53 protein-coding genes (1 of these 53 running past the window's edge) are annotated in these 55,694 nt (G+C 72.9%); 21 read left to right on the top strand and 32 right to left on the bottom strand.

Annotated elements, in window-relative coordinates; all coding sequences use genetic code 11:
• Positions 1-892 carry the 3' portion of a coenzyme F420-0:L-glutamate ligase gene (gene cofE, locus QWJ41_RS08390; RefSeq protein ID WP_302707236.1) on the top strand. It extends 119 nt beyond the left edge of the window, so the window shows 892 of its 1,011 coding nt (coding positions 120-1,011); its start codon lies off the left edge, out of view; its stop codon occupies positions 890-892.
• A gap of 63 nt (positions 893-955) precedes the next feature.
• Complete coding sequence (locus QWJ41_RS08385; RefSeq protein WP_302707235.1) at positions 956-1,708, top strand: DUF3105 domain-containing protein; 753 nt, start codon at positions 956-958, stop codon at positions 1,706-1,708.
• 25 nt (positions 1,709-1,733) lie between these two features.
• Here the strand turns inward: QWJ41_RS08385 and QWJ41_RS08380 are convergent, their stop codons facing one another.
• Positions 1,734-2,816: a mannose-1-phosphate guanylyltransferase gene (locus tag QWJ41_RS08380; RefSeq protein WP_302707234.1), complete on the bottom strand. Its 1,083-nt coding sequence runs from the start codon at positions 2,814-2,816 to the stop codon at positions 1,734-1,736.
• Between the two features lie 24 nt (positions 2,817-2,840).
• Here QWJ41_RS08380 and QWJ41_RS08375 point away from each other — a divergent pair, with 24 nt between their 5' ends.
• Positions 2,841-3,581: a TIGR03089 family protein gene (locus QWJ41_RS08375; protein WP_302707233.1), complete on the top strand. Its 741-nt coding sequence runs from the start codon at positions 2,841-2,843 to the stop codon at positions 3,579-3,581.
• On the opposite strand, the gene QWJ41_RS08370 is transcribed toward QWJ41_RS08375, so the two are convergent.
• From QWJ41_RS08370 to QWJ41_RS08325, 10 genes are all read right to left on the bottom strand, one after another.
• Positions 3,563-6,388, bottom strand: coding sequence for an FG-GAP-like repeat-containing protein (locus tag QWJ41_RS08370; protein WP_302707231.1), 2,826 nt, complete (start codon positions 6,386-6,388; stop codon positions 3,563-3,565). The genes QWJ41_RS08375 and QWJ41_RS08370 overlap by 19 nt on opposite strands.
• A gap of 864 nt (positions 6,389-7,252) precedes the next feature.
• Positions 7,253-8,032, bottom strand: a complete 780-nt coding sequence (locus QWJ41_RS08365; RefSeq protein ID WP_302707229.1) for an ABC transporter ATP-binding protein — start codon at positions 8,030-8,032, stop codon at positions 7,253-7,255.
• A complete protein-coding gene (locus QWJ41_RS08360; protein ID WP_302707227.1) occupies positions 8,029-8,925 on the bottom strand; it encodes an ABC transporter permease in 897 nt (298 codons plus the stop codon). Before QWJ41_RS08360 ends, QWJ41_RS08365 begins: the two co-directional genes overlap by 4 nt.
• Positions 8,918-10,927, bottom strand: a complete 2,010-nt coding sequence (locus QWJ41_RS08355; RefSeq protein WP_302707225.1) for a glycosyltransferase — start codon at positions 10,925-10,927, stop codon at positions 8,918-8,920. Before QWJ41_RS08355 ends, QWJ41_RS08360 begins: the two co-directional genes overlap by 8 nt.
• Positions 10,924-12,123, bottom strand: coding sequence for a UDP-galactopyranose mutase (gene glf / locus QWJ41_RS08350; RefSeq protein WP_302707224.1), 1,200 nt, complete (start codon positions 12,121-12,123; stop codon positions 10,924-10,926). Before glf ends, QWJ41_RS08355 begins: the two co-directional genes overlap by 4 nt.
• A 6-nt stretch (positions 12,124-12,129) precedes the next feature.
• The gene (locus QWJ41_RS08345; RefSeq protein WP_302707222.1) at positions 12,130-13,029 is read right to left on the bottom strand and encodes a glycosyltransferase family 2 protein; all 900 of its coding nucleotides are present in this window, start codon (positions 13,027-13,029) and stop codon (positions 12,130-12,132) included.
• Complete coding sequence (locus QWJ41_RS08340) at positions 13,026-13,961, bottom strand: glycosyltransferase family 2 protein (RefSeq protein WP_302707221.1); 936 nt, start codon at positions 13,959-13,961, stop codon at positions 13,026-13,028. Before QWJ41_RS08340 ends, QWJ41_RS08345 begins: the two co-directional genes overlap by 4 nt.
• An 81-nt stretch (positions 13,962-14,042) precedes the next feature.
• Complete coding sequence (locus QWJ41_RS08335; RefSeq protein WP_302707219.1) at positions 14,043-15,107, bottom strand: 5'-3' exonuclease; 1,065 nt, start codon at positions 15,105-15,107, stop codon at positions 14,043-14,045.
• 36 nt (positions 15,108-15,143) lie between these two features.
• Complete coding sequence (locus QWJ41_RS08330) at positions 15,144-16,604, bottom strand: LCP family protein (protein ID WP_302707218.1); 1,461 nt, start codon at positions 16,602-16,604, stop codon at positions 15,144-15,146.
• Between the two features lie 61 nt (positions 16,605-16,665).
• Positions 16,666-17,172 (bottom strand): acyl-CoA thioesterase, encoded by a 507-nt coding sequence (locus QWJ41_RS08325; protein ID WP_302707216.1) that lies wholly within the window; start codon positions 17,170-17,172, stop codon positions 16,666-16,668.
• Positions 17,173-17,195: 23 nt separating this feature from the next.
• Between QWJ41_RS08325 and QWJ41_RS08320 the strand changes: the two genes are divergently transcribed.
• Together QWJ41_RS08320 and QWJ41_RS08315 are read left to right on the top strand one after the other, a co-directional pair.
• Positions 17,196-18,398, top strand: coding sequence for an LCP family protein (locus tag QWJ41_RS08320; protein ID WP_302707215.1), 1,203 nt, complete (start codon positions 17,196-17,198; stop codon positions 18,396-18,398).
• The gene (locus QWJ41_RS08315) at positions 18,395-19,279 is read left to right on the top strand and encodes a crotonase/enoyl-CoA hydratase family protein (RefSeq protein ID WP_302707214.1); all 885 of its coding nucleotides are present in this window, start codon (positions 18,395-18,397) and stop codon (positions 19,277-19,279) included. The genes QWJ41_RS08320 and QWJ41_RS08315 overlap by 4 nt, the downstream gene beginning before the upstream one ends.
• Positions 19,280-19,282: 3 nt before the next feature.
• Here the strand turns inward: QWJ41_RS08315 and QWJ41_RS08310 are convergent, their stop codons facing one another.
• Together QWJ41_RS08310 and QWJ41_RS08305 are read right to left on the bottom strand one after the other, a co-directional pair.
• Positions 19,283-20,047, bottom strand: a complete 765-nt coding sequence (locus QWJ41_RS08310; protein ID WP_302707213.1) for a sigma-70 family RNA polymerase sigma factor — start codon at positions 20,045-20,047, stop codon at positions 19,283-19,285.
• 108 nt (positions 20,048-20,155) lie between these two features.
• Positions 20,156-20,701 carry a Dps family protein gene (locus QWJ41_RS08305; RefSeq protein ID WP_302707212.1) on the bottom strand — a complete coding sequence of 182 codons (546 nt, stop codon included), beginning with the start codon at positions 20,699-20,701 and terminating at the stop codon, positions 20,156-20,158.
• Positions 20,702-20,788: 87 nt separating this feature from the next.
• Between QWJ41_RS08305 and QWJ41_RS08300 the strand changes: the two genes are divergently transcribed.
• Positions 20,789-21,214: a CoA-binding protein gene (locus QWJ41_RS08300; RefSeq protein ID WP_302707211.1), complete on the top strand. Its 426-nt coding sequence runs from the start codon at positions 20,789-20,791 to the stop codon at positions 21,212-21,214.
• Here the strand turns inward: QWJ41_RS08300 and QWJ41_RS08295 are convergent.
• The 6 genes from QWJ41_RS08295 to QWJ41_RS08270 form a co-directional block, all read right to left on the bottom strand.
• On the bottom strand, positions 21,192-22,355 hold the full coding sequence (locus QWJ41_RS08295; protein ID WP_302707210.1) for a heparan-alpha-glucosaminide N-acetyltransferase domain-containing protein: 1,164 nt from the start codon (positions 22,353-22,355) through the stop codon (positions 21,192-21,194). The two genes, QWJ41_RS08300 and QWJ41_RS08295, sit on opposite strands and share 23 nt — an antisense overlap.
• Before the next feature lie 5 nt (positions 22,356-22,360).
• A complete protein-coding gene (gene purE / locus QWJ41_RS08290; RefSeq protein WP_302707208.1) occupies positions 22,361-22,891 on the bottom strand; it encodes a 5-(carboxyamino)imidazole ribonucleotide mutase in 531 nt (176 codons plus the stop codon).
• A 1-nt stretch (position 22,892) separates the two neighbouring features.
• On the bottom strand, positions 22,893-24,083 hold the full coding sequence (locus QWJ41_RS08285) for a 5-(carboxyamino)imidazole ribonucleotide synthase (protein ID WP_302707206.1): 1,191 nt from the start codon (positions 24,081-24,083) through the stop codon (positions 22,893-22,895).
• 29 nt (positions 24,084-24,112) lie between these two features.
• Positions 24,113-24,424 (bottom strand): winged helix-turn-helix domain-containing protein, encoded by a 312-nt coding sequence (locus QWJ41_RS08280; protein WP_302707204.1) that lies wholly within the window; start codon positions 24,422-24,424, stop codon positions 24,113-24,115.
• Positions 24,425-24,633: 209 nt separating this feature from the next.
• Positions 24,634-25,668 carry an adenylate/guanylate cyclase domain-containing protein gene (locus QWJ41_RS08275; protein ID WP_302707203.1) on the bottom strand — a complete coding sequence of 345 codons (1,035 nt, stop codon included), beginning with the start codon at positions 25,666-25,668 and terminating at the stop codon, positions 24,634-24,636.
• Positions 25,669-25,704: 36 nt separating this feature from the next.
• Positions 25,705-26,538, bottom strand: coding sequence for a biotin--[acetyl-CoA-carboxylase] ligase (locus QWJ41_RS08270; RefSeq protein ID WP_302707201.1), 834 nt, complete (start codon positions 26,536-26,538; stop codon positions 25,705-25,707).
• A 69-nt stretch (positions 26,539-26,607) separates the two neighbouring features.
• Here QWJ41_RS08270 and QWJ41_RS08265 point away from each other — a divergent pair, with 69 nt between their 5' ends.
• The 5 genes from QWJ41_RS08265 to QWJ41_RS08245 all read left to right on the top strand — a co-directional run bounded on the left by QWJ41_RS08265 (position 26,608) and on the right by QWJ41_RS08245 (position 31,430).
• Positions 26,608-28,227 carry an acyl-CoA carboxylase subunit beta gene (locus QWJ41_RS08265; RefSeq protein ID WP_302707200.1) on the top strand — a complete coding sequence of 540 codons (1,620 nt, stop codon included), beginning with the start codon at positions 26,608-26,610 and terminating at the stop codon, positions 28,225-28,227.
• A complete protein-coding gene (locus tag QWJ41_RS08260) occupies positions 28,227-28,457 on the top strand; it encodes an acyl-CoA carboxylase epsilon subunit (protein WP_302707199.1) in 231 nt (76 codons plus the stop codon). Before QWJ41_RS08265 ends, QWJ41_RS08260 begins: the two co-directional genes overlap by 1 nt.
• Before the next feature lie 115 nt (positions 28,458-28,572).
• Positions 28,573-30,057 carry a glycosyltransferase family 2 protein gene (locus QWJ41_RS08255; RefSeq protein ID WP_302707197.1) on the top strand — a complete coding sequence of 495 codons (1,485 nt, stop codon included), beginning with the start codon at positions 28,573-28,575 and terminating at the stop codon, positions 30,055-30,057.
• A complete protein-coding gene (locus QWJ41_RS08250) occupies positions 30,054-30,785 on the top strand; it encodes a hypothetical protein (RefSeq protein ID WP_302707195.1) in 732 nt (243 codons plus the stop codon). The genes QWJ41_RS08255 and QWJ41_RS08250 overlap by 4 nt, the downstream gene beginning before the upstream one ends.
• A 288-nt stretch (positions 30,786-31,073) precedes the next feature.
• Entirely contained in the window at positions 31,074-31,430 is a 357-nt protein-coding gene (locus tag QWJ41_RS08245; RefSeq protein ID WP_302707193.1) for a hypothetical protein, read from the top strand.
• Positions 31,431-31,464: 34 nt separating this feature from the next.
• Here QWJ41_RS08245 and QWJ41_RS08240 read toward each other — a convergent pair whose 3' ends face one another.
• Together QWJ41_RS08240 and QWJ41_RS08235 are read right to left on the bottom strand one after the other, a co-directional pair.
• Positions 31,465-32,397: a response regulator transcription factor gene (locus QWJ41_RS08240; RefSeq protein ID WP_302707191.1), complete on the bottom strand. Its 933-nt coding sequence runs from the start codon at positions 32,395-32,397 to the stop codon at positions 31,465-31,467.
• Between the two features lie 71 nt (positions 32,398-32,468).
• The gene (locus QWJ41_RS08235) at positions 32,469-33,455 is read right to left on the bottom strand and encodes a glycoside hydrolase family 6 protein (protein ID WP_302707189.1); all 987 of its coding nucleotides are present in this window, start codon (positions 33,453-33,455) and stop codon (positions 32,469-32,471) included.
• A gap of 53 nt (positions 33,456-33,508) precedes the next feature.
• Between QWJ41_RS08235 and QWJ41_RS08230 the strand changes: the two genes are divergently transcribed.
• Positions 33,509-34,129, top strand: a complete 621-nt coding sequence (locus QWJ41_RS08230; RefSeq protein ID WP_302707188.1) for a Maf family protein — start codon at positions 33,509-33,511, stop codon at positions 34,127-34,129.
• On the opposite strand, the gene QWJ41_RS08225 is transcribed toward QWJ41_RS08230, so the two are convergent.
• Genes QWJ41_RS08225 through QWJ41_RS08210 form a run of 4 tightly spaced genes read right to left on the bottom strand, consistent with a single transcriptional unit; the run spans position 34,050 to position 37,392 of the window.
• On the bottom strand, positions 34,050-34,628 hold the full coding sequence (locus QWJ41_RS08225) for a GtrA family protein (RefSeq protein ID WP_302707186.1): 579 nt from the start codon (positions 34,626-34,628) through the stop codon (positions 34,050-34,052). The genes QWJ41_RS08230 and QWJ41_RS08225 overlap by 80 nt on opposite strands.
• Positions 34,629-34,649: 21 nt before the next feature.
• The gene (locus tag QWJ41_RS08220) at positions 34,650-35,831 is read right to left on the bottom strand and encodes an acyl-CoA dehydrogenase family protein (protein ID WP_302707184.1); all 1,182 of its coding nucleotides are present in this window, start codon (positions 35,829-35,831) and stop codon (positions 34,650-34,652) included.
• A gap of 32 nt (positions 35,832-35,863) precedes the next feature.
• Entirely contained in the window at positions 35,864-36,010 is a 147-nt protein-coding gene (locus QWJ41_RS08215) for an MFS transporter small subunit (RefSeq protein ID WP_302707182.1), read from the bottom strand.
• On the bottom strand, positions 36,007-37,392 hold the full coding sequence (locus QWJ41_RS08210) for an OFA family MFS transporter (protein WP_302707180.1): 1,386 nt from the start codon (positions 37,390-37,392) through the stop codon (positions 36,007-36,009). Before QWJ41_RS08210 ends, QWJ41_RS08215 begins: the two co-directional genes overlap by 4 nt.
• Positions 37,393-37,559: 167 nt before the next feature.
• Between QWJ41_RS08210 and QWJ41_RS08205 the strand changes: the two genes are divergently transcribed.
• The 4 genes from QWJ41_RS08205 to QWJ41_RS08190 are packed head-to-tail and all read left to right on the top strand — an operon-like array spanning position 37,560 to position 44,724.
• The gene (locus tag QWJ41_RS08205) at positions 37,560-39,350 is read left to right on the top strand and encodes an acetyl/propionyl/methylcrotonyl-CoA carboxylase subunit alpha (RefSeq protein ID WP_302707178.1); all 1,791 of its coding nucleotides are present in this window, start codon (positions 37,560-37,562) and stop codon (positions 39,348-39,350) included.
• A gap of 56 nt (positions 39,351-39,406) precedes the next feature.
• The gene (locus tag QWJ41_RS08200; RefSeq protein WP_302707176.1) at positions 39,407-39,838 is read left to right on the top strand and encodes a PH domain-containing protein; all 432 of its coding nucleotides are present in this window, start codon (positions 39,407-39,409) and stop codon (positions 39,836-39,838) included.
• A 13-nt stretch (positions 39,839-39,851) separates the two neighbouring features.
• Positions 39,852-41,294 (top strand): PH domain-containing protein, encoded by a 1,443-nt coding sequence (locus QWJ41_RS08195; RefSeq protein ID WP_302707175.1) that lies wholly within the window; start codon positions 39,852-39,854, stop codon positions 41,292-41,294.
• Between the two features lie 43 nt (positions 41,295-41,337).
• Positions 41,338-44,724 (top strand): pyruvate carboxylase, encoded by a 3,387-nt coding sequence (locus QWJ41_RS08190; RefSeq protein ID WP_302707173.1) that lies wholly within the window; start codon positions 41,338-41,340, stop codon positions 44,722-44,724.
• 16 nt (positions 44,725-44,740) lie between these two features.
• Here the strand turns inward: QWJ41_RS08190 and QWJ41_RS08185 are convergent, their stop codons facing one another.
• Positions 44,741-45,268 (bottom strand): helix-turn-helix domain-containing protein, encoded by a 528-nt coding sequence (locus tag QWJ41_RS08185; protein ID WP_302707172.1) that lies wholly within the window; start codon positions 45,266-45,268, stop codon positions 44,741-44,743.
• Positions 45,269-45,309: 41 nt separating this feature from the next.
• Between QWJ41_RS08185 and QWJ41_RS08180 the strand changes: the two genes are divergently transcribed.
• Positions 45,310-46,539 carry a benzoate/H(+) symporter BenE family transporter gene (locus tag QWJ41_RS08180; RefSeq protein ID WP_302707171.1) on the top strand — a complete coding sequence of 410 codons (1,230 nt, stop codon included), beginning with the start codon at positions 45,310-45,312 and terminating at the stop codon, positions 46,537-46,539.
• On the opposite strand, the gene QWJ41_RS08175 is transcribed toward QWJ41_RS08180, so the two are convergent.
• A complete protein-coding gene (locus QWJ41_RS08175) occupies positions 46,460-47,692 on the bottom strand; it encodes a SpoIID/LytB domain-containing protein (RefSeq protein WP_302707169.1) in 1,233 nt (410 codons plus the stop codon). The genes QWJ41_RS08180 and QWJ41_RS08175 overlap by 80 nt on opposite strands.
• 143 nt (positions 47,693-47,835) lie before the next feature.
• Positions 47,836-49,368: an LVIVD repeat-containing protein gene (locus QWJ41_RS08170; protein WP_302707167.1), complete on the bottom strand. Its 1,533-nt coding sequence runs from the start codon at positions 49,366-49,368 to the stop codon at positions 47,836-47,838.
• A gap of 61 nt (positions 49,369-49,429) precedes the next feature.
• Here QWJ41_RS08170 and QWJ41_RS08165 point away from each other — a divergent pair, with 61 nt between their 5' ends.
• Positions 49,430-50,140: a DUF305 domain-containing protein gene (locus tag QWJ41_RS08165; RefSeq protein ID WP_302707165.1), complete on the top strand. Its 711-nt coding sequence runs from the start codon at positions 49,430-49,432 to the stop codon at positions 50,138-50,140.
• A 15-nt stretch (positions 50,141-50,155) separates the two neighbouring features.
• Here the strand turns inward: QWJ41_RS08165 and QWJ41_RS08160 are convergent, their stop codons facing one another.
• Positions 50,156-50,512, bottom strand: coding sequence for an ArsC/Spx/MgsR family protein (locus QWJ41_RS08160; protein ID WP_302707164.1), 357 nt, complete (start codon positions 50,510-50,512; stop codon positions 50,156-50,158).
• A 49-nt stretch (positions 50,513-50,561) separates the two neighbouring features.
• On the opposite strand from QWJ41_RS08160, the gene QWJ41_RS08155 reads away from it, so the two are divergent.
• Positions 50,562-52,205 carry an ABC-F family ATP-binding cassette domain-containing protein gene (locus QWJ41_RS08155; RefSeq protein ID WP_302707162.1) on the top strand — a complete coding sequence of 548 codons (1,644 nt, stop codon included), beginning with the start codon at positions 50,562-50,564 and terminating at the stop codon, positions 52,203-52,205.
• Between the two features lie 10 nt (positions 52,206-52,215).
• On the opposite strand, the gene QWJ41_RS08150 is transcribed toward QWJ41_RS08155, so the two are convergent.
• Both QWJ41_RS08150 and QWJ41_RS08145 read right to left on the bottom strand, forming a co-directional pair.
• Positions 52,216-52,422: a hypothetical protein gene (locus QWJ41_RS08150; RefSeq protein WP_302707161.1), complete on the bottom strand. Its 207-nt coding sequence runs from the start codon at positions 52,420-52,422 to the stop codon at positions 52,216-52,218.
• Positions 52,419-53,411 (bottom strand): SpoIID/LytB domain-containing protein, encoded by a 993-nt coding sequence (locus tag QWJ41_RS08145; protein ID WP_302707160.1) that lies wholly within the window; start codon positions 53,409-53,411, stop codon positions 52,419-52,421. The genes QWJ41_RS08150 and QWJ41_RS08145 overlap by 4 nt, the downstream gene beginning before the upstream one ends.
• Positions 53,412-53,503: 92 nt before the next feature.
• Between QWJ41_RS08145 and QWJ41_RS08140 the strand changes: the two genes are divergently transcribed.
• Both QWJ41_RS08140 and QWJ41_RS08135 read left to right on the top strand, forming a co-directional pair.
• Complete coding sequence (locus tag QWJ41_RS08140; RefSeq protein ID WP_302707158.1) at positions 53,504-53,995, top strand: GyrI-like domain-containing protein; 492 nt, start codon at positions 53,504-53,506, stop codon at positions 53,993-53,995.
• A 28-nt stretch (positions 53,996-54,023) separates the two neighbouring features.
• Positions 54,024-54,674: a hypothetical protein gene (locus QWJ41_RS08135; protein WP_302707156.1), complete on the top strand. Its 651-nt coding sequence runs from the start codon at positions 54,024-54,026 to the stop codon at positions 54,672-54,674.
• Positions 54,675-54,687: 13 nt separating this feature from the next.
• Here QWJ41_RS08135 and QWJ41_RS08130 read toward each other — a convergent pair whose 3' ends face one another.
• Complete coding sequence (locus tag QWJ41_RS08130; protein ID WP_302707154.1) at positions 54,688-55,584, bottom strand: HNH endonuclease signature motif containing protein; 897 nt, start codon at positions 55,582-55,584, stop codon at positions 54,688-54,690.
• Between the last annotated feature and the right edge of the window lie 110 nt (positions 55,585-55,694).

Genomic DNA, 55,694 nt, shown 5'->3' with positions numbered 1-55,694 from the left:
CGGCGACCTGGTGGTCGTCACCAGCAAGGTCGTGAGCAAGTCGGAGGGCCGGGTGCGCCGCGGCGACCGGGCCCAGGCGCTGGCCGACGAGACCGCCCGGGTGGTGGCCCGCCGCGGGCCCACCACGATCGTGCGCACCCACCACGGCCTGACCATGGCCGCCGCCGGCATCGACGCCTCCAACGTCGAGCTGGGCTCGATCGTGCTGCTGCCGGTCGACCCCGACGCCTCGGCCCGCCGCCTGCGCGCGCGCCTGCACGAGCTGTGCGGCCGCGTCGTCGGCGTGGTCGTCACCGACACGGCGGGTCGCGCCTGGCGCGAGGGGCAGACCGACATCGCGATCGGCGCCGCCGGGCTCGACGTGGCCGAGAGCTTCGCCGGCCGGGTCGACGCCCACGGCAACGAGCTGGCGGTGACCGCCCCCGCCGTCGCCGACGAGGTCGCGGGCGCCGCGGAGCTGGCCCAGGGCAAGCTCGGCGGCCGACCGTTCGCGGTGCTGCGCGGGCGCGCCGACCTGGTGCTCCCCCTCGACGACCCCGGCCCCGGCGCGACCGCGCTGGTGCGGCCCGAGGGCGGCGACCTCTTCGGGTACGGCGCCCGCGAGGCCGTCGTGCGCGCGCTGCGCGGCGTGGCGCTCGACCAGGCGCCCTTCGGGGCCCCGGCACCACCGGAGGAGCTCGTCGCGGCCGTCGAGCACGTCAGCGGCGGCACCGCCACGACGACCCCGTCCACGGGCGATCCCACCGCGCTGGAGGTCCGGCTGGCCCCGACCGACCGGCCCCGCCTGGCCGCGCTCCTGGCCCCCCTGGCGTTCGCGCACGGGTGGTCGGCGCACGCCCCCGACGACTCGGGATCCGGCGTCGCTGCCGAGCTGCGACCGCGCACTCCGTAGAATCCCCGCCAGCCCCCGGGAACGACCCGAGAGACCGCCCCCGACACCGAGGACAGCCGAACCGTGGCCAAGCCCGCCAAGTCCGAACGCCAGGCCAAGATCGACGCGATCCGCAAGCAGCAGAAGGGCGCCGACAAGCGCCGCGGCTACGCGATCGTCGCCGTCTGCGGCGTCATCGCCGCCGCCATCATCGCGGTGCCGCTCTACGGGATCATCAGCGACGAGGTCGCCAGCAGCAAGTACAGCTCGCTGGCCATCGACGAGATCGGCGCCCCCGCCGACGTGTGCGGCGAGGTCACCACCGAGCCCGCGGCCGACAGCGGCGCCCACGTGCCGCAGGAGCAGCAGGTCACCTACGACACCTCGCCGCCGGCGTTCGGCCCGCACTGGAACATCGCCGGCGTCGCGCCCGTCTCCGGGGCCCGCGAGTTCTACACCGCCGACGACCGTCCCGAGGTCGAGGCCCTCGTGCACAACCAGGAGCACGGCTACACCGTGCTCTGGTACGACGAGACGATCGCCGACGACGACGAGGCGCTCGGCGAGGTGCGCGGCATCGCCGAGAAGTTCTCCGACGAGTCCAACCGCCGCAACGCCTTCATCGCCGCGCCCTGGACCTCCGAGGACGGCGACGCCTTCCCCGACGGCCAGCACGTCGCGATGACCCACTGGTCGGCCGGCGGCGCCGGTGAGACCGACACCGCCAACCAGGTCGGGGTGTGGCAGTACTGCTCCGAGCCCAGCGGCGCGGCGGTCGAGGAGTTCGTGACCGAGTACCCCCAGCAGGACTCCCCCGAGCCCAACGCCTTCCTCTGACCGGCCCTGACCGGGTCGGAGCGGCTCAGGTCAGGTCGGCGCGCCCGGACTCCTTGAGGGCGGCCACCACGGCCTTGACGTCCTGGGCGCGCTCGCGCGTGGTCACCAGCAGCGCGTCGGGGGTGTCGACGACCACGACGTCGTCGAGCCCGACGACCGCCACCGTCCGGCCGCCGGCCACGACGAGGCCGGAGGCGTCGACGACGCGCACGTCGGCGTCGCCGAGCACCGTCATCGGGACCCCGTCGGCGCCCAGCAGCGCCGCCAAGGAGTCGAAGTCGCCCACGTCCTCCCAGTCGAAGGCGGCCGGCACCGTGGCCACCCGGCCGGCCGCGGCGGCGGGCTCGGCCACCGCGTGGTCGACGGCGATGCGGGGCAGGCGCGGCCAGATCTCCTCCATCCGCGAGCCGTCGGCCGCGAGCGCGCGCAGGTCGGCAGCGAAGCCCGGGTCGGTGTCGGCCAGCAGGTCCAGCAGCACGGTGGGCCGAGCCACGAACATGCCGGCGTTCCAGCGGTAGCCGCCCTCGGCCAGGTAGCCCCGGGCGACCTCCACCGACGGCTTCTCGACGAACTGCGAGACCCGGGCGGCGCCGGGGTGCTCGGCGAGCGGCTCGCCGGAGCGGATGTAGCCGAAGGCCGAGGAGGGGAAGGTCGGCTCGACGCCGAGCGTGACCAGCCACCCCTCGCGGGCCACCTCGACGGAGGTGCGCACCGCGCCGGCGAAGCCCTCGACGTCGGTGATGACGTGGTCGGCGGCGAAGGAGCCCATCACCGCGTCGGGGTCGGCGCGTTCGATCAGCGCCGCCGCGAGCCCGATCGCGGCCATGGAGTCGCGGGCGGACGGCTCGGCGAGGATAGCCTCGGGCGCCAGCGTGTCGAGCTGGCCGGCCACGGCGTCGCGGTGGGCGGCCCCCGTCACCACCAGCACCCGGCCCGGGGCGAGCGGCCCCAGCCGGTCGTGGGTCTCCTGGATCAGCGTGCGGCCGCTGCCCCGCAGGTCGTGCAGGAACTTCGGCGCCCCGGCGCGGCTCAGCGGCCACAGGCGGGTGCCGGCGCCGCCGGCGGGCACCACGGCCCAGAAGGAGTCGATGGGCGCGAGGCTCGTCATGGGCGACACCCTAGTGTCGGGGCCGTGACGACCTTCCCCGCCCTGCTGCAGCGCGAGCTGTCCCGCGACCCGGGCCGCCCGCTGGTGACCTTCTACGACCACGCCTCGGGTGAGCGCAGCGAGCTCTCCGTGACGACGTACGCCAACTGGGTGGCCAAGGCGGCCTCGCTGCTCGTGGAGGAGCACGACCTCGAGCGCGGCGACGCGCTGTGCCTCGACCTGCCCGCCCACTGGCTGGGCCCGGTGTTCCTGGGGGCCGCGTGGAGCGCGGGCCTGGTGGTGGTGGGCGCCGAGGAGGCGGGCACCGCCGAAGCCGTGGTGTGCGGTCCCGGGTCGGTGGCCGAGCACGCCGCCCGTGCCGGGGACGTGCCGGTGCTGGCCTGCGCCCTGCTCCCGATGGGGGTGCGCTTCGCCGAGCCGCTGCCCGAGGGCGTCCACGACGTCGGCGTGGAGATCTGGGGCCAGCCCGACTCGTTCATCGCCTTCGACCCCCCGGAGGCCGACGACCTCGCCGTCCGCGCACCCGGGCTGGCGCTGAGCCAGTCGGAGCTGTGGAGCGCGGCCGCCGCCGGGACTCTCGTCACCGACGGCGGCCGTCTCCTCTCGGCGGCGAACCCGGCTTCCCCACCGGAGCTCGCCACCTTCACCGAGCCGCTCGCACGCGGCGGCTCGCTGGTCCTGGTCGCGCACCCTGACCCGGCGCGCCTCGAGTCGACCTCGGCCGACGAGCGCGTCACGGACAGGGATCAGTCCACCAGGTCGTAGACCCCCGCCCCGTCGGCGAGGAAGCGCGGCGCCCGGAAGCCCGACGCCTTGCCCTCGAGGAGCCAGAGGTGGCCGGTGGCGCTCTCGCGCACCACCAGGTCGGCGCGCGTCGCGAGCGTCATGTCGCCGATCCCGGTCACGAGGTCGTAGCCGCGCAGGTCGAGGTCGAGTCGCTGGGGGTCCGTCAGCCCGCCCGGTCCGTTGCCGGGGTAGGCCACCAGCGCGTCGCCCTGCCGGAACGCCGAGTCGGGTGCACCGTCGCGGTTCCACAGGCCGACACCGACCTGGCGGGTCGCGCTGATCGCGCTGTGCGCGACGTACGCCGAGCCCAGCTGCGCCGCGCCCCGGCCGGGGTAGATCATCATCGAGCCGCCGGTCGGCTGACCCATCAGGTCGGGCCAGCCGTCGCCGGTGACGTCGCCGACCGACTCCAGCAGGCGGACCCCGCCCATGCCGCGGCCCAGCAGCACGGCCTTGCCGAACGAGCCGGAGCCGTCGCCCGGGCGCATCTTGAGCGCGCCGTTCTTGCGCTTGCGCAGCACCAGGTCGCCCAGGCCGTCGCCGTCCCAGTCGCCGGCGTTGAGCAGCAGGTCGGCCGAACGCATCCGGGTGCCGGTGTCCACCGGGGCCCGGGTCTCGGCCTCGCCGGTCGAGACGATCTTCATCAGGGTGTCGCCCTTGAGGAAGACCAGGTCGGGGACCCCGTCCCCGCTGAGGTCGGCTCCCCCGGTCAGGCCCGGGCGACCCTTGAGCCGCTTGATCGGGCCCAGCGGGTGTCCCACGCTGCCGTCGCCGCGCCCGGGCAGCACGTAGCCGTGCCCGCGCTCGCGCCGCACGAAGAGGTCGGCGTGGCCGTCGCCGTTCCAGTCGCCCAGGGCGCTGACCACGTCCCACGCGGAGCCGGACCCGGCTCCGGCGAGCGGCTGCGCGGCGGCGAAGCCCGTGGCCGATCCGCGGTGCCAGAGCATCGCGCCGTCCGTACGCCGGGCGACGAGGTCGGCGAACCCGTCGCCGTCGAGGTCGCTGCCGGCCAGCGCGTCGTACCCGGACCAGCCGGTGGTGGCCGCCGCGGCACGGAAGCGTCCGTCGCCGCGGCCCGAGAGCACCTCCAGGGTGTCACCGTCGCGGCCGACCAGGTCGGGGCGCCCGTCGCCGTCGACGTCGCCGACGGCGGTGACCAGGTCGTGGCCTTCGGTGGCGGTGGCGGTGCGGGTGGTCTCGCCGAAGCCGTCGGCCTGCCCGGGCCGCACGTCGACGGACCCGGACGCGGTCACGCCCAGGGCGTCGGGACGCCCGTCGCCGGTCACGTCGTCGGAGAGCAGCACCGACTCGTAGCCCGACCAGCCCGACGAGACCGTGGCCGGCTTGCGGACCCGGCTCATCCCGCCGGTGGGGATGATGAAGACACGCCCGTCGGAGGCGCGGCGCGCCACCAGGTCGGGGTGCGGGGAGTCGACGAGGTCGGCGGGCAGCTGGCGGCCGCCGAAGTCGGCCTGGGCGGCGTCGGCCAGCGCACGGATGTCGCCGAGGCGCTGGTAGAGGAACGCGCCGGGGCAGGCGGTCGAGCCGGCGTCGCGGTGGCCGTTGACGGCCGGGAACGAGCGGCTGCCGACCTGCTGGGAGCCCGAGGCGGCGTCGACGCCGTGCAGCGAGAGCTTCCACGCGAAGAGCGCGCCGTAGGCCTGCACCACGGCCTCGCTGGGCCGCACCTGCTCGAAGTTGCCGATCGCCGACATCGCGAAGGAGTTCTCGTTGAAGCCCAGGGTGTGCGCACCGACGACGGGGCGGTCGACACCACCGGCGCGGCCCTCCCAGATCCGGCCGAAGCGGTCGACGAGGTAGTTGTAGCCGACGTCGGACCAGCCCCGGGACTTGGTGTGGTAGGCGTAGATGCTGCGCAGCATCGCCGGGACCTCGTCCTTGGTGTAGCTGTTCGCGTTGACCGTGTGGTGCACGAAGCCGGCGTGCACCTCGCTGTAGCCCGGCGAGCCGCTGCGCAGCCGCTCGTCGGCGCCCCACTGGGCCCGCGAGTAGATCACCGGCTTGGGCGTCACCTGCGACGACTGCAGGGTGAGCACGTCGGTGCCGGCGCTGTCGTCGACCTCGAGGTCGCTGACGGAGACCGCGTCGCCCGCCCCGGCCAGGGCGGCGGTGTCGAGCGCGGCGCGCTCCTCGGCGGTGGTCTCGGCGGTGCCGGGGTCGATCACCGCCATCCGCATGTCGGCGGGCAGCGCACCGGCGCGCTCGGTGCTGCGCACCTGCACCTCGTCGACCTCGCCCAGCATCATCGGCTCGGTGCCCGGCCGTGCGTCTGCCGCCTCGGCGCTGCCCGGGTCGGGGGCGTGCTCGTCGTGGTACTCGAGCTCGGCCCACGCGCTCCACTCGCCCTCGGTGCGGGTGCGCACCTCGAAGGCGATGTCGTCCTCCTCGAGCTCGGTGCCGCGCTCCCAGGTGACGCCGACGGCGCCGTATCCGCTGACCACCTCGGGGCTGCTGGTCAGCACCGTGGCGCGCTCACCGCCGAGCGTGCGCGCCTGGACCCGGCCCAGGGCCGCGCCGGAGGGGGCCGTCAGTGCGTGCTCCTCCACGACCGCCTCGACCGGCGCGGTCGGCACGGTGGCCGTCTGCTGCGCCGAGCGGACGTACGCCGCGAGCGCGCCGTCGTAGCCGGGCACGGGACTGCTGCCGGGGCGCTGGACGACGTCGAGGTTGATCACGCTCGCGGCGGGCGCGAGCACGGCGACGACGGCACCGAGCACCAGCAGCTGCTGGCAGCCGCTGACGAAACGAGACCTGCTGGGGGGCATTCGATGGTCCTTCACAGTGCGCGGGGAAGTTCACACGGTGCGCAACTTTCACACGAGTCACATGCGACACGGAAGGTTTCGTGAGTAACTACAATCGTGTAATTTCCAGTCGACACGCCGACAACATCGAGAAAAGTCAAGTTCTCGAGGGCGCGCAGGGCCCCCGTTGGTCGAGCAGAGAGGAGCGCCAGCGACGAACGACGCCGAGACCCGGTGAGGACCGCGCTCGCCGTACGTCATGGACTCACCGGGTTTCGAGACAGGCGCTACGCGCCTTCCTCAACCAACGACCCCGTTGGACGAGCAGAGAGGAGCGCCAGCGACGAGCGGCGCCGAGACCCCGCGAGCGACCCACCCACGGCGACCACGCGCCGTACGCATGGACTCACCGGGTTTCGGCGACGCTCGAGCCTTCGGCCCTCGCTGCTCAACCAACGACGGTGAGCTGCGCGCCTTCCTCAACCAACGACCCCGTTGGTCGAGCAGTGAGGAGCGCCAGCGACGAACGACGCCGAGACCCGGTGAGAACCGCGCCCGCCGTACGCCATGGACTCACCGGGTTTCGGCGACGCTCGAGCCTTCGGCCCTCGCTGCTCAACCAACGACGGTGAGCTGCGCGCCTTCCTCGACCAACGCCCCCGTTGGTCGAGCAGGGAGGAGCGCCAGCGACGAGCGACGCCGAGACCCCGCGAGCGACCCACCCACGGCGACCACACGCCGTACGCCATGGAGTCACCGGGTCTCGACGACGCTCGAGCCTTCGGCCCTCGCTGCTCGACCTACGACGGGGGGCTGCGCGCCTTCCTCAACCAACGAGAACGCCGACCCGGCTCGTTCACACGAGCCGGGTCGGCGTCCTACGGGTCAGATGTCGGCGCCGAGCTCGTCGTCGTCCTTGTCCTCGTCGTCGGAGTCGTACTTGACGTACTTGATGCCCGCGTCGACGTCGCCGTCGAAGCCCAGGCGGCCCTCCTCCAGCACCAGCACGCGGTCGCACATGCGGCGCACCGAGCCGGCGGCGTGGCTGACGTAGAAGACGGTGGTCCCGGAGTTGCGGACCTCCTCCATCTTCTCCAGGCACTTGCGCTTGAAGGGCTTGTCCCCCACCGCCAGCGCCTCGTCGGCCAGGAAGATGTCGCAGTCGACGTTGATGGCCACCGCGAAGCCCAGCCGGGCGTACATGCCCGAGGAGTAGTTGCCCACGGGTGAGTCGAGGTGCTTGCCGATGTTGGCGAAGTCGATGATCTCGTCGAGCTTGCGGTTGGTCTCGCGCTCGCCCATCCCGAAGACCGCGGCGTTGAGGTAGACGTTCTCGCGCCCGGTGAGCTGGGGGTGGAAGCCGGCGCCCGTGGCGATCAGCCCGGCGATCCGGCCGCGGGTCAGCACCTTGCCGGAGTCGGGCTTCATGATGCCGTTGACCAGCTTGAGCAGCGTCGACTTGCCGGAGCCGTTGAGGCCCATCAGGCCGATCGACTCACCCTGCTCGACGGTGAAGGAGACGTCGTCGAGCGCCTTGAAGGTGTCGCTGATCTGCTGGCCGCGCATCTTGGCCACCGACACCTCCTTGAAGGTGCGGTGGTAGCGCAGCGTGAAGGCCTTCGTGGCGTTCTCCACCACGATGGACGTCGAGGACGGGTAGCTCAATTCAACCGCTCCGGGATCTTGTCCTCCAGCGACCGGAAGACCAGCTGCGCGACGACGAGGGCCAGCGCGGAGATCGCCAGCATGACGAGCCCGCGCGTGAAGAGGTGGTCGGGCAGCTCGGTGGCGGCCGTGGCCGCCGGGTCGCTGGTCGTGCCCACCCAGAAGGCGCGCTGCACGAGCAGCACGGCCTCCGCGAGCGGGTTGTAGAGGTAGTACTCCGAGAACCCCTTGAAGCGCTCCTCGACGAGGGTGAACGGGTAGATCATCGGCACGCTGAACCGCACGAAGTTGGTGAGGATGCCCACGGCGCTGGCGAAGTCGCGGAAGTAGACGTTGGCGACGCTGAAGAGCAGCGCCAGCGCGGTGCCCAGCAGCATGATGATGCCCAGCGCCAGCAGGAACGCCAGCATCCCGAGCACGTCGGGCGTCCACCCGTAGGGCACGCACGCGATCACCAGGATCACCAGCTGCGGCGCCACGTGGTAGAGCGAGACCAGCATCGAGGCGACCGGGAACATCTCCTTGGGCAAGGACATCTTCCGGATCAGCGCCTTGTTGCGCACGATCGAGCGGGTGCCGGCGTTGAACGTCTCGGTGAAGAAGTGCACGACGATCAGGGCCGTGAAGATGTGGATCGCGAAGTTCTCGGTGCGGTCGCGCTCCAGCAGCAGCACGAAGATGAAGACGTAGATCAGGAACTGGCTCAGCGGGTTGATGTAGGACCAGATCAGCCCCAGGAACGACCCGGAGTAGCGGGCGCTGATCTCCCGCCTGACCAGCAGCTTGAGCAGGTAGCGGTGCCGGAAGACCTCGAGCAGCCCCTGCGTGGCGGCCGGCGAGGTGAGCGGGGCGTCGACGACGTGGTCGACCGGCGGGCGGGTCGACTCAGCCATCCGTACCCGCCGAGTCCTGGGTCCAGGGCCGGAACGTCTCCTCCCACGCCTCGGGCGAGGTGATGTGCCCGAGCTCGGCGCGGTACTCCTCGACCAGGCGCGGCCACTCGCGCTTGAGGCGCTCGTGGATCTGCACCGTCTTGGCCATCATCTCGCGGAAGGTGTCGGGGTCGCGCCGGTAGAGCGCGGCCGAGGTGCCGTCGTTCATCGAGACGACCGCGGAGTCGTAGCGCCCCAACCGGTACCACTTGGCATCCATCGCCCGGATCTCCGCCTCGGGGTGGCTGCGCGAGAGCGGGCGCGGCTTCTTGAGCTGGCGGATCGGCTGCAGCCCGGCGCTGACCAGCGTGGCCAGGCGACCGGGCACCGCCGAGTCGTCGCGGCCCTTGCGGGGCGGCTTGCTGCGGCGTACGGGCGCGAACGCGTCGGGGTCGACCTGCAGCTGGGCGTCGGTGAACTGCTTGCGGGTGGCGTTGACCTCCGCCAGCTTCGTGGGCAGGTCGCGGTGCAGGGCACCCGGGCCCTCGAGCACGTCGAGCAGCGCCTGGTGACGGATCTCGACCGTCGAGTACTGCATGGCGACGAGGTGGGCGATCTGGTGGTTGCGGCTCTCGCGGATCATCCGGCCGCCGTGCGGGTACGGCGAGTGCAGCAGCGCCGCGACGAAGCGGTTGCGCACGTGGAAGTAGGCCTGCCAGTCGAGCGCGTCGTTCTTGTCGGTCCACGGCACGTGCCACACCGCCGCGCCGGGGAAGGTCACCGTCGGGTAGCCCGCGGCCTTGGCGCGCAGCCCGAACTCGGAATCGTCCCACTTGATGAAGACCGGCAGCGAGAGACCGATGTCCTCGAGCACCCGGCGCGGGATCAGGCACATGAACCAGCCGTTGAAGTCGACGTCGATGCGCTGGTGCAGCCACCGGGTCGAGCGCAGGTTGCGCGAGGCGAAGTCCCAGTCGCCGAAGACGCCGGGCGCCGACTGCCACCAGAAGCGCCAGGGCTGCACGACCTCGCCGAAGCTGTGCAGGCGGCTGCGGGAGAACAGGTTGAACATGTGGCCGCCGACGATGGTCGGGCGCCGGGCCAGGTCACCGAAGGTGATCGCGCGGATGATGCCCTCGGGCTCGCAGACGACGTCGTCGTCCATCATCATCGCGTACGTCGCGGTGCCCTTGCGCACCGACTCGAGCTGGCCGCGGGCGTAGCCGCCCGAGCCGCCGAGGTTGCCCTGCTCGATGATGCGCAGCAGGTCGCCGAGCGACTCGCGGGCCGCGGGGAGCTCCGGGGAGTCCACGACCTTGTCCTTGCCCTGCTCCATCACCATGACCGAGTCGAGGTAGGGGCGCAGCGCCTCGTCGTCGCCCACCTGCTGCAGCAGCTTGGCGCAGAAGTCGGGGCGGTTCATCGTGGTGATGACCAGGTCGACGGTGCCGTGGTCGGCCCGGTCCTCGGGCACCTCGGCGGTCCACTCCGCCGACTCCACGACGACCTCGTCGTCACCGGCCACGACGTCGTACCAGTACCAGCCGCCGTCGACGAAGGGCTTGAGGCTGAGGTCGAAGGTGAACGTCCCGCCGCTCTCGCTGCCCGTGCTCGCGGTGTCGACGCGCTGGCTGTTGCCGCGCGCCATCGACTTGTAGACGATCACGGTCGCGCCGCGGCCGCTGACGGTGATGCTCAGCTGCACCTCGTCGACGACGCTCCAGCGGCGCCAGTAGCTGGCCGGGAAGGCGTTGAAGTAGGTGCCGAACGAGAGCCGGTCGCCCGAGGGGACGCTCAGCGCGGTGCGCGAGACGATCTGGTCGGGGTGCAGCTGCGCGCCGGTGGTGACGCCCTTGCGCATGGTGGCCACGTTGAGCTCGCGGGCCTGGCGGTTGCTGCCCACCTCGTACTTGTCGGCGTCGAGGACGGCCGGCTCGGGGTCGACGTAGAGAGGCAGCACGTCGAGGTCGCGGTCGACGGGCAGCACCTGGCGCTGCAGCAGCCGGGTGGTCGTGGTGCTCATGCGTCGACTCCTCCGCTGGTCAGGGTCTCGCCGTCGCGGAAGTGCGGGGCGAGCTTGTTGTCGACCATCGAGAGCGCGGAGCCGATGGCCATGTGCATGTCGAGGTACTTGTAGGTGCCCAGGCGCCCGCCGAAGAGCACCATCGGCTCGGCCTTGGCCAACTCGCGGTACTTCAGCAGCTTCTCGCGGTCCTCGGCGGTGTTGACCGGGTAGTACGGCTCGTCGCCCTCCTCGGCGAAGCGCGAGTACTCGTGGACCACGATCGTCTTGCCGGGCAGGTAGGTGCGCTCGGGGTGCAGGTGCTTGAACTCCAGCACCCGGGTGTGCGGCACGTCCTGGTCGTTGGCGTTGACCACGCCGGTGCCCTGGAAATCGTCGACGTCGAGGGTCTCGGCCTCCAGGTCGATGGTGCGCCACGAGAGGCGGCCCTCGGAGTTGCCGAAGTACTCGTCGACGGGGCCGGTGTAGACGATCGGCACCTTGCCCTTGTACTGCTCGGCGACGTCGAAGAAGTCGGTGGAGGTGCGCACCTCGATGTTGGGGTGCTCGGCCATCCGGGTCAGCCACGCGGTGTAGCCGTCGACCGGCAGGCCCTCGTAGGTGTCGTTGAAGTAGCGGTTGTCGAAGGTGTAGCGCACCGGCAGCCGGGTGATGATGTCGGCGCTGAGCTGCGTCGGGTCGGTCTGCCACTGCTTGGCGGTGTAGCCCTTGACGAACGCCTCGTAGAGCGGCCGGCCGATCAGGCTGATCGCCTTCTCCTCGAGGTTCGTGGCGTCCTCGGTGGCGATCTCGCTGGCCTGCTCGGCGATCAGCGCACGCGCCTCGTCGGGGGTGTGGCTCTTGCCGAAGAACTGGTTGATCAGGCCCAGGTTCATCGGGAAGGAGTAGACCTGCCCCTGGTACTTGGCGAAGACCCGGTGCTGGTAGCCGGTGAAGTCGGTGAACCGGTTGACGTACTCCCACACCCGCTTGTTGGAGGTGTGGAAGAGGTGCGTGCCGTACTTGTGCACCTCGATCCCGGTCTCCGGGTCGATCTCGCTGTAGGCGTTGCCACCGAGGTGGTCGCGCCGCTCGAGCACGAGGACCTTCAGTCCGAGCTCGTCGGCGCAGCGCTCCGCGACGGTGAGTCCGAAGAAGCCGGAGCCCACGACCACGAGGTCGGGCTGCTGGGCGGGGTCAGTGTGAGGGGCTGGCACGGTCGGTCAGTCTACGGATGATGGCGGCAGCCGGCGCATCCCACGCGCTGCGCGCATGGCCCGGATCACGTTGCCCGCCTCTGCCCGCCCCCCGCGCGCCGGGCTGAGCACCACGACCGCCAGCGCGATCAGCCAGGGCTTGAGCCGCACCAGGGCGTTCTCCCCGTAGCGCAGGTGGACGGCGAAGAGGTTGCGGTACATGTAGAACCCCTTCCAGCCGGCCAGGTCGTGCTGCTGGTCGAAGTCGAGCTGGCGCACCAGCACCGCGTCGCGCAGCGCCCAGATCCGGTAGCCGGCCCGTCGCGCGCGCACCGCGAAGTCGACGTCGTCGTAGAAGATGAAGTAGCTCGGGTCGGGCAGGCCGATGCGCTCCAGCACGCCGCGGCGCACCATGAACCCCTCGAAGGCGACGTTCTCGAGCTCGACCCGCTCGGGCATCGCGGCCCGACTCCCCCAGTCGGTCTCGACCATCCTCGACTTGGGCTTGATGGCCAGCGGGTTGCGCAGGTCGAAGCGGGTCGCGGCCTTCTCGCAGAGACGACCCTGGGAGTCCTCGCGCACCGCCATCAGGCAGTCCTCGTCGCTGGCCAGCAGCACCCCGAGGCAGTCGGGCGCCGGCAGCACGTCGTCGTCCATCAACCAGATCCGCTCGACGCCGGCGTCGTACGCCGTGCGGGTGCCGAGGTGGAAGCCGCCCGCGCCGCCGAGGTTCTCGGCCGTGCGGACCACACGCAGTCCCGGCAGCGTGCAGGCGGCCAGCACGTCGGGGGTGTGGTCGGTGCTGGCGTTGTCGACGACCACGACAAGCTCGGGCGCGGGGTCGAGCCCTCCCAGCCCGGCGAGCATCCGCTCGAGCAGGTCGGCGCGGTTGTAGGTGACGACCACGACGCCGGTGGTCTCGCTCATCGCAGGAACCTCTCGTGGCCGGTGAAGTCGCCGCGCAGCCCGGCCAGGGCGGCGCGGGCGCTGAGCGCGACGCGGCCGGGGTCGCGCCGGGTGAGCAGGTAGAACCACACGGTCTTGGCCCAGAACATCGCCACGTGCGCCCAGCCGCGGTAGTCGCGCAGGTTGACGGTGTTGTTGCGGGCCATGCAGTAGGCCTTGAGCTCGCTGGGGCTGTGGTTGTAGGTGGTGCGCCCGCCCATCATCGGGGTGCCGAGCTCGCCGACCGAGGGGTGGTGCACGCGGGCGCCGGTGACGGTGGCGATGCGGGCCCCCGCCTTCTCGGCGCGCAGCCGGTACTCGTGGTCGTCGCCCCAGATGAAGAACTCCGAGCGGGGCAGCCCGATGCGCTGCACCAGCTCGCGGGTGACCAGCACCCCGTTGAAGGGGATCACGATGTCGTCGAGCCGCCCGCGCGCTCCCCCGGCCCGCTCGACGTCGGCGAGGCGGTGCACCACGCGGGTGCCGCCGGGCAGCCGGATCGGGAACACCAGCCGGCCGGGGTCGGCCTCGTCGACGACGAGGGGTCCCCAGAAGTCGAGTCCGTCCTCGGCCAGCAGCCGGGCCAGGCAGTCGGGCTCGGGCAGCCCGTCGTCGTCCATCAGCCAGACCAGGTCGGCGTCGCGCTCGACGGCCCACTCAAGCCCGTCGTGGAAGCCCCCGGCCCCACCGGCGTTGCGACCGAGGGTGCGCGCCTGGAGCGGCGTACCGGGCGCGGCGGCCGCCTCGGCCAGCCAGGCTCCGGTGCCGTCGGAGGAGGCGTTGTCGACCACGAGCACCTCGTCGACCTGCGGCACCTCGCGCAGCCGCGCCACCAGCCGCTGCAGCAGCCCGAGACGGTTGAACGTCACCACCACGGCGACCACGCGGCGGGGGTCGGGGCTCGGGTCAGGCACGGCCGACACCCTACGGGCAGCCCGAGCGCGCCGACCCGGCCGGTTTGAACCAGCCGACTCGCGGCCGGCGCTGCTCGGGCGTCAGAAGAGGGTGTCCTGGGAGAAGACGGGAGCGGTGAGGGGCGGGGGCGCCGGGAGGCGAGGCGGGCGGGGCGTGGGGGCGGCCCGCCAGCGGGGGTCGGCGTACGCCGTGTGCTCGCGCTCGGGCGCGCCGGGGACGGGCTCGGCGAGGGTCAGGGCCCGCACCGCGCCGTTGACGAAGAGGTCGTGGCGCCCGAAGACCGAGCGCACCGCCGCCTCGTCGAGGGGCAGGGCGCCGGGTGCGGGCGAGCCCGGGGCGATCCCGACGTCGACGGTGCGCGCCATCGCCATCACCTCGCGGTTGAGCCAGAACCGCTCCCGGGCCTCGTCGGTGGCCAGGGTGCGGGCGCGGGCGGGGCCGACCGCGGCTCGGCAGCGCTCTCCCCCGGCGGCGGCGTCGGCGAGGGCGTCGGCGCCGGTGCCGAGCGCGGCGAGCAGCTTGGCGGCGGTCTTGGCCCCGAAGCCGGCCACCCCGGGCAGGTTGTCGGAGGCGTCGCCGCGCAGCGCGGCGAGGTCGAGGTACTGCTCGGGGCGCACCCCGGTGACCAGGAACAGCCGGGCGGGGTCGAGCAGCGGCGAGGCGTCGACCCCGCCGTTGAGGATGCGCAGCACCCGGGTGTGCTCGTCGACGAGAGCGAAGCTGTCGCGGTCGGAGGTGGCCAGCACGGTGCGCCACCCCGCGCCGGGTGCCTGCGCGGCGACGCTGGCGAGCACGTCGTCGGCCTCGAGCCCGGGCGGCACCACGACGGCGGCGCCCAGCTCGCGCAGCACCCCCACCACCGAGCCGAGCTGCTCGACGAGCGTCTCCGGCTTCTCGGTGCGGTGCGCCTTGTAGGTGGGCCACCGCTCGCGGCGCACGCTGGCCGCGGGGTCGTCGAAGCCGACCACCACCGCGTCGGCCATCGCGCGGTCGACGGCCGCGACCAGCTGGGAGAGCAGCCCGCGCACCGCCCAGGCGGGTCGTCCGGCGGCGTCGCGGAAGCCGCTGCGTGCGGAGGCGTGGAAGGCGCGGTGCAGCAGCGAGTTGCCGTCGACGACCAGCACGGTGCCGGGATCAGGAGACATGACCCCCCAGGCTAGGCGGCGACGCCGACCCCGCTCTCAGCAGGCGCCGGACAGGTCCCCGGCCTGGTTGGCGGCGTACCCCTCGGAGAGCGACCCGACGGAGCCGCCGGTGACCGCGGAGGTGGAGTCCGGCTTGGACTTGGGCTTGGCCTTCGGTGCGGCGCTGCCCTCGGCCTTCTCGATGGCCGCGGCGACCTTGCGCTGGACCAGGTCGATGTCGGGATCGGCGGTGTTGATCATCGGCGGCACCAGCGACAGGCTCGACATCTTCTGCTCCTTGGCCTTCATCGCCAGCGACATGAAGCGGTCGAGCTCGGAGGCCGGCAGGTTGGTCGAGATCATCTCGGAGGAGGCCTGGGCGATCTTCTCGAAGTTCTGCAGCGCCGACTGCGGACTGACCTGCTGCAGCATCGCGTTCATCACGCACTTCTGCCGCGCCATGCGCGAGTAGTCGTCGGAGCCCTCGCGGGCCCGGGCGTACCAGAGAGTCTCGAAGCCGTTGAGCCGGCGGGTGCCGGGCTCGATGTAGTCGTAGACGTCGGAGCCCAGGCCGCCGACGGGGATCGGCTGGCGCACCGTGAGGGTCACCCCGCCCACGGCGTCGACGAGGTCCTTGAAGCCCTGCAGGTTGACCATCGCCCAGTAGCTGACCTCGAGGCCGGTGATGCCCTCGACGGCCGAGACGGTCGCCTGCACGCCCGGGTCCTCCTCGGAGTCGCCGAACAGCTCGGCGTTGTCCTGGGCCCAGGTGCTGACGCCGTTGAGGTAGTCGGCGTCGAAGCCGTCGGGGAACTGCTCGGCCATCACCGAGCCCTCGGCGAAGGGGAAGTCCTGCATGTTGCGCGGCAGCGAGACCAGCACCGTGCGACCGGTGGTGGCGTCGATCGAGGCCACGGTCATCGAGTCAGGACGCAGCCCCCAGCGCCCCGCGCCGGAGTCGCCGCCCATCAGCAGCACGTTGAAGCGGCCGTCGGCCGAGCCGGCCACCTCGCTGGAGCCGAACATCGTCACGATCAGGTCGCGCTGCACGCCGACCAGGTGCGCCCCGAAGAGCAGCGACCCGGCGACGCTGAGCGAGAGCACGCCGTTGACCCCGACGGCCGCGCGCCGGTGCGCGAGACCCAGGCTCAGCGGCTGGCCCAGGCGCCAGGCGTCCATGAAGAGCACCGCCCAGCCCACGGCGCCCGCGAGCAGCGCGGTGCGCACCACGAGCAGGAGCCAGGCCTTCGAGCCCAGCGTCACGGCCTTCTCGGGATCCAGCAGCACGACGAGGCCGGTCAGCAGGGTGACGGCCACGACGACCAGCCACACGCGCAGGGCCAGGCGACCCACGCGCCGGTTGCCCGCGGTCAGCTGGGCCGAGCCGGGCGCGACGAGCGTCATCGCCATCAGGGCCAGGGCGCGCCGGAAGCGCACCCGAGCAGCGCGGTCGGCGGCGCTGGAGCGTGCCGGGGCCTCGTGGCCGTCGAGCACCCGGGGGGAAGAGACGGGTGGCATCGAGAGTGCCTTCCTGCTGGGGCGGAACGTGTCGTCCCAGCAGTATCACCAGTCCCAGCCGTCACGAGGGAGCGCCGCGCCGACCCTCCTCGATCTCGCTCTTGCGGGCGAGGCGGTGCGCGCGCCGGATCTCGGCCTCGCGCCAGCGCCGCTCGTCGTCGGCGTCCTCGGGCACCAGGCCCGGCACCTCGCGTGCGTGCCCGTCGGCGTCGACCGCGACGAAGACGAAGTACGCCGACGCCACGTGCAGCGAGCCGACCGACGGGTCGTTCCAGGGCTGGGTCTCCACCCGCACCCCGATCTCCATCGAGGAGCGCCCGGCCCAGTTCACCTGCGCGAGGGTGCGCACGATGTCACCGACGTGCACCGGGCGCAGGAAGACCATCTCGTCGAGCGCCGCGGTCACGGCCGGTCCCCCGCTGTGGCGCTGGGCGACCGCGCCCGCTGTCGAGTCGGCCAGCTTGACCACCTCGCCGCCGTGGATGTTGCCCAGCAGGTTGGCCTGGCTGCTCGAGGTCATCACCGACAACGAGACCCGGGCGAAGGACGAGGGACGCGGTGGGGTCATGGCGGCACGGTAGCCTCCGGCGCATGGCACAGCGGCCCGGCAGCGGGGACGGCGACGAAGAGCGCTTCGACTGGTTGTACGGCAGGGGCAAGGGCCAGGGCTCGGCCCCCGAGCCCGACGCGACGCAGCGGATGCCCGTGCAGCCGCGACCGACCCCCGGCCAGCGCCCGGTGCCGCAACCGGCACCGCAGCCCACCCCGCGTCCAGCCCAGCCCCCGACCCAGCCGCCCACCCAGCGCGGCGGCCGCGGCGGCCGCGGCTGGCGGCCGCGCCCGCGCCTGCGCCACCTGGCGCTGCTGCTGGTGGCCTGGATCGTCTTCCTGGTCGCGGTGCCCATCTACGCCTGGACCCGCGTCGACGACGTCGCGTTCGCGCCCGGCGGCCAGCGCCCCGACGAGCAGCCCGGCACGACGTACCTGCTGGTCGGCAGCGACTCGCGCGAGGGGCTGACCCCCGCCCAGCGCAAGGAGTTCGGCACCGGCAACGCGGCCGGGCAGCGCACCGACACGATCATGCTGCTGCACACCGGCGCCGGGCCCAACCTGCTGATGTCGATCCCGCGCGACTCGCTGGTCGAGGTGCCCGACCGCGGCACCACCAAGATCAACGCCGCCTACGCCTTCGGCGGCCCCAAGCTGCTGGTCAAGACGATCGAGCAGAACACCGGCATCCGCGTCGACGAGTACGTCGAGATCGGCATCGGCGGCTTCGTGGGCCTCGTCGACGCCGTCGGCGGCGTGCAGATCTGCCCGGAGAAGGCGATGCAGGACCCGCTGGCCAACCTCGACGTGGAGGCCGGCTGCCAGGAGGCCGACGGCGTCACGGCGCTGGGCTACGCCCGCTCCCGCAAGACCTACACGGCCCTCGGCGACGTGCAGCGCGCCCAGGCCCAGCGCGAGGTCGTCTCCTCGGTCGGCGACGAGGTGCTCTCGCCCTGGTCGGTGCTCAACCCGCTGCGCTACTGGCGCCTCAACATGGCCGCCACCGACACCGTCGAGTTCGGCAAGGGCATGACGCCCTGGCGCGCGGGCATGTGGGCGATGGCGATGACGCGGGTCAACGGCGAGAGCGGCCTCACCTGCGGCGTGCCGATCCAGGACCTGCAGGTCAACTGGGACCCCGATCGCGCACCGCAGATGTTCCAGGCGATCATCGACGACGACACCGACCGGATCGGCCAGGGCCTGTGCTCGCCGTCCGGACTGCCGAAGGGGACCACCGGATGAGCCAGACCAGCCACGACACGCTCGACATCACCACCGACGACCTCGGCGTCGCCACGGTGACGCTGCACCGTCCCGACCAGCTCAACGCCTTCGACCTGACGATGGCCCGCGAGCTCGAGTCGGTCTTCCGTACCGAGCTGCGCAGCGACGACGTGCGCGCCGTCGTGGTCACCGGCGCCGGCCGGGCCTTCTGCGCCGGCATGGACCTCTCGGCCGAGGGCAACGTCTTCGGGCTCGACGAGTCGCTGCGCCCGACCCCCGAGGAGTTCCGGGCCGCCTACGACGAGGCGCCGTACGACGCCGGCGTGCGCGACACCGGCGGCAAGGTGACCCTGGCGGTGCACGCGCTGCCCAAGCCGGTCATCGCGGCCATCAACGGCCCCGCGGTCGGCATCGGCGCCACGATGACACTGGCGATGGACCTGCGCCTGGCCTCGACCAAGGCCAAGATCGGCTTCGTCTTCGGCCGCCTGGGCATCGTGCCCGAGGCCGCGTCGAGCTGGTTCCTGCCGCGCATCGTCGGCATCCAGCAGGCCCTGGAGTGGGTCTACTCGGCCGACGTGCTGAGCGCCGAGCAGGCGCTCGCGGGCCGCCTGCTGCGCTCGGTGCACGAGCCCGACGACCTGGTGCCCGACGCCCAGGAGCTCGCCCGCTCGTTCGTGCGCGACCGGTCGCCGGTGGCGCTGGGCCTGGCCAAGCAGATGCTGTACCGCAACAGCGCGCTGGCGCACCCGCTGGAGGCGCACCTCTCCGACTCCCTGGCGATGTACTGGACCTCGCTGGGCGACGGCAAGGAGGGCGTCGCGGCCTTCCGCGAGAAGCGCTCCCCGCAGTTCCGGGGCAAGGCCTCGGCCCTGCCCCGCATCCACCCCAAGAGCTGAGCCCTAGGCGGCGTCGGCGAGCTGTCGGCGCAGCCGCTCGAGCAGTGCGCCGAGCAGGCGGGAGACCTGCTCCTGGGAGAGGCCGACGGCCGCGCCGATCTCGCTCTGGGTGGCGTGCTCGAAGTAGCGCATCCGCACCATGGTCTGCTCGCGCTCGTCGAGGTCGCGCAGCAGCGGGGCGAGCGCGACGCGCGCCTCGGCGCTCGCGTACGCCGGGTCGGGGGCGCCCATCCGCGCCGTGGGCGGCTCCTGGTCGGGGCCGGCCCAGTCGGCGTCGAGAGAGACCGGCGAGAAGCAGCCGGTGGCGTGGAGGGAGTCGACGACCATCCGGACCGGCACGTCGAGCGCCACCGCGATCTCCGAGTGCCGCGGGGCACGCCCGAGCTCCTGGCACAGCCGCGCCTCGGCGCGCGCGACCCGGGCCTGCAGCTCCTGCACCGCCCGCGGCGGGCGCACCGCCCAGCCGGCGTCGCGGAAGTGGCGGCGCACCTCGCCCCGCACCGTGGGCACCGCGAAGCCGAGGAAGTCCTCGCCGAGGCTGGGGTCGAAGCCGCGCACCGCCTTGACCAGGCCCAGGCTGGCCACCTGGTCGAGGTCGTCGTCGGCGATGCCGCGCCCGCGGTAGCGCCGGGCGATCTCGAGCGCCACCGGCAGGTTCAGGCGCACGACCTGGTTCTCGTAGCCTTCACGCACCCGGCCCTGGGTCGCCCGGGCCCGCAGCAGCAGGCGCGCGGTCTCCACGCGCCGTCGTGAGTCACCCACGGCCATGCCCCGATCGTGGCACCGGTCGAGGGAGCGCCGCAGCAGGTCACCGAAATGCACCGGACGCCCGCACCCCGAGGGGCGCGGGCGTCCGGTGTCGCTGCCAGCCGGGGATCAGCTCGCCGACTGGGCGGCGTCCTCCTCCGACGACGCACCCTCGGTGGACAGGGAGCCACCCTTGTCCTCGAGGTGGGCGCGGATGAACCAGTGGAACAGCTCGAGCTTGTCGGTCTGCGAGATGAACATGTCCTCGGTGACCGGGTCGAGCTCGCCGAGCTCCTTGATGCCCTCGCGGTAGCTGCTGATCACGCCCTGGTAGACGAGGTCGAGCGCGCCGAGGTGCTCCTGGGTGGTGCCGCGGCCCAGGGAGTACTCCTCCCAGGTGCGGTTGTCCACGATCGAGCCGGGGGTGCCCTTGGGCGAGCCGCCCATGGTGGCGATCCGCTCGGCGAGGTCGTCGGCGAAGCCGCGCACGGCCTCGACCTGCGGGTCGATCATCTCGTGCACGGCGATGAAGTGCGGGCCGACGACGTTCCAGTGCACGTGCTTCAGCGTCAGGTGCAGGTCGTTGGCTGCGTGCAGCCGGTCCTGCAGGAGCGTGATGACGCGCTCCGCGTCGGCGTCGGACATGCCGGGGACGGTGTACTTGATGTTGGCCATGGGCCCGAACCTAGCCCGGCCCCCAGGGGCACCCACCACCCCTGGGGATGGGCGTCCGTGCCCTCCGGGGCTGCCTAGGCTCGTCCCATGAGTCGTGGCTGGCAGGACCCCGCCTGGGTGGAGATGATGCTCGAGGAGTGCTCGACCTGGGCGGTGGTGGGCCTCTCCGGCGACCCGAGCCGCACGGCGTACTCGATCGCCTCGCTGCTGCAGGACCGCGGCAAGCGGATCATCCCCGTGCACCCCGCGGCTGCGCAGGACGGCGGCCTGGAGGTGCTCGGCGAGCGCGCGTTCGCGTCCCTGTCCGACATCGACGTGCCCGTCGACGTCGTCGACGTCTTCCGCCGCTCCGAGGCCGCCGGCGAGTTCGCCGACGAGGCGGTGCGCATCGGTGCGCGCGGCGTGTGGTTCCAGCTCGGCGTGGTCGACCAGGCCGCCTTCGAGCGCACCACCGCGGCCGGGGTGCCCATGGTCATGGACACCTGCCCGGCTATCGAGTGGCGCCGTCGCTGAGCCTGGCCACTGCCGCCTCCAGCGGCCCGCGCCGCCCCGTGGCCGCCAGCAGCGCGCCGAGGCCCAGCACCACGACGTACTGCACGGCGGTGCCGTCGGAGGACTCTGATGGCCACACCGCCTCGGTGGTCATCAGTACGTGCAGGCTGTAGAGGCTCAGCGTGGCCGCGCCGGCTCCCGCCGCCACCGCCACGCCGTCGACCGTGGGGCCCGGCAGCAGCCGCACCAGCAGCAGGCACAGCGCGACCACGAGGACGGCGCTGCCGATGGTCTGGGCGAGGTCGAAGGGCGTGGTCGAGTGCGGCGCGACGACGAGCAGCCACTGCCAGGGCCCCTCGACCGGGGTCTGGCCGAAGAGCCCGCCCTCGACCTGCTCGCGCAGCCGTGAGGCGGCGACCTCGGGCCCCCGGCGCGCGGTGACGCCGGGCAGCAGCGCCGAGAGCACGTCCTCGCGCTCGGTCAGGCGGTGCGAGAGCCAGGTCGTGGCGAGGGCCAGCGCACCCCCGGCCAGCGCCAGCGCCGCGAGCACTCGACGGCGCAGGCCCGCGAGGTCGAGGCGTCCGAGCGCCATGCCGGCCAGCAGGTAGGCGAACCACGAGGCCATCGGGTAGTACCCGGTGAACAGCAGCTCCGAGAGCAGCCGGCCGGGCTCGGCCAGCTGCTCGAACGACGGGCTGGCGAAGCCCCGGGGCGGCAGCTCGGGCCGCAGCACCTGCGCCACCACCGGACCCAGCACCACCCACACCGCGGCCAGCACCGCGAGCGCGCGGGCCCCGAGGCCCAGCACGAGCAGGCCCATGAGCAGGAGCAGCCCGTAGTGGGTCAGGATCACCGCGATCCCCGAGTCCACCTCGCCCAGCGCCAGGCCGACCAGCGCCACCAGGAGGGCGCGCACGGCCAGCCCGGCCGAGCGGCGGGCCCGCGCCCGACCGCGCAGCGGCCGGGTCCGCCCTGACATCAGCGCCAGGCTGACCCCCGCCAGCAGCGCGAAGAGCGCCGAGGCGCGGCCCGAGAAGAGCCACGCCGAGGCGCTCAGCGTCCCGTCGGGGTCGCGCTCGTCGAGCAGGTGGGTGGCCATCATGGCCAGCAGCGCCAGGCAGCGCGCCAGGTCGATCCCGACCAGGCGGCCCGGCCGCACCACCTCGGTCAGGACCCGACCTGCGGCGCCGGGCGACCGGCCTCACGGCGCACGACCTCGCCCTTGGCGTGGGCGGCCTCGCGCAGCGTCTCCTGGAAGGCGACCATCCGCTCCTGCAGGGCGGGGTCGGTGGCGGCCAGCACCCGCACCGCCAGCAGGCCCGCGTTGCGGGCCCCGCCGACGGCCACCGTGGCCACCGGGACGCCCGCCGGCATCTGGACGATGGAGAGCAGCGAGTCCATGCCGTCGAGGTAGGCCAGCGGCACCGGGACCCCGATCACCGGCAGCGGGGTGACCGCGGCCAGCATGCCGGGCAGGTGCGCGGCTCCACCGGCCCCGGCGATGATCACCGAGAGCCCGCGCCCGGCCGCGTCGCGGCCGTAGTCGATCATCTCCTGCGGCATCCGGTGCGCGGAGACGACGTCGGCCTCGTGCGGCACCCCGAACTCCTCGAGCGCCTCGGCGGCCGCACGCATCACCGGCCAGTCGGAGTCGGAGCCCATCACGATGCCCACGCGGGGGGTCTGGGGGTCGGTCATCTCACTCGCTCTCGTCGCCGAGGTCGCCGCGGAACCAGGCGGCGGCGTGCCGCGCGCGCTCCAGGCAGTCCTCGAGGTCGTCGCCGTAGGCGTTGACGTGGCCGACCTTGCGACCGGGTCGCAGGTCCTTGCCGTACAGGTGCACCCGCAGGTGGGGGTCGCGCGCCATCGCGTGCGGGAAGCCGTCGTAGAGGTGGCCCACGTCGGCGCGCTCGCCGCCGAGGATGTTGACCATCACCGTCCAGCGGGCCCGGGGCGCCGGCGAGCCGAGCGGCAGGTCCATGACCGCGCGCAGGTGGTTCTCGAACTGCGAGGTCACCGCGCCGTCCTGGGTCCAGTGCCCGGTGTTGTGGGGCCGCATCGCGAGCTCGTTGACCAGGATCCGCCCGTCCGTGGTCTCGAAGAGCTCCACGGCCAGCACGCCGGTCACGTCGAGCTCGCCGGCCACGCGCAGCGCGATCGACTGCGCCTGCCCCGCCAGGTCCTCGTCGAGGTCGGGGGCGGGGGCGACCACCTCGTGGCAGATGCCGTCGAGCTGCGTGGAGGCCACGACGGGGTACGCCGCCGCCTGGCCGCTCGGCGAGCGGGCCGCCAGCGCGGAGAGCTCGCGGCGGAAGTCGACGAGCTCCTCGGCCAGCAGCCGGACACCCGTCTCGGCGGCGGTGCGCAGCGGCTCGGCGCACTCCTCGGCGCTTCGCACGACCCACACGCCCTTGCCGTCGTAGCCGCCTCTCGTGGTCTTGAGCACGCACGGGAAGCCGAAGGCCTCGACCGCCGCGACGTCGTCGACGACGGCGTGGCGCGGGCACGGCACGCCGAGAGCGGTGAGCCGCTCGCGCATGACCGCCTTGTCCTGGGCGTGCACGAGGGCGTCGGGGCCGGGGCGCACCGCGATGCCGTCGGCCTCGAGGGCGTGCAGGTGCTCGGTCGGCACGTGCTCGTGGTCGAAGGTCACCACCGCGCAGCCCTCGGTCACGCGGCGCAGCGTCTCGAGGTCGCGGTAGTCACCGACCTGGTGGTCGACGACGACCTGGGCGGCCGAGACGCCGGGCGCCTCGGCCAGCAGCCGCAGCGGCAGGCCGAGCGCGATGGCCGGCTGGGCCATCATCCGGGCCAGCTGTCCCCCACCGATGACGGCCAGGGTGGGAGCGGTCGCGGGCGTGGCTGGCGTGGACGCGGCTGGCTCGGGCACGGCGCCAGCCTAGGACCTGGCCGGGTGCCTCAGGCGGCGGGGCCGATCTTCTCGAAGCGCAGGCCCTTGCCGCGGATCGTGGTGATCAGGTGCGGGTTGCGGCTGTCGTCACCGAGCTTGCGGCGCACCCAGCCGAGGTGCACGTCGATGGTCTTCGAGCTCGTCCAGAAGGACGTGTGCCACACGTCGCGCATCAGCTCCTCGCGGGTGACGATGTCGCCGGCGCGGGCGATCAGGGCGTGCACCAGGTCGAACTCCTTGCGCGACAGGGCGATCTCGTCGCCTGCGCGCCAGGCTCGTCGGGTGTCGGGGTCGAGGCTGATCTCCTGGACATTGATCATGCAGCGATCCTAGGAAGCGCGGAGACCGACGGGTAGTAAAAGGGACTAAATGTCACTGGCATTTTAATGACATCCGACACGCCGACGACCTTTTACCCCCACCGGGCGCGGCAGGTAAAGGACATCGGCCTTTGCACAAGCCCGCCAGGTACACAGATCGGTAACAGCACGGTGCGCTTTACCACAGCGCCGGACCAGCACCGGATGAGTCAGTGCCGGCGTACGGCGACCGGCTCGACGATGCCGAAGCCGCGCACCGGGCGCGCGGCCATCCGACGGGTCTCGAACTGGTCGGCGGGCAGCAGCCGCGAGGTGGCCTCGTCGGTGATGATCCGGTTGCGGCGCGCGACGTTGGTCAGCCGCGCGGCCATGTTGACCGGCGGGCCGAAGACGTCGCCGAGCCGCAGCACGACCGAGCCGCTGGCCAGGCCGACGCGCACGTCGGGCATCCGGGGGTCGCGCCCGATCACGTTGATGATCCCCTCGGCGGTGTCGTAGGCGCGCAGGGGGTCGTCGTTCACGAAGAGCACCGAGTCCCCGATGCTCTTGATGACCCGCCCGCGCTGGGCGGCCACCACGTCGGCGCAGCGCATCTCGAACAGCTCGACCAGGTCGCCGATGCGCTCCTCGGTCAGCGTGTTCGACAGGGCAGTGAACCCGACGATGTCGGCGAAGCCGACCGTGAGCTCGACGGTGTGCAGGTCCTCGTCGTCGGCGGCCAGGGCCTCGATGCGGGCGGCGGCGGCGGCGAGGTGGCGCCGCCAGGCGTAGATCAGCAGCTCCTCGAAGGGCTCGCTGAGGTCCTCGACGAGCTGGAGGGCCGAGCCCACCCGCGAGCCGGGCACCCCGCCGGCCTCGTCGGCGGCGCCGTCCTCGTGCAGCTGCTCGACGCGCTGGACCAGCGCGGTGACCTCCCACTCGGCGAGCCGGGCCATGGTCTGGCCCAGGGCCCGGGTCATGTTGACGGCCATGTCGTCGTCGAGCACGCCCTGGGCCATCACCCCGAGCAGGGTCGAGATGGCCCGGGCGTCGGAGGGCAGGTAGGCCACGACGTCGTCGGCGTGCTCGGGGAAGCCCAGGGCCCGCCACAGGCGCTTGGCCTGCTCGGTGCTGATCTCGGCGGTGCGTGCCAGCTCGGCGCCGCTGAGCGACGGGCTGTCGCGCAGGATCGCGCTCTCGAGGTCGGTGTGGGTGACCCGGGCCGGCTGCTCACCCTCGTCGGTCACTCTGCGGTTCGTCGGCACGAGCCCGATCCTCTCACCCGGCGTGACGTACGTCGCTCACGCCGGACGCACGTGCACGACGTCGCCGGCCGAGACGGCCACCGCCGCGCCCCCGGGGCCCTGGTCGGCGGGCTCCACCAGCAGCCGGCCGTGGCGGTCGACGCCGACGGCGGTGCCCACCAGCGCCTCGGTCGCCGGCAGCTCGACGCGCACCGAGCGCCCGATCGTCACGCAGGCCTCGGCGTACGCCGCCCGCAGCCGGTCGGCGGCCGCGTCGCCGCCCGCCTGCCACGCGTCGTAGGCGGCACGCAGGGTCTCGAGCAGCGAGACGAGGAGGCGGTCGCGGGCGGGCAGGTCGACGCCCCGCTCCTGCGCCTCCACCAGCAGCGAGGTGGCGGTCGGGACCGGCAGCAGGTCGGCGGGCAGCCGCACGTTGAGGCCGATGCCCACCACGGCCGCGGGGCCGGTGGGGGTCTCGACCCGCTCGACCAGGATGCCGGCGACCTTGCGGTCCTCGACCAGCACGTCGTTGGGCCACTTGACCCCGGCGGGGAAGCCGTGGGCGAGCAGCGCCCCGGCCACGGCGTGCCCGGTGAGCAGCGGCAGCCACGGCCACTGCTCGGCAGGCAGCCGGGGGCGCAGCAGCAGCGAGAAGGTCAGCGCCGAGCGGGCGGGCGTGCTCCAGGTGCGGTCGAGGCGTCCGCGCCCGGCGGTCTGGTGCTCGGTGACGACCACCAGGCCCTCGGGTGCGCCCTCGCGGGCGCGCTCGGCGACCAGCGCGTTGGTGGACGGTGACTCCTCGACCACCTCGACGAGGAGACCGGGCACCGCCAGCCGTGTGGTGTCAAGGGGATCGTCGAGGGGTGGGCGCCGGGGCGTGGTGTCGGGCACGGGCACTACATTGACGCACGAGCAGACGCGAGGGCCAGACGGACGGGCCCAGTCAGGAGGCCGGAACACGTGAGCGCACAGCCAGGCGAGGGCACCGACGTCCCGCAGGACATCGACCTGCACACCACGGCGGGCAAGCTCGCCGACCTGGACCGCAGGCTGGACGAAGCCGTCCACGCCGGGTCCGCGAAGGCGGTCGAGAAGCAGCACGCCAAGGGTCGCAAGACCGCCCGCGAGCGCATCGAGATGCTCTTCGACGAGGGCAGCTTCGTCGAGCTCGACGAGCTGGCGCGGCACCGCTCCACGGCGTTCGGGCTGGAGAAGAACCGTCCCTACGGCGACGGCGTGGTGACCGGCTACGGCACCATCGACGGGCGCCAGGTGTGCGTGTTCAGCCAGGACTTCACGGTCTTCGGCGGCTCGCTCGGCGAGGTCTACGGCGAGAAGATCACCAAGGTGATGGACCTGGCCATCAAGACCGGCTGCCCGATCATCGGCATCAACGAGGGCGCCGGCGCGCGCATCCAGGAGGGTGTCGTCTCGCTCGGGCTCTACGGCGAGATCTTCCGTCGCAACGTGCACGCCTCGGGCGTCATCCCGCAGATCTCGATGATCATGGGCAACTGCGCCGGCGGGCACGTCTACTCCCCCGCCGTCACCGACTTCACCGTGATGGTCGACCAGACATCGGCGATGTTCATCACCGGCCCGGACGTCATCAAGACCGTCACCGGCGAGGACGTCTCGATGGAGGACCTCGGCGGCGCGCGCACGCACAACACCAAGTCGGGCAACGCCCACTACATGGGCTCCGACGAGGAGGACGCGATCGAGTACGTCAAGGCGCTGCTCTCCTACCTGCCCCAGAACAACCTCGACGAGCCGGTCGTCTACGACGAGCCCGCCGCGCTGGAGATCAGCGACGAGGACCGCGCCCTCGACACGATCATCCCCGACGGCGCGAACCAGCCCTACGACATGCACGACGTGATCGGCTCGGTCGTCGACGACGGCGAGTTCCTGGAGGTCCAGGAGCTCTTCGCGCCCAACATCATCATCGGCTACGGCCGTGTCGAGGGCCGCCCGGTCGGCGTGGTGGCCAACCAGCCGATGCAGTTCGCCGGCACCCTCGACATCGACGCCAGCGAGAAGGCGGCGCGCTTCGTGCGCTTCTGCGACGCCTTCAACATCCCGGTGCTGACGTTCGTCGACGTGCCCGGTTTCCTGCCCGGCACCGACCAGGAGTGGAACGGCATCATCCGCCGCGGCGCCAAGCTCATCTACGCCTACTCCGAGGCGACCGTCCCGCTGGTCACCATCATCACCCGCAAGGCCTACGGCGGCGCCTACGACGTGATGGGCTCCAAGCACCTCGGCGCCGACATCAACGTCGCCTGGCCCACCGCGCAGATCGCGGTGATGGGCGCCCAGGGCGCGGCCAACATCGTGCACCGCAAGACGCTGGCGCAGGTCGAGGCCGAGGGCGGCGACGTCGAGGCGCGCCGTGCCGAGCTCATCGACGAGTACGAGACCACGCTGGCCAACCCCTACATCGCGGCCGAGCGTGGCTACATCGACGCGGTCATCCAGCCCCACGAGACCCGCACCGAGGTGGTCCGCGCGCTGCGGCTGCTGCGCTCCAAGCGCGCCAGCCTGCCGCCGAAGAAGCACGGGAACATCCCGCTCTGATGGCCGCCGAGACCCCCGACGAGCAGCCGGCCCGCCCGGCGCTGCGCATCCTCGACGCCTCCGCCACGCCGGAGGAGGTGGCGGCCGTGGTCGCCGTCCTCTCCGCGCTGGGCGGGGGCGACGAGGCGCCCGCCCCCCGGCGCCGGCCCGAGTGGTCCTCGCCGGCGCGCGCCGTACGACGCCCGCTCGCGCACGGCCCCGGGGCCTGGCGCGCCAGCTCGCTGCCTTGAGGAACTGACCAGCCAATCTTTCGCCAAACCCGAGGAGCCCTTGAGGTCGGCACGCGAGACTCCGAGGACGACGTCGGCCCAGCCAGGGCCACGGGACGACGGAAGATGACAGCAGATGAGCGACGACCTCCGAGCCGGCCCCCGGCTCGAGAACGACCTCGGTGCCCCGCAGAGCTTCGTCCAGCGACCCGACCCCGGGCTCGAGGCCTACGCGGAGAACTTCCTCGACGGCCTCGACGCCATCCCCACGGCGCGCGCCACGGTGGGCTGCATCATCCCCGCCTACAACGAGGCGGAGACGATAGCGGGCGTCCTCGACTCGCTGCTGCAGCAGACCCGCCTGCCCGACGTCGTCCACCTGATCGTCAACAACACCAGCGACGAGTCGGTCGAGATCGCCAGCCACTACGCCGGCCCGCACACGCGGATGACCCCGACCGGTGAGCAGAGCACGGTCATCTACGTGCACGACATCGGCAAGAACCCCGACAAGAAGGTCGGGGCGCTCAACTACGGCTACTCGTTGGTCGAGCACATGGACTACCTGCTCGGCGTCGACGGCGACACCACGCCCGAGCCCGACGCCATCCAGCACCTGGTCGACGAGATCTGCAGCGACGACCGCATCGGCGGCATCTCGGCCATCTACTCCATCGACGACTCCGCCCTCGAGGGCGTGATGTCGAAGTTCCTGATCGCCGGGCAGCGCGCCCAGTTCTCGGCCTTCAACATGCAGAACCTGCTCAAGGGCCGCAACATGGCGGTGCTCGGCGGCCAGTTCTCGATCTTCTCCACCCAGGCGCTGCGCGACGTGATGCGCGACAGCCACCAGCGCACCCCCTGGGTCAGCGACTCCGAGGTGGAGGACTCGCTGCTCTCGCTGCAGATCAAGTCCGCCGGCTACCTGACCAAGATCTCTGCGCGCGCCCGCGCCCACGTCGGCGGGATGACCACCCTGCGCAGCCTCGACGCCCAGCAGGTGAAGTGGAACTTCGGCGCCATCGACCTGATGTGGCCCGGGCAGCGCGGCGACACCAAGGGCCAGCCCTTCCACCCCAACCTGCGGCTGCGCTGGTTCGAGCACATGTCGATGGTCATCAACATGACCACGCGCCTGCTCTTCGTGGTGCTGCTGATGTGGTCGCTGCAGCTCGACGCCTTCGTGTTCAGCCCGCTGTGGCTGATCCCGCCGGTGGCTGCGGTGTGGCTGAACTTCCGGGTCGCGCACTCGATGGCGTTCCGCAACCGTCGCGACTACCTCTTCGTGCTGCTCGTCTTCCCCGCCGAGCTCTACATGCTGACCCGGATGGGCCACTTCGTGCGGGCCTGGCTGAAGTTCTTCTCCAAGCAGCAGACCGACAACTGGGCCGCGCAGGCCAAGGCCGAGCGGGGCAAGGGCACGGCCTGGACCTACCCCTTCCTCGTGGTGGGCCTCCTCCTGGCCGCCCTGTTCGCCGGGTGGGTCTACGGCCCGCTCGACATCGAGCAGAAGTCCGACGTGCTGGCCATCGGCTGGCCCGTCCTGGGTGTCATCACCGTCCTGCAGACCGCATGGATGATCATCAAGGCCAGCAGGCGCTACCGGGGGTTCAAGGCATGAGCACGCACCACACCAGCAGGACCCGTCGCCTGGGCATCGCGGGTGCTCTGCTCGCGCTCAGCGTGGGACTCAGCTCGTGCTCGCTGCTCGAGCGCGGCTCCGACCCGGTAGAGGCCGAGACCCCCAGCGCCAGCCAGACCCCGGACCTCTACGACTCGCAGTTCACCCGCGACGGCACCTTCCAGAGCCACATCTCCGCCGACGGCATCAAGGGGATCGACTTCGTCTACACCCTCTACCCCACCAAGTCGACGCCCCGCACCAACGAGTGGTACCCGCGCGGCGCCAAGTTCTTCTCGTTCACCTTCCAGGCCTACGACCTCACCAAGAAGCTGCGCGACCCGTTCGCCACCAAGCGCAAGGTCTACCTCGACCGGATCAAGGTCACCTCGCGCACCGTCACCAGCGACGGCGGCAAGACCCAACGCCCCTACGAGCTCGACGCCTCGGCACGCGCGATCACCTTCGACCCGCAGCCTGTGAGCACCAAGTACGGCATGCTCATCACCTCCCCCAAGGGCGCCTTCGAGCTGCGCAACCAGCGGATCAAGGGCACCTCCCTCGACACCCGCGGCATCGAGCTGACCTTCACCGCGAAGGTCTCGGTGCAGGCCAGCCCCGGCAGCAGCCAGTTCGTGCAGCGCACGGTCAAGCAGACCGTCCCGATCGGCATCTTCGAGTCGGAGGAGAAGACCAAGAAGGCGAAGATCCCGATCAACGCCAATTAGTCGTTGGCGTCCGCGGGTTTCGGTATGCATCCCGCAATGGGATTCGCCCCGGTGCGATGCCTGCATGAGCACGCAGATCGCTGCCCGTCTCCCCACTGAGGCAGGACAGACGCGGCGCACTCCCTCACGCGCGCGGATCGCGCCATGAGAGTGCTTCCCGTAGCCAGAAGGACCGAACGACCGAGCGACGCCAGGTCCCCGCGGAGCTAGCCCCTTTCCATGGCCCTTCGGTCCTCTCGGCTACGAGCACCCGGAGTAACCCGTACGGACGTAGGGCGTTAGCAGTGCGTGCGCTACCTCCCCGCCCTCGTCCTTCCTGCTCTCCTGACCGGCGCCCTCGTCCTCGCCCCGCAGACGGTGCATGCCCACAGCGGCTCCTGTGTGGAGGACGACGACCACGCGTGCATCTCGAAAGCCGAGCGGGCGAAGCTGGAGAAGGGCATGATCCCGCGCCGGGTCCGCACCATCGTCGGTGGTCGGCCCGAGGAGTCACAGAAGGCCGCGCCCGCGTGCGCCTGCCCCGGCAAGAAGAGGCTCTCCTACACCTACGGTCGCTCAGGGTCCGATGGTCACGTGGTGATCGTGTTCCGCCCGGGCAAGGAGGCCGGCACCTGGCGGCTGGAGCGGACGCACACCGTCGACTGAACCGCGACTCGCGCTGACGACTCCCGAGGAACCCTCAGATCGCCTCGGCGAGCCGGTAGCCGACGCCGCGCACCGTCTCGATGTAGCGCGGGTTCGCGCTGTCGTCACCGATCTTGCGGCGCAGGTTGGCGATGTGCACCTCGACCGAGCGCTTGTCGGCCTCGTTGACGAAGTACGACGTGACGTACTGCTGTCCGCGCATCGTGAGCACAAGGTCGGCCTTGGAACGCACCCGGCGCCCGGTGCTGAGCAGCGAGGCGAGCAGGTCGAACTCGGTGCGGGTCAGCTCGACGCCGGCGCCGCCGACGGTCACGCTGCGGGTCTCGTTGTTGAGCCCCAGCCCGTTGAAGCGCACCCACGAGCCGTCGGCCGCGACCGCTTCCACGGGGGCAGCCTCGACGCGAGCAGGCGCGACGGGAGCGGGTTCGACGAGGGGAGCCGGGGCCGCGTGCCGCGGCGCCGGCTGGCTCGCCTGCAGCGGCGCCATCGACTGCTCCTGCAGGTCGCGCGCGGCCTGGGCCGCCCACGAGGATGCCTCCCGTGCGGGCACGGGCTCGGAGGCCGGGGCGGGCGCCACCGGCTGCTCCACGCGCTCGCGGGGCCGCCGCAGCATCGAGTCGGCGCGGGCCCGCAGCTCGCGGGGCCGAAACGGCTTGACCAGGTAGTCGTCGGCGCCGGCCTCGAAGCCCTGCACGACGTCGATCTCGTCGGCCAGGGCGGTGATCATGATCAGGTAGGTGTTGCTGAACTCGCGCAGCCGCTTGGCCACCGCGAACCCGTCCATGCCCGGCATGTTGACGTCGAGGGTGGTGATGAGGGGGTCGTGGCGGCGCACGGCCTCGACGCCCGAGGGCCCGTCCTCGGCCAGGAAGGTCTGGAAGCCGGACTGGGTGAGCACGATGTCGATGAGGTCACGGACGTCCGGGTCGTCCTCGACGATCACCGCGGTCCACGCGTCCGCTGTCATGGCCGAAGACTAACAACGGCTCCCCGCCCCACGTGGGCAGTCCCGCCAGTCCGTCCGGCCAGTCCATCCGACTAGTCGATCCGGTCGCCCGCCAGCCGCCACGCGCCGTCCGGCCAGAACTCCCCGGCCGGCGGCCCACCGGCACAGCTGCCGTCGGACTCCCCCGGCGGCTTGACCCAGACGAAGGCATCGAGGCCGGTGCCGTCGTCGACGAAACCGGGGCGCTCACCCAGCCGGGCGCCCTCGGGGTTGCACCAGTCCTCGCTGGCGCCGTTGCCGTTGCGACCTCGGTCGATGATCCAGTGCTGGTCGCCGGTCACGAGGTCGTCGAGGGCCTCCGCGTAGGCGCGCTCGTCCTCGTCGAGCTGGAAGTTCGACACGTTGGTCGCGAAGCCGCGCACCCGCTCGACACCGACGTCCTCGAGCATCCGCGCCATGGCCCGGGCACCGACCCAGTCCGAGTGGCCCGCGTCGACGTACGTCGTCACCCCGGCCCGGGCCAGCAGCCCGACCGCGGCCTCGATCTGCTCGACCCGCTCGGTGCGGCGTCCGCACTCCTCGGCGGTGGCCAGGGCGTCGGGCTCGAGCACGACGACGGCCGGCCCGGAAGCCTGCTCGAGGGCCGTGGCGATGCGACCCACCCAGGTCGGGTAGTCCTCGGGCGGCAGGCCGCCGGCGGAGAGCAGGCCGGCACAGTCACGCTCGGGCACCCCGTAGACCACCAGGAGCGGGACCTCGTCGCGCTCGTCGGCGCTGGTCACCAGGGCGGTGACGCGCTCGCCGACCGTCTCCACCGGGTGCTGCTCAGGGGTCAGCCAGATGCCCGAAGGCACCGCGGCGAGCTCCTCGAACAGGTCGGCGCGGGCGTCGTCGCCGTCGGCGCGAGCCTGGGCGGCGGCCGCAGCGGCCTTCGCCCCGGGATCGACGTACTGGCCGCGCTCGGCCAGCTCGTTGCTCTCCTGGGGTCCCGCGCCACCGAAGCCGGCGAGCGCCAGCGTGGCGGCGACGACGACCGCCAGCAGCACGACGACCAGCAGGAGGGGACGGGGCGCGCGCACCGGCCCAGTGTGCCAAGGCTCCCCCGGTGCCACGCGTCGTAGGGTGGCGCACCGTGACCACCGCCTCCCCCGTGCTCGTGCTCGGCTCCGCCTCCCCCGCCCGCCTGGCCACCCTGCGCAGCGCCGGCGTCGAGCCGCTGGTCGTCGTCTCGGGCGTCGACGAGTCGCAGGTCGGCGACCTCGCACCCGCCGACGTCGCCGGCGCCCTCGCCCGGCTCAAGGCGCAGGCCGTGGCGGCCCGCGCCGAGGTGCCGGCCGGCGCCCTGGTGCTGGGCTGCGACTCGGTGCTCGAGCTCGACGGGCAGGCGCTGGGCAAGCCCGGCTCCCCCGAGGAGGCCTCGCGGCGCTGGCGGGCCATGCGCGGGCGCACCGGCGTGCTGCACAGCGGCCACAGCCTGCACGACACCGCGACCGGCCGGGTCGTGGAGGCGACGGTCTCGACCACGGTGCACTTCGCCGACGTCACGGACGACGAGATCGAGGCCTACGTCGCCACCGGCGAGCCGCTGCACGTCGCCGGGGCCTTCACCATCGACGGGCTGGGCGGCGCCTTCGTGAGCGGCATCGAGGGCGACCACCACAACGTGGTGGGCCTCAGCCTGCCCCGCCTCCGACTGCTGGTGGCGGAGCTGGGTCACTCCTGGACGGCTCTCTGGTCGTCCGCCCGCCACTGACGGGCGCGCCGGGGTCGACCGGCCAGGTCCGCTCGGCCGGGTAGATGTCGCCCAGCTTGATCGGACGCCGGAAGACCAGCGCGCGGAAGAGCCAGAACCGGGCCGCGACCCCGAGGGCCAGCCCGATGACGTTGGCGGCGATGTTGTCGCTGACCGGGTCGTCGAGGCCGAGCAGGTTGCGGCTGACGTAGAGACAGAGCACCGGGATCGTCATCGTGGCCACGTTGATGGCCACGAACGCCGAGCGCCCGCCGTCGGCATGGCGCGGGGGCCGGTCGCGGAAGGCCCACATCCGGGTGCCGCGGTAGCTGATGACCATGCCCACGGTGTTGGCCAGGACGTAGGCCAGGATCGGCCGGTCGTCGAGGAGGGCGTGGTCGCCGGTGTTGAAGCCGTGCACGAGCAGGTTGAAGAGCACCAGCGCCACGATCGTGGCCAGGCCGCCGACGGCAAGGAACCGTCCGGCCTCGCCGAGGAGACGCTGGCGGCGAGGACCCATGCGGGCCAGGCTATCCGTCGCCTACTCGACCGGCAGGCCCAGACCCCGTGCGATCAGCATCCGCTGCACCTCGGAGGTGCCCTCCCCGATCTCGAGCACCTTGGCGTCGCGGTAGAAGCGGGCGACCGGGTACTCCTCCATGAACCCGTAGCCACCGAAGACCTGGGTGGCGATGCGGGTGGCGGTGACCGCCGACTCGGTGGAGTAGAGCTTGGCGACCGCGGCGGCCTGCTTGAACTCCTGGTACGGCGCCCCGGCGTCCTTGAGCGCGGCCGCACGGTAGGTGAGCATCCGGCTGGCGTGCAGCATCACCTCGAGGTCGGCGATCTGGAAGGCCACCCCCTGCTTGCGCCCGATCGGTCCGCCGAAGGTCTGGCGCTCGCCGGCGTAGGCCACGCTCATGTCGAGGCAGGCCTGGATGCAGCCGACCGAGAGCGCCGAGATGGCCACCCGGCCGTCGTCGAGGGTGGCCAGGAACTGGGCGTAGCCACGCCCCTGCTGGCCCAAGAGGTTCTCGGCCGGCACCCGGCAGGACTCGAAGCTGAGCGGGTGCGTGTCGGAGGCGTGCCAGCCGAGCTTGTCGTAGGCCTTCTCGGCGGTGAAGCCGGGCGTGCCGGCCGGGACCATGATCGTGGAGATCTCGGGTCGCCCGTCCTCGCGCGTGCCGGTGCGGGCGGTGACCGTGACCAGCGAGGTGATCTCGGAGCCCGAGTTGGTGATGAACTGCTTCGAGCCGTCGACGACCCACTCACCACCGTCGAGCACCGCCTTGGTGCGAGTGGCCCCGGCATCGGAGCCGGCGCCGGGCTCGGTGAGCCCGAAGCCCGCGAGCCGCTCACCGGCGACGAGGTCGGGCAGCCACTGCTTCTTCTGCTCCTCGGTGCCGTAGGTGAGCAGCGGGTTGATGCCCAGGCCCACCCCGGCCTGCAGGGTGATGCCCATCGACTGGTCGACGCGCCCGATCTCCTCGATGGCCACGCACAGGCTGGTGAAGTCGCCGTCCTCACCGGCCCCGCCGTACTCCTCGGGGGCGGTGAGGCCGAAGAGGCCCAGGGCCCCCATCTTGTGCACCACGTCGACCGGGAAGTGGTGGTCGCGGTCCCACTGCGCGGCGTGCGGCGCGATCTCGGCGGCGGCGAACTCGCGCACGCTGGCGCGGAACTCCTCGTGCTCACGGGACAACTCGAAGCCGGTGCTGGTCATGGCGGCCATGCTACCCAAGTGGTTAACGTTTGTTAACCCACGAACAGGTTGGCTGCGCGGCGCACCGTCTCGACGAGCCCGTAGGCCAGCGGGATGCCGACCAGGCCCCACGACACCGCGATGCCCACGGTGTGGTTCTCCTTGTTGTTCTCCGTGTGGTCCTTCTGCTGCTCGCTCATGCGTCGGCCTCCTTCTTCTCGCTCTCGGGCTCGTGGTACTTCTCGTCGACCGGTCGGATCGCCAGGTTGGCCAGGAAGCCGACCACCAGCACACCGACCATCGTCAGCAGCGCGGGCCGGTAGTCGCCGGAGACCAGCTTGCCGGGCTCGCCCTGCGCGTCGAGGAAGGCGTTGATGATGAGCGGGCCGGCCACGCCGGCGGCCGACCAGGCGGTCAGCAGCCGGCCGTGGATCGCGCCGACCTGGTAGGTGCCGAAGAGGTCGCGCAGGTAGGCGGGCACGGTGGCGAAGCCGCCGCCGTAGAAGCTGATGATGATCCCCGCCAGGGCCACGAACAGCACGATGGACGTCGAGCCGCCCAGCGCGAGCGCCAGGTAGAGGGCCACGCCCACGCCGAGGTAGACCATGTACGTCGGCTTGCGCCCGATCTTGTCGGAGGTCGAGGACCACACGAACCGGCCGGCCATGTTGCAGATCGACAGCACGCCGACGAAGCCGCCGGCCGCGGCGGCGCTGACCGTCGAGGAGCCGCCCTCGCGGAAGAAGTCCTGGATCATCGGCGAGGCCTGCTCGAGGATGCCGATGCCGGCGGTGACGTTGCAGAAGAGCACCGTCCACAGCAGCCAGAACTGCGGGGTGCGGATCGCGGTGTTGGCCGAGACCGAGGCGTCGGTGACCATCTTGTTCTGCTTCTTCTCCGAGGGGTCGTAGCCCTCGGGCGCCCAGTCGTCGGCGGGCACCCGGACGATCAGGGCACCGAAGAGCATGAAGCCCAGGTAGACCAGGCCCAGAGTCACGAAGAGAGCGGCGACGGCGCCGCCGCTGGCCACCGATCCCGGGTCGCTGGAGTCGTAGCCGGAGTCGTAGAGCGCCATCAGCCGCCCGCTGAGGGGGCTGGCGACCATCGCACCGCCACCGAAGCCCATGATCGCCATGCCGGTGGCCAGTCCTGGACGGTCGGGGAACCACTTGATCAGCGTCGAGACCGGTGAGATGTAGCCGATGCCCAGGCCGATGCCGCCCAGCACGCCGTAGCCCAGGTAGACCAGCCACAGCTGGTCGGAGCTGATGCCCAGCGCCGCCACCAGGAAGCCCGACGACCAGAACACCGCGGCGACGACCATGGCCGCGCGCGGACCGTTGCGGTCGACCCAGGTGCCGAAGAGCGCGGCCGAGAGACCGAGCATCACGATGGCCAGCGAGAACACGAAGCCGACCCGGGTCAGCGAGGTGTCGAAGTGCTGGACCAGCGCGCTCTTGTAGACGCTGGTGGCGTAGACCTGACCGATCGACAGGTGCACCGCCAGGGCGGCGGGTGGGATCAACCACCGGGAGTAGCCGGGGCGGGCGACGATGCGCTCGCGGGAGAGGAAGTCCAGCACGGGGGCCTCCGAGCTTCTGCGGGGGACGGACAGGCCATACCTATCCGGCCCGCGGTGCCGCTCATCACACCCCTGCGGTTGAGTCCATGTCGCGAGGCACCCCCGACCGCGGGCCGGGGCTACCCCTAGACTCCGGGACACCGTGCCGTCGTGAGTCAGGAGCCAGGGTGTCGCAAGTCAAGCCGTTGCAGAAGGTCCTCATCGCCAACCGTGGCGAGATCGCGGTCCGGGTCATCCGGGCCTGCAAGGACGCCGGCATCGGCAGCGTCGCCGTGTACGCCGAGCCCGACCGCGACGCCATCTTCGTCCGGATGGCCGACGAGGCGCACTCCCTGGGCGGCGCGACGCCGGCCGACTCCTACCTCGACATCGCCAAGATCATCGCCGTGGCGCAGAAGGCGGGCGCCGACTCGGTGCACCCCGGCTACGGCTTCCTGGCCGAGAACGCCGACTTCGCCCAGGCCGTCATGGACGCCGGGCTGACCTGGATCGGCCCGCCGCCCGCGGCCATCGAGGCGCTGGGCGACAAGGCCAAGGCCAAGCACATCGCCGACAAGGCCCAGGCCCCGCTGGCGCCGGGCACCAAGGACCCCGTCGCCGACGCCGACGAGGTCGTGGCCTTCGCCAAGGAGGCCGGGCTGCCGGTGGCCATCAAGGCCGTCTTCGGCGGCGGTGGTCGCGGCCTGAAGGTGGCGCGCACCCTCGAGGAGATCCCCGACGCCTTCGAGTCGGCGGTCCGCGAGGCGGTCAGCGCGTTCGGCCGCGGCGAGTGCCTGGTCGAGAAGTTCCTCGACAAGCCGCGCCACGTCGAGACCCAGTGCCTGGCCGACCAGCACGGCAACGTCGTGGTGGTCTCCACCCGCGACTGCTCGCTGCAGCGCCGCAACCAGAAGCTCGTCGAGGAGGCCCCCGCGCCGTTCCTCTCCGACGAGCAGATGACCGAGCTCTACGAGTCCTCCAAGCGCATCCTGCGCGAGGCCGGCTACTACGGCGCCGGCACCTGCGAGTTCCTGGTGGCCCAGGACGGCACCATCTCCTTCCTCGAGGTCAACACCCGCCTCCAGGTCGAGCACTGCGTCTCCGAGGAGGTCACGGGCATCGACCTGGTGCGCGAGATGTTCCGCATCGCCGCCGGCGAGGAGCTCGGCTATGACGACCCCGAGATCCGCGGGCACTCCATCGAGTTCCGCATCAACGCCGAGGACGGCGGGCGCAACTTCATGCCCGCGCCCGGCACCCTGTCGGCGTGGTCCCCGCCGCAGGGCCCCGGTGTCCGCGTCGACGGCGGCTACGAGAACGGCCAGACCGTCCCCGGCTCGTTCGACTCCCTGATCGCCAAGCTGATCGTCACCGGCCGCGACCGCACCCAGGCCATCGAGCGCTCGCGCCGGGCCCTCGACGAGTTCGTGGTCGACGGCATGCCCACGGTGATCCCCTTCCACCGCACGGTGCTCGACGACCCGGCGTACGTCGGTGCCTCGAACCCGAGCGGCGAGGGCTCCTTCGACGTCTACACGCAGTGGATCGAGACCGAGTTCGACAACCAGATCGAGCCCTACTCGGGCGACTCGGCCGAGGCCGACGAGCCCGAGGAGCGCCAGACGGTCGTCGTCGAGGTGGGCGGCAAGCGCCTCGAGGTCGTGGTGCCCGCGGGCATCGGCGGCCTCGGTGGGGGCGCGGCTGCCGGCGCGGCCAAGAAGCCCAAGCGGGCCAAGGGCAAGAAGGCCGGCGCGGCCGCCAGCGGCGACTCCGTGACCAGCCCGATGCAGGGCACCGTGGTCAAGGTCGTCGTCGAGGAGGGCCAGGAGGTCGCCGAGGGCGAGACCGTCGTGGTCATCGAGGCGATGAAGATGGAGCAGCCCCTCAAGGCGCACAAGGCCGGCACGGTGACCGGGCTGAAGGCCGAGGTCGGCGTGACCGTCACCAACGGCGAGGTCATCTGCGAGCTGAAGGACTGATCTCCACGACCGGTCTGCGCCCGCCGCTGCACCGGGTCCACCCGCGGGCCCGCACGATGTGGGTCACCACCGCGACGCTCGAGGCGCTCGCGCTGGTGGCCCTCGTCGTCGTGCTCGGGCCGGTGCTCGACCTCTTCGACCTGCGCTGGTGGATGCTCGCACCGCTGGTGCTGGTCGACGCGGCGTACGTCGCCGTGGTGCCCGCGTGGCGCTACCGCGTGCACCGCTGGGAGGTCACCGACACGGCGGTCTACACCCAGACCGGGTGGTGGTCGCGCGAGCGGCGGGTGGCTCCGATGTCCCGCATCCAGACGGTCGACTGGAACCAGGGCCCCGTGGAGCGCCTCTTCGGGCTGGCCAACGTCACGGTCACCACCGCCTCGGCGGCCGGCGCCCTCTCGGTCGCGGGTCTCGACCGGCGCACCGCCGAGCAGCTGGTCGCCGAGCTGACCGAGAAGGCCGACGCGGTCGCCGGGGACGCCACGTGAGCGAGGCCCGGCGGTGAGCGAGGACTGGCAGCGCCTGGACCGCCGGATGCTGCTGGTCCACCCGGTGCGCGAGGTGCTGCGCTTCATGCCGGTCCTCATCGGCGTGCTCGTGTTCGGTTCCACCTCCGGTGGCGGGGTCGGCGTCCGCTGGGAGCTGTTGGGCGTGCTGGTGCCGGTCGCGCTGGGCGTGCTGCGCTACCTGACGACGGCCTACCGGGTCCACGAGGGGCGCGTCGAGCTGCGCCGCGGGCTCCTGCAGCGCCACCTGCTGGCGGCCCGCATCGACCGGGTCCGCACCGTCGACACCTCCGCCTCGTTGATCCAGCGGGTCCTCGACCTGTCCACCGTGCGCATCGGCACCGGGGCCAGCGAGCAGGACCTCGACCTCGACGGGCTGCGCGCCGGCCCGGCCCGCGAGCTGCGCGCCCAGCTGCTGCGCGAGAGCGCGGCCGCGCCCACCGACGAGCTCCCCGATCCCGCCGCCGACACCGAGCCCGAGGAGCCCCCGGGACGTCCGGTCCTGCGCCTGGACCCGACCTGGAGCCGCTACGCACCCCTGACCAGCACCGGCCTGGCGATCGCCGGAGCGCTGCTGACGGCGCTGACCCAGCTGCCCCTGCCCCTCGACGCGGGTGACCTGGCGGTGGCCGGCGTCGCCATGGCGGTCGCGGCGCTGCTGGCGCTGGCGGTCGTGGTCTCGGTGCTGGCCGTCGGCGGTTACCTGGTCACCAACTGGGGCCTGACCCTGACCCACGAGCACGGCAGCTGGCACCTGCGCCGCGGCCTGACCACCACCCGCGAGACCAGCGTCGACGACGCGCGGCTGGCCGGGGTCTCGATCGCCCAGCCGGTCAACCTGCGCCTGGCCGGCGCCGCCCGGCTCTCCAGCATCGTCACGGGCCTGCAGGGCGAGGGCCAGTCGCAGATGGAGCTGGTGCCCCCGGCTCCCCGCGCCGTCGTCGTCGGGGTGGCCGGCGAGGTGCTGGGCGACCACGCGCCGGCTGCCGCGACGCTGCTGCCCCACGGCCCCGCCGCCGTACGCCGCCGCTGGGCGCGGGCGCTGGCGCCCGCGCTGGTCGTCGCCGTGGCCGCGGCGGTGCTCGTGGCGCAGACCGGCCTCGGCGCGTGGCTGCTGGGCGTCGCGGCGCTGGCGCCGGCCGCCGGCGCGCTGCTGGCGCTGGACCGCTCCCGCATGCTGGGCCACGCCCTGCTCGACGGGCGCCTGGTCGCGCAGAGCGGCAGCCTGACCTGCCGCCGCGACGTGCTGGGCGTCGAGCACGTGATCGGCTGGAACCTGCAGGACTCGTGGTTCCAGCGCCGGGCGGGGCTGACCACGCTGGTGGCCACCACGGCCGGCGGCCGGCAGCGGGTCGTCGTGCCCGACGTGCCCGAGGGCCGGGCGGTCGAGCTCGCCGCCGCGGCCACCCCCGACCTGCTGGCCCAGTTCCGCGCCTGAGACACCCCCGACGCCCGGGCCCGGGTCTCGGTAGGTTGCGGGCATGTTCTCCAAGGTGCTGGTGGCCAACCGTGGCGAGATCGCGGTGCGCGCGTTCCGCGCCGCCTACGAGCTCGGGGCGCGCACCGTCGCGGTCTTCCCCCACGAGGACCGCTGGTCCGAGCACCGGCTCAAGGCCGACGAGGCCTACGAGATCGGCGAGCGCGGCCACCCGGTGCGCGCCTACCTCGACGCGCAGGCGATCGTCGACGTCGCGGTGCGCGCGGGCGCCGACGCGGTCTACCCCGGCTACGGCTTCCTCTCCGAGAACCCCGGCCTGGCCGAGGCCTGCGCCGCGGCCGGCATCACCTTCGTCGGGCCCACCAGCGAGGTCCTCGAGCTGACCGGCAACAAGGCCCGCGCGATCGCCGCGGCCAAGGCGGCCGGGGTGCCGACCCTGGCCTCCGTCGAGCCCTCCACCGACGTGGACGCGCTCGTCACGGCCGCCGAGGAGCTGCCCTACCCGCTCTTCGTCAAGGCCGTGGCCGGCGGCGGCGGGCGCGGCATGCGCCGCGTCGACGACCCCGCCAAGCTGCGCGAGGCCGTCGAGACCTGCATGCGCGAGGGCGAGGCCGCCTTCGGCGACCCGACCGTCTTCATCGAGCAGGCGGTGGTCGAGCCCCGCCACATCGAGGTGCAGGTGCTGGCCGACGGCGCCGGCGACGTGGTGCACCTCTTCGAGCGCGACTGCTCGGTGCAGCGCCGCCACCAGAAGGTCATCGAGATCGCCCCGGCGCCCAACCTCGACCCGGAGCTGCGGGAGCGGATGTGCGCCGACGCGGTGCGCTTCGCCCGCGAGATCGGCTACCGCAACGCCGGCACCGTGGAGTTCCTGCTCGACCCGGCGGGCAACTACGTCTTCATCGAGATGAACCCGCGCATCCAGGTCGAGCACACGGTGACCGAGGAGGTCACCGACGTCGACCTGGTGCAGGCCCAGCTGCGCATCGCCTCGGGCGAGAGCCTGGCCGACCTGGGGCTCTCCCAGGACACGCTGGTGCTGCGCGGCGCGGCCCTGCAGTGCCGGATCACGACCGAGGACCCGGCCAACGGCTTCCGCCCCGACACCGGGCAGATCACCACCTACCGCTCCCCCGGCGGCGGCGGGGTGCGCCTCGACGGCGGCACCGTCTACACCGGCGCCGAGGTCTCGGCCCACTTCGACTCGATGCTGGCCAAGCTCACCTGCCGGGGCCGGACCTTCGACAAAGCCGTCGAGAAGGCACGACGCGCCGTGGCCGAGTTCCGCATCCGCGGCGTGGCCACCAACATCCCGTTCCTCCAGGCCGTGCTCGACGACCCCGACTTCGCGGCCGGGCGGGTCACCACCTCCTTCATCGAGACCCACCCCGAGCTGCTCTCGGCGCGCGGCTCGGGCGACCGCGGCACCAAGCTGCTGACCTACCTCGCCGAGGTCACCGTCAACCAGCCGCACGGCCCCGCCCCGGTCAGCCTCGACCCGGCCCTCAAGCTGCCGCCGACCGACCTCGAGGTGCCGGCGCCCGACGGCAGCCGCCAGGCGCTGCTGCGCCTGGGCCCCGAGGGCTTCGCGCGCCAGCTGCGCGAGCAGCGCGAGGTGGCCGTCACCGACACCACCTTCCGCGACGCCCACCAGTCGCTGCTGGCCACCCGGGTGCGCACCCGCGACCTGCTCACGGTCGCACCCCATGTCGCCCGCACCACCCCCGAGCTGTGGTCGCTGGAGTGCTGGGGCGGGGCGACGTACGACGTCGCGCTGCGCTTCCTCTCCGAGGACCCCTGGGAGCGGCTGGCCCAGCTGCGCCAGGCCGTGCCCAACGTGTGCCTGCAGATGCTGCTGCGCGGGCGCAACACCGTGGGCTACACGCCCTACCCCACGACCGTCACCGACGCGTTCGTCGCCGAGGCGGCCGCGACCGGGCTCGACGTCTTCCGCATCTTCGACGCCCTCAACGACGTCGAGCAGATGCGCCCGGCGATCGACGCGGTGCGCGCCACCGGCACGGCCGTGGCCGAGGTGGCGCTCTGCTACACCGGCGACCTCTCCGACCCCGGCGAGCAGCTCTACACCCTCGACTACTACCTGCACCTGGCCGAGCGGATCGTCGACGCGGGCGCGCACGTGCTGGCGATCAAGGACATGGCCGGCCTGCTGCGGGCCCCGGCGGCGCGCACCCTGGTCACCGCCCTGCGCGAGCGCTTCGACCTGCCGGTGCACCTGCACACCCACGACACCACCGGCGGCCAGCTGGCCACCCTGACCGCGGCGATCGACGCCGGGGTGGACGCCGTCGACGCGGCCACCGCGTCGATGGCCGGCACCACCTCGCAGCCCTCGCTGGCGGCGCTGGTCGCGGCCACCGACCACTCCGAGCGCCCCACCGGCCTGTCCCTGGCCGCGGTCAACGCCCTGGAGCCCTACTGGGAGGCCACCCGCCGCGTCTACGCGCCGTTCGAGTCGGGGCTCAGCGCCCCCACCGGGCGGGTCTACCGCCACGAGATCCCGGGCGGGCAGCTCTCCAACCTGCGCCAGCAGGCGATCGCGCTGGGCCTGGGCGAGAAGTTCGAGCAGGTCGAGGACATGTACGCCGCCGCCAACGACATCCTCGGCAACGTGCCCAAGGTGACGCCCTCCTCGAAGGTGATCGGCGACCTGGCCCTCTCGCTGGTCGGCCTGGGCGCCGACCCCGCGGAGTTCGCGGCCGACCCCGGCTCCTACGACATCCCCGACTCGGTGGTCGGCTTCCTCAACGGCGAGCTCGGCGACCCGCCGGGCGGCTGGCCCGAGCCGTTCCGCACCCGGGCGCTCGAGGGCCGGTCGTGGACCCCGCCGGCCGAGGAGCTGGCCGCCGAGGACGCCGAGCGGCTGGCGGGCTCCTCCGCCCAGCGCCGCCGCGCGCTCAACGAGCTGCTCTTCCCCGGCCCGACCAAGAGCTACCTGGAGTCCTGCGAGACCTACGGCGACGTCTCGGTGCTCTCGACCATGGACTACCTCTACGGCCTGCGCCAGGGCGAGGAGCACGAGGTCGAGCTCGACGAGGGCAAGACGCTGCTGCTGGGCGTGCAGTCGATCAGCGAGCCCGACGAGCGCGGCTACCGCACCGTGATGGCGCTGCTCAACGGCCAGATGCGCCCGGTCAGCGTGCGCGACACCTCGGTCGCCTCCGAGGTCGCGGCCGCCGAGAAGGCCGACCCCTCCGAGCACGGCCAGGTGGCCGCCCCCTTCCAGGGCGTGGTGACCGTCGTGGTCGAGAAGGGCCAGCAGGTGGCCGCCGGCGAGACGCTGGCCACGATCGAGGCGATGAAGATGGAGGCCGCGATCACCGCCCCGGTCGCCGGCACGGTCGAGCGGGTGGCGCTGGGCGGGACCCAGGCCGTCGAGGGCGGCGACCTGGTGGTCGTGCTGGCCTGATCCGTGCAACCAGCCCTCAGCAGGGCGTGCGGATCACGTCCATGCCGGTGAACCCAGCGGGACCGCCGGTGTAGGAGTGCGGCACGTCGGCGGCCCAGGCGTGGTGCTCGCCCGGCCCCAGCTCGACGACGGCCCCGTCGACGTCGAGGCGGCAGTGCCCGGTGAGCACCACGAGCTGCTCGTGGGCGCCGCGCGCGTGCGCCGGTGAGCGACGGGTGCGCCCGGGCGCGACCTGCACCAGGTAGACCTCGGTGGTGGTGCCGTCCGCCGTCGTCACGTGCAGCCGCCGGGCGGTGAGCGCCTCGTCGGCCACGGTCGCGCCGTCGTGGTCCTCGAGCAGGGCCGCGAGGGGTACGCCGAGCGGGCCGGCGACGGCGTACAGCGTCTCGAGCGTGGGGTTGCGGCGGCCGCCCTCGAGCTCGGAGAGGGTGCCCTTGCCGATGCCGGCGACGGCGGCCAGGGCGCTGAGGGAGAGCCCGCGCTCGGTGCGCAGCTGGCGGATGCGGGCCCCGGCCGAGGCGCCGGCGTCGTAGGATCGTTCCACAAACAGAACGATACTCCCCCACGACTCCCGGAAGGCGCCCCATGTCCCAGGACCACTCCCCCGTCGTGGCCGGCGTGGTCGCGGCCGTCGTCGGCTTCAGCAGCTCGTTCGTGGTCGTGCTGGCCGGCCTGGTCGCGGTGGGGGCGACGCCGGCGCAGGCGGCCTCGGGGCTGCTGGCGCTGTGCGTGGCGCAAGGGCTGGGCATGGCCTGGCTGGCGGTGCGGCACCGCACGCCGCTCTCGCTCGCCTGGTCGACCCCGGGCGCGGCGCTGCTGGTCTCGACGGGTGCCGTGGCCGGCGGCTGGTCGGCGGCGGTGGGGGCGTTCCTGGCCACGGCGGCACTGATCGCGCTGACCGGGCTGGTGCCGGCGCTGGGCGACCTCGTGGCGCGGATCCCCCCGAGCCTGGCCCGGGCGATGCTGGCCGGGGTGCTGCTGCCGATCTGCCTCGAGCCGGTGCTGGGCGTGGCCGCCGCGCCGCTGCTGGTCGGCCCGGTGGTGCTGGCCTGGCTGCTCGGGCAGCGGCTCTTCCCGCGCTGGGCGGTGCCCGCCTCGCTGGTCGTGGCGCTGGTGGTGGTGCTGGTCGAGACCCACGGCGAGGTCGGCCTCGGCGACGCGGCGCCCGCGCTGGCGTGGACGACGCCGACGTGGAGCGTGCCCGCGCTGGTCGGCATCGCGCTGCCGCTCTACGTGGTGACGATGGCCTCGCAGAACGTGCCGGGCGTCGCGGTGATGGCCGGCAACGACTACCGGGTGCCGTGGCGCGAGACGATGGTGGTGACCGGCCTCGGCACCGCCCTGGCCGCACCGCTGGGCGGGCACGCGGTCAACCTCGCCGCGATCACCGCCGCGATGGTGGCCGGGCCCGAGGGCGGCCCCGACCGGTCGCAGCGCTGGCGGGGCGCGGTCGCGGCCGCCGTCACCTACCTGGTGCTGGCCGCCGCCGCGGCCGGCCTGACCGCGCTGGTCACGGCGGCGCCCGACGGGGTGGTGCAGGCCGCCGCCGGGCTGGCCCTGCTGGGCACCCTGGCCACGTCGCTGGCCGACGCCCTGGCCGACCCGGCCGAGCGGGTGGCGGCGGTGGCCTGCCTGGTCGTGGCCGCCAGCGGCGTCACGGTGCTGGGGGTGGGCGCGGCCTTCTGGGCGCTGGTGGTCGGGCTGGTCGTGCGCGCGGTCGTGCCGCGGGCCGCGCTCAGCGCGAGCGCACCCGGAACGTCACCCACGGCGACTTCAGCCCCAGCCCGAAGCGCAGGGCGTCACCGCTCACCGTGACCGTGCCGCGGGTGCCCGCCAGGCGCACCGAGAGCACCCGTCCGCCCCACTGGCCGTTGCCGTCGCGGTCGAGGACCTTGATCGAGCGCAGGTCGCCGACGGCGGGGAACGCGCTCTCGAGGCGCGCGTCGGTGAGGGTCACCGACCAGTCGTGGTGCGCGTTGCCGGCCCAGTCGTCGTACGGGTCGGCCTTGGCCCGCAGGTAGGGCCGCGAGCCGGCGGCGGTCCAGCCGCCGCTGCTGGAGGAGAACTGGGTGAAGGCGGCCTGGCCGTCGGCGAGGCGCACCTGCTTGGCGGTGGCGCGCACGGCCGCGTCGGAGCCCGGCTGCTCGGCCCGCACCCCGCCGTAGACCTGGCAGGAGGAGGTGTCGCAGAGCTGGTAGTGCGCGGCGCGCGGGGTGCGCCGCTCGAAGACGGCGTAGCTGCGGGCGGCGACCGCCTGGGCGCGCACCGCGGCCGGGCTCCACGAGGCGGGGATCTCGAGGGGCACGACGCCGCGCAGGTAGTCGTCGAGGCGCAGCTTGTTGACGGTGTCGCGGGCCTTCGAGCCGGCGCTGGGCGGCAGCGCGCGCAGCCGGCCGCGGTAGGCACGGTCGCCGGAGGGGGTCACCAGGGTGACCGGCGCGTTGCCGGCGCTGAGCTCGCCGTTGCCCTTGAGGTCGCGCCACTTGGTCCAGGAGCCCTGGCCGCCGGCGGAGGTGCGCCACGAGACGCGGGTGCGGTCGCGGTGGTTCTGCCGGAGCCGCCACAGCGCCGGGGTCCGGCCGCCGATCTTCTTGGGCAGTCGGGTGGTGTCGCCGCTGGCGAGGTCGCGCACGCGCAGCCCGTCGCGGCTGCGGACCACGAGGTCGTCGGTGGTGTCGGCCGAGATCAGCACGCTGACCCGTCCCCCGCGCTTCCCGGCGGTGGTGCCCGGGTAGTAGAAGTCGAGGATCTGCGCGGCGCTCAACCCGCGGCGGGCCGCGCCCTCGGCGCCGTGCTGCGACATACCGTGGCCGTGCCCGAAGCCGTGCCCGCGCACCGTGATGCTCGCCTCCGAGGGCACCTTCCAGGTGTCGGAGGCGGCCGCCGCGGGGGCGGCCGGCCCCCAGACCAGGCCGGCGCCGGCAGCGGTCAGCAGCACCGCCCGGAGGCGGGGCGTGGCTGGGCGCATGCGGGACTCCTGCGGAGCGCGACGGGGGGGATGGGGTGTGGCGAGAGGGGCTTGTGTGACCACACCAGCCGCTATCGCACCACGCCCCACACCCCCGCGCAACGCGAGCGCGTGAACTACAGATCTGTAGTTCTCAGCGACCCTCAGCGGCGCATCGCCGGCTGCGACTGCGCGTTGAAGGTGCGGGTGCGCACCTTCTTGGCCTGGTTGACCCGCGGGTCGTCGATGGCGAAGACCTCGAGGCCACGGGTGATGTCGCTGGAGTAGATGTGGCCGTTGTACCAGTAGACCGACCAGGCGCCGCCGGTCTCGGGGCTGGTCGCGGAGATCGGGCCCCGGTCGAACCAGGCGATCTCCTCGGGGTTCGCGGAGTCGGTGAAGTCGAAGACCGAGAAGCCGCCCTGGTACCACGCCTGGACCATGATGTCCTTGCCCTTGACCGGGATCAGCGAGCCGTTGTGGGCCACGCAGTTCTCGGTGAGCGTCTGCACGCGCGGGATCTTGTAGTAGCTCTTGAACGTCAGCTCGTCGCGCTCGATGTCGTAGATCCCGTCGGCGCCGCGGGTGGGACCGAAGACCGGGCTGCAGGTCGGCAGCGAGCCGCCGCCGAGCTCGTCGGTGAAGAGCACCTTCGTGCCGGCGTCGTTGAAGGTCGCGGAGTGCCAGAAGGCGAAGTTGACGTCGTCGGTGACCCGGTCGATCACGGTGGGCTTCGCCCGCTTGCTGATGTCCATCAGGATGCCGTCGCCCATGCAGGCGCCCGCGGCGAGGTCCTTGGCCGGGTAGGCGGTGACGTCGTGGCAGCCGCTGGTCGAGCTGGAGGTCAGCAGCGGGATCGGGCCGCCGGGGTTGCCGCCGTCGGGGAAGAGCACCGGCGTGGCCACGAGGCGGGCCCGGGCGGGCTTGCGCACCGGCACCTTGACCACGGAGATGATGTCGTGGGGCGGCTGGCAGTCGGGGAAGTCGGCGCTCGGGGAGTAGGAGGAGACGTAGACGAAGAGCTGCTTGCCGTTGCGGTTCGGCGCGAGGGTGTGGGTGTGCGAGCCGCAGGCGGTCTCGACGGAGGCGACGTACCGCGGCTTGGCCGGCTGCGAGATGTCGAAGACCCGCAGGCCCTCCCACGAGGACTTCTCGCTGGCCGACTGGGCGGTGCTGGTGCAGGAGTCGTCGCTGCGGCTGGAGTCGACGCTGAGCACGAGCACGTCGCCGTGCACCGAGATGTCGCCCTGGCCGCCGGGGCAGACCACCTGCGCGACCCGGCGGGGGCGGGTGGGCCGCTTGATGTCGTAGACGCCGAAGCCGTTGTAGTTGCCGACGTAGGCGTAGCGGCCCTGGAAGGCCATGTCGGTGCCGAAGGCGCCCTCCTCGGCGAACGCCCCGACCAGCGGCAGGTGGGCGACGAGCTCGACGTTGTCGGACTTGTCGACGTCGTCCTCGCTGAGCCCGGGCGCCGCGGCCGACTCACGCATGTCGGCCAGCAGCGAGCCGGGCAGCTCGCAGGCGAGGGCGAAGTTGTCGCCGGCGGCGACCAGCGCCTCGCGCTCCGCGGGGGTGCAGGCGCGTGGACCGGGGTCGGCCTGCGCCGAGCCGTTGACGGCGGCGAGCCCCACACCTCCCACGAGGACGGCGCCGAGGACGGCGTAGCTGGCTCTGGCCCGGAGGGAGGGTCGGCTCATGCCCCTGCAACCCCGCGGGGCCGCGAAGGTTACGCCTGCGTCGTGATCTGATTGCCTCCTGATGCGCACGCTCCCCTCCCCCGCGACCGCGCGGCACGCCCTGGCCGTCGTGGTCGTCGCCTGCCTGACGGGGCTCACCGCCTGCAGCGGCGAGGCCGCCGAGACCGGTCCGGCCAGCCCTGCGGAGTCCTCCGAGCCGACGGACCCCGGTGTCGTGCAGGTCCAGCCGGGAGCGCCCGGCGAGCCCGCGACGACGCTCGACGCCGACGCGGTGGTCGGCGGCCCGGGCTGGAACCACGACGACCTGGCCTTCGTGCAGATGATGGTGCCGCACCACCAGCAGGCCCTCGAGATGGCCGAGCTGGCCGAGTCGCGCGCCGACTCCCCCGAGGTCGCCGGGCTCGCCGCGCGCATCGAGGCGGCGCAGGGCCCCGAGATCCTGCTGATGGCCGGCTGGCTCGCCGAGCAGGGCGTCGAGGTGCCCGAGCCCTCCGACGACCCCAGCGCCTGGGACCACTCCTCCCACGGGCACTCCGGGATGGCCGGGATGCTCGACGCCGAGCAGATGGCCGCCCTGGCCGAGGCCGAGGGCGTCGAGTTCGACCGGCTCTTCCTCGAGGGGATGATCAGCCACCACGAGGGCGCGGTGGAGATGGCGCTCGACGCGCTGGTCGGCGGTCAGGACCAGCGGGTGCTCGAGCTCGCCGACGACGTCAACGCCGGGCAGTCGGCCGAGATCGCGCGGATGCGCCGGATGCTCGCGGACCTGTAGCCGCCAGCCCCGGCCCTACGCCGGCGGCAGCACCCGGGCGAGCGACTCGGGGTCGCGACCGACCACGGTGGTGCCGTCGTCGGCGGTGATGATCGGGCGCTGGACCAGCCGCGGGTGGGCGGCCAGCGCGTCGAGCCACTGCCCCCGGGCCTCCTCGGTGCGCGGCAGGTCGGCGACCACGCTCGCCTCCGCCTCGCCGGTGCGGGTGATGTGCCACGGCTCGACGCCGAGGCGCGCCACGACGTCCTCGAGCTCGGCACGGGTGGGCGGCTCGTCGAGGTAGCGCCGCACCGAGTACGCCACGCCGGCCTCGTCGAGGGCCGCGGTGGCGGCCCGGCACTTCGAGCAGGCGGGGTTGATCCAGATCTCCACGGGCCCATCCCACCAGGTCGCCCCCGGCACGGTGGCCTAGGCTCCAGCGGTGACTGCCACGCTCGTCGCCAAGGACCTGTCCGGCGGCCACGGCCACCGGGTGCTCTTCGAGGGCCTCGACCTGACCGTCGCCCCCGGTGACGTGGTCGGGGTGGTCGGCGCCAACGGTGCCGGCAAGTCCACCCTGCTGCGGCTGCTGGCCGGCGCCACCACGCCGCTCGCCGGCAGCGTCGCCTGCGCGCCGCGCGACGCGTTCGTGGGCTGGTTGCCGCAGGAGCACGAGCGGGTGCCGGGCGAGACGGTGGCGCAGTACGTCGCCCGACGTACGGGCGCGGCCGAGGCCACCGCCGAGATGGAGCGCACCGCCGGGGCGCTCGGCTCGGGCGAGCCCGGGGCCGACGACGCCTACGAAGCCGCGTTCGACCGCTGGCTGGGCAGCGGCGCCCCCGACCTGGAGGACCGGCTCGGCCCGGTGCTGGCCGACCTCGGTCTCGACGTCGACACCGCCACCCCGATGACCGCGCTGTCGGGCGGGCAGGCGGCGCGCGCGGCGCTGGCGGCGCTGCTGCTGAGCCGCTTCGACGTGGTGCTGCTCGACGAGCCGACCAACGACCTCGACCTCGACGGGCTGGCCCGGCTCGAGGCGTTCGTGCAGGGGCTGCGGGGCGGGGTGGTGCTGGTCTCGCACGACCGCGAGTTCCTGGCCCGGTGCGTGACGCGGGTGGTCGAGCTCGACCTGGCCCAGGGCCAGGTCAGCGTCTACGACGGCGGCTACGAGGCGTTCCTCGAGGAGCGCGAGGTGGCCCGGCGCCACGCCCGCGAGGCCTACGAGCAGTACGCCGGCACCCGGGCCGACCTGGTCTCGCGGGCGCGCACCCAGCGCGAGTGGAGCTCGCAGGGCGTGCGCAACGCGATGAAGAAGAGCCCCGACAACGACAAGATCCGGCGCAAGGCGGCCACGGAGTCCTCGGAGAAGCAGGCGCAGAAGGTGCGGCAGATGGAGTCGCGCATCGCGCGGCTCGAGGAGGTCGAGGAGCCGCGCAAGGAGTGGCGCCTGCAGTTCGACATCGCGGCGGCGCCGCGCTCGAGCGCGGTGGTGGCCACGCTCAACGAGGCCACGCGTCGTCTGGGCGACTTCACGCTCGGGCCGGTCTCGCTGCAGGTCGAGGCGGGCGACCGGATCGGCGTGACCGGACCCAACGGCGCCGGCAAGACCACGCTGCTGGGGCTGCTGCTGGGCTGGGCCGAGCCCGACAGCGGGTCGGCATCGCTGGGCGCGTCGGTGGCCGTGGGCGTCATCGACCAGGCCCGCACCGGGCTCGACCACGACCTGGCGCTGGGCGAGGCGTTCGAGCGGGCGGTGCCCGAGATGACCCAGGCCGAGGTGCGCACGCTGCTGGCCAAGTTCGGACTCAAGGCCGACCAGGTGGGCGCCGTGGTCGGCCGCCTCTCCCCCGGCGAGCGCACCCGCGCGGCGATGGCGCTGCTGCAGGCGCGAGGGGTCAACCTGCTGGTGCTCGACGAGCCGACCAACCACCTCGACCTGCCCGCGATCGAGCAGCTCGAGCAGGCGCTGGCGTCGTACGACGGGGCGCTGCTGCTGGTCTCGCACGACCGGCGGCTGCTGGCCGGGGTCCGCCTCAACCAGCGCTGGCACGTCGAGGCCGGCCGGGTCACCGTCGGCGTCGTCTAGCCGCTAGCTCCTAGGACTGCAGCCGGAACCAGTCGGAGCGCAACCCGAACCAGCTGCGGAACTGGTCGCCGGTGAGGCTGCGGGTGGCGCCGGTGAAGCGCACCTCGACGCGCACCACGCGCCCGCCCCAGGCGCCGTTGCCGTCGCGGGCGGTGACCGCGAGGGAGACGAAGCTGCCGGAGCCGGGCCACGCCTTCTCGAGGGCGGCGGCGGTCACGGTGTGGGTCCACTGCGAGTAGGGGTTGCCGGGCGCGGCGTCCCAGGGTCCTCGGTGGCGGCCAGGTAGTCGAAGGCGCCGGCCCGGGTCCAGCCGCCGTTGCTGGCGGAGAACTGGGTGAAGGCGGGGGCGCCGTCGGCGGTGACCACGACGCCGGCGGTGGCGGCCACGGCGTCGTCGGAGCCGGGGTGCTCGGCGTCGACGCCGCGGTAGACCTGGCAGAAGGTGGTGTCGCAGAGCTCGTAGTGGCGGGCGGCGGGTGCGTGGTCGCGCTCGTACGCCGCGTAGGTGCGGGCGGCGACGGCCTGGGCGCGCACGGCCTCGGCGGGCCAGAGGGCAGGGACCTCGCCGGGCACGACGCCGCGCAGGTAGTCCTCGAAGTCGACGACGTTGACGGTGTCGCGGGCGCGGCCGGCGCCGGTGGAGGCCGAGCGCAGCGCGCCGCGGTAGGTGGCGCGGGCGCCGCCGGGCAGCAGCAGGGTGAGCGGCTCCTTGGCGAGCAGCTCGGCGTCGCCGGCGAGGGTGCGTACTCGGCTCCAGCTGCCCTTGGCCCGGGCCTCGACGTTGCTGCGCCCGCCCGTGGCCGAGGTGATCCGCCAGGCGCGAGCGTCGGGGGCGGAGCGGGCCAGCCAGCGGCTGCGGCCGGTGCCGACGCTGCGCACCCGCAGGCCGCGGGCGGGCAGGACCCTGACGTCGGTGGTGGTGTCGGCGCTGATCAGCACCTCGACGTCGCCGTCGACGCTGCCGCGCTGGGTGCCCGGGTAGTAGAAGTCGAGGATCTCCTGGTGGGTGCGGCCCTGCTGGGCCGCGGCCTTGGCGCCGTACTGCGAGAGGCCCTTGCCGTGGCCGAAGCCGCGGCCCTCGAGCACCACGTCGGCGGCGCGGTCGTCGCGGTCGGGGGCGGCGGAGGCGGTGCTGGTGAGGGTGGTGGGCGTGGCGGCCAGGAGCGCGGCCAGCGGGAGCGCGAGCAGCGCGGTACGACGGGGCATGGGGAGCCTTCTCGAGACGGGGGGTGTGCAGCGTACGACGCGCAGAGGCGGCGGTTGGTTGTCTTCGCAGATCCCGAGGCGCAGGCTGGAGCATGGTCACCTCAGCGGTCGAGATCGTCACCCTGGCGCCGCAGCCCGCGCTCGCCGTGCACGGCGACGTCGCACCACCCGACCTGCCGGGCTTCTTCGGGCGGGCCTTCTCGTCGGTGCCGGCGGCGGCCGCGGCGGCCGGTGTCGAGCTGGTCGGCCCTCCCTTCGGGCTGTTCCCGTCGATGCCGGGCGAGACGGTGGAGGTGGAGGCGGGCTTCCCGGTCTCGGCGGCGACGGGCGCGACGGCCGGCACGGGCGAGGCCGAGGGCGTGCACGACCTGCTGCTGCCGGGCGGTGAGGTGGCGCAGGCGCTGCACACGGGCCCCTACGACAAGGTCGGCGAGACGTACGCCGCGATGGAGTCGTGGATGGGCGAGCAGGGCATGGTGCCGGCGGGGCCGCCATGGGAGTCCTACGTGAGCGACCCGGAGGCAGAGCCCGACCCCGAGCAGTGGCGCACGCTGGTCTGCTGGCCGGTGACCCGGGGTGCATGAGACCGGGGACGCAGGGTAAAGAAGAGGTATGAGGACACCGTGGGGAGCCCGTCGGGAGCGTCGTGAGCAGGAGCTGCTGGCCGCGGAGGAGTTCCGCTCGGCCAGGCGGTTGGCGCGCGAGGACGTGACGGTGCTCGGGGAGCAGGTCGCCGAGCTCGACGTCGACGTCGAGGGCTCACGCGGCCATGAGGTGCGCGACTTCCACCAGGAGGCGCTCGATGCGTACGCCGCGGCCGCGGCGGCGCTGGAGGAGGCGTCGTCGGTGCAGGAGGTCGGTGCGATCGAGGAGCTGTTGAACAAGGGTCGCTACGCCCGGGCGGCGGTGCTGGCGCTGCGGGCCGACGAGCCGTTGCCGGAGCGTCGCGGCCCGTGCTTCTTCAACCCCCAGCACGGCCCGGCGGTGACGACGGTGTCGTGGACTCCCCCGCACGGCACCGAGCGCGAGGTGGAGGTCTGCCGCAACGACGCGGTCCGCCTCGACGACGGCGAGGAGCCCGACGTGCGCCAGGTGCGGGTGGGCGACCGCTACGTGCCCTGGTACGCCGCCGACGACGCGGCGATCCACTCGTGGAGCTCGACGGCGAACGCGTCGACGTCGGGCTGGTTGAGCAGCGTCGCGAAGGCCGAGGCGGGCACGCGCGCCGGGGTGTCGCAGGCCGGCATGATGGGTCGCCAGTAGCCCAACCCTCCTCTTAGAGGGGTGAGTAGGTGCCGATGCCGGGGACGACGACGAGTCGTTGGTCCTGGGGTCCGGTCCAGGTGTAGTGGCCGTGGTCCATGCGTCGGTAGCGCCACTGCTTGGTGGGGTCGGTGGTGGTCTTGGCGCGGTGATGTCGTCGGCAGAGTGGGGCGAGGTTGCCTGGGTGTGTTTGGCCGGGTGGGCCGCCGTGGGCGGGGTCGATCCAGGTGCTGATGTGGTCGAGGTCGCAGCGTCGGGCGGGGCGGCGGCAGTCGGGGAAGACGCAGTGCTGGTCACGCGCGATGACCAGCTCGCGCATCCACTCCGGCGGGTCGTGGGCATCGATGGGGTCGCCGCGGTCGGGGTCGAGGACTGGCGTCACGGTGACCCGGGAGCCGGTGAGCCATTCGCGGACCAGGGCGCTGGTGGCGGGTCCGAGGTCCTCGACACGTCCCAGCGGCGCGATGTGGCCCTCGGGGGTCGCGGTGAGGTGCACGTAGGCCTTGTACGGCCGTCCCGGTGCGGGGGTGTCGCCGTGGGCGCGGGCGCGGTCGACGATGACCTGCAACGCCAGCACCCGACGCCGCGCCAGTGGCAGGTCGGGGTGGGCGGCCAGCAGGTCATGGGCGATACGCCCCACCAGGTCGTTGAGGTCGGCCAGGGTGGCGGTGTCGCCGGTGATCTGCATCCACGAGGTCCCCAACCAGCGTCCGTCACGCACCCCGGCATGGGTCAGGGTCACGTCCCACGACTCCCGCGCCGCCTCCTCGGCCTCTTCGTGGGCGTCGGTGTCGTAGCGGGCCCGCGCGTTCTCAACGAGGCGAGCCAGCACCACCGCCCCGACCCGGTGCGCGCGGCCGGCGATCTCGGCATCGACGTAGGCCGCCGCGTCGGGTGAGCCCTGATCCACCGACGTTGGATTCGTGATCGGTGATTTCGCTGATTCGCGGTGGAACTCGGGGAGTGGGCGTGGCTGACCCGCCGGTCTGATCCGGCTCTTCCACTTGAGTCCTCAGGTCG

Origin of the sequence: Nocardioides cremeus, assembly GCF_030518195.1 — a bacterium.
GTDB lineage: Bacteria > Actinomycetota > Actinomycetes > Propionibacteriales > Nocardioidaceae > Nocardioides > Nocardioides cremeus.
The sequence above is the reverse complement of the archived record's forward strand: the minus strand, read 5'-3'. Positions and strand labels throughout refer to the sequence as shown.

Bases quoted from the DNA above. Each gene is read 5' to 3' on its own strand.
- QWJ41_RS08380 (WP_302707234.1), bottom strand. From the start codon at position 2,816: ATGACGAGCCTCGCGCCCATCGACTCCTTCTGGGCCGTGGTGCCCGCC.
- QWJ41_RS08370 (WP_302707231.1), bottom strand. From the start codon at position 6,388: ATGCCCCCCAGCAGGTCTCGTTTCGTCAGCGGCTGCCAGCAGCTGCTG.
- QWJ41_RS08360 (WP_302707227.1), bottom strand. From the start codon at position 8,925: ATGGCTGAGTCGACCCGCCCGCCGGTCGACCACGTCGTCGACGCCCCG.
- QWJ41_RS08355 (WP_302707225.1), bottom strand. From the start codon at position 10,927: ATGAGCACCACGACCACCCGGCTGCTGCAGCGCCAGGTGCTGCCCGTC.
- QWJ41_RS08345 (WP_302707222.1), bottom strand. From the start codon at position 13,029: ATGAGCGAGACCACCGGCGTCGTGGTCGTCACCTACAACCGCGCCGAC.
- QWJ41_RS08335 (WP_302707219.1), bottom strand. From the start codon at position 15,107: ATGTCTCCTGATCCCGGCACCGTGCTGGTCGTCGACGGCAACTCGCTG.
- QWJ41_RS08330 (WP_302707218.1), bottom strand. From the start codon at position 16,604: ATGCCACCCGTCTCTTCCCCCCGGGTGCTCGACGGCCACGAGGCCCCG.
- QWJ41_RS08325 (WP_302707216.1), bottom strand. From the start codon at position 17,172: ATGACCCCACCGCGTCCCTCGTCCTTCGCCCGGGTCTCGTTGTCGGTG.
- QWJ41_RS08320 (WP_302707215.1), top strand. From the start codon at position 17,196: ATGGCACAGCGGCCCGGCAGCGGGGACGGCGACGAAGAGCGCTTCGAC.
- QWJ41_RS08315 (WP_302707214.1), top strand. From the start codon at position 18,395: ATGAGCCAGACCAGCCACGACACGCTCGACATCACCACCGACGACCTC.
- QWJ41_RS08310 (WP_302707213.1), bottom strand. From the start codon at position 20,047: ATGGCCGTGGGTGACTCACGACGGCGCGTGGAGACCGCGCGCCTGCTG.
- QWJ41_RS08305 (WP_302707212.1), bottom strand. From the start codon at position 20,701: ATGGCCAACATCAAGTACACCGTCCCCGGCATGTCCGACGCCGACGCG.
- QWJ41_RS08300 (WP_302707211.1), top strand. From the start codon at position 20,789: ATGAGTCGTGGCTGGCAGGACCCCGCCTGGGTGGAGATGATGCTCGAG.
- purE (WP_302707208.1), bottom strand. From the start codon at position 22,891: ATGACCGACCCCCAGACCCCCCGCGTGGGCATCGTGATGGGCTCCGAC.
- QWJ41_RS08280 (WP_302707204.1), bottom strand. From the start codon at position 24,424: ATGATCAATGTCCAGGAGATCAGCCTCGACCCCGACACCCGACGAGCC.
- QWJ41_RS08260 (WP_302707199.1), top strand. From the start codon at position 28,227: ATGGCCGCCGAGACCCCCGACGAGCAGCCGGCCCGCCCGGCGCTGCGC.
- QWJ41_RS08255 (WP_302707197.1), top strand. From the start codon at position 28,573: ATGAGCGACGACCTCCGAGCCGGCCCCCGGCTCGAGAACGACCTCGGT.
- QWJ41_RS08250 (WP_302707195.1), top strand. From the start codon at position 30,054: ATGAGCACGCACCACACCAGCAGGACCCGTCGCCTGGGCATCGCGGGT.
- QWJ41_RS08240 (WP_302707191.1), bottom strand. From the start codon at position 32,397: ATGACAGCGGACGCGTGGACCGCGGTGATCGTCGAGGACGACCCGGAC.
- QWJ41_RS08225 (WP_302707186.1), bottom strand. From the start codon at position 34,628: ATGGGTCCTCGCCGCCAGCGTCTCCTCGGCGAGGCCGGACGGTTCCTT.
- QWJ41_RS08220 (WP_302707184.1), bottom strand. From the start codon at position 35,831: ATGACCAGCACCGGCTTCGAGTTGTCCCGTGAGCACGAGGAGTTCCGC.
- QWJ41_RS08215 (WP_302707182.1), bottom strand. From the start codon at position 36,010: ATGAGCGAGCAGCAGAAGGACCACACGGAGAACAACAAGGAGAACCAC.
- QWJ41_RS08200 (WP_302707176.1), top strand. From the start codon at position 39,407: ATGTGGGTCACCACCGCGACGCTCGAGGCGCTCGCGCTGGTGGCCCTC.
- QWJ41_RS08190 (WP_302707173.1), top strand. From the start codon at position 41,338: ATGTTCTCCAAGGTGCTGGTGGCCAACCGTGGCGAGATCGCGGTGCGC.
- QWJ41_RS08180 (WP_302707171.1), top strand. From the start codon at position 45,310: ATGTCCCAGGACCACTCCCCCGTCGTGGCCGGCGTGGTCGCGGCCGTC.
- QWJ41_RS08175 (WP_302707169.1), bottom strand. From the start codon at position 47,692: ATGCGCCCAGCCACGCCCCGCCTCCGGGCGGTGCTGCTGACCGCTGCC.
- QWJ41_RS08170 (WP_302707167.1), bottom strand. From the start codon at position 49,368: ATGAGCCGACCCTCCCTCCGGGCCAGAGCCAGCTACGCCGTCCTCGGC.
- QWJ41_RS08165 (WP_302707165.1), top strand. From the start codon at position 49,430: ATGCGCACGCTCCCCTCCCCCGCGACCGCGCGGCACGCCCTGGCCGTC.
- QWJ41_RS08145 (WP_302707160.1), bottom strand. From the start codon at position 53,411: ATGCCCCGTCGTACCGCGCTGCTCGCGCTCCCGCTGGCCGCGCTCCTG.
- QWJ41_RS08140 (WP_302707158.1), top strand. From the start codon at position 53,504: ATGGTCACCTCAGCGGTCGAGATCGTCACCCTGGCGCCGCAGCCCGCG.
- QWJ41_RS08135 (WP_302707156.1), top strand. From the start codon at position 54,024: ATGAGGACACCGTGGGGAGCCCGTCGGGAGCGTCGTGAGCAGGAGCTG.